Origin of the sequence: Dyella sp. (assembly GCF_035486915.1) — a bacterium.
In the GTDB taxonomy this organism is placed as follows: Bacteria; Pseudomonadota; Gammaproteobacteria; order Xanthomonadales; family Rhodanobacteraceae; genus Dyella_B.
The window spans coordinates 1-57671 of sequence record NZ_DATHMR010000100.1 but is presented as its reverse complement, the minus strand read 5'-3'; the positions used below and the strand labels follow the sequence as shown (position 1 = coordinate 57671).

The 57671-nt window shown below is 59.2% G+C and carries 54 protein-coding genes, 1 pseudogene and 1 riboswitch (1 of these 56 running past the window's edge); of the genes and pseudogenes, 14 read left to right on the top strand and 41 right to left on the bottom strand.

Annotated elements, in window-relative coordinates; genetic code table 11:
• A protein-coding gene (locus VK725_RS07965; protein ID WP_325317525.1) for an OmpP1/FadL family transporter crosses the window boundary here: on the top strand, window positions 1-441 show its 3' portion. The gene continues 918 nt to the left of window position 1, outside the view; only the last 441 of its 1359 coding nucleotides appear in the window; its start codon lies beyond the left edge, outside the window; the stop codon is at window positions 439-441.
• Window positions 442-448: 7 nt separating this feature from the next.
• On the opposite strand, the gene VK725_RS07960 is transcribed toward VK725_RS07965, so the two are convergent.
• The 9 genes from VK725_RS07960 to cyoA form a co-directional block, all read right to left on the bottom strand.
• Complete coding sequence (locus VK725_RS07960) at window positions 449-2851, bottom strand: TonB-dependent receptor (protein ID WP_325317524.1); 2403 nt, start codon at window positions 2849-2851, stop codon at window positions 449-451.
• A 91-nt stretch (window positions 2852-2942) separates the two neighbouring features.
• Window positions 2943-3941: a FecR family protein gene (locus tag VK725_RS07955; protein WP_325317523.1), complete on the bottom strand. Its 999-nt coding sequence runs from the start codon at window positions 3939-3941 to the stop codon at window positions 2943-2945.
• A complete protein-coding gene (locus VK725_RS07950) occupies window positions 3941-4498 on the bottom strand; it encodes a sigma-70 family RNA polymerase sigma factor (protein ID WP_325317522.1) in 558 nt (185 codons plus the stop codon). The genes VK725_RS07955 and VK725_RS07950 overlap by 1 nt, the downstream gene beginning before the upstream one ends.
• The gene (locus tag VK725_RS07945; RefSeq protein ID WP_325317521.1) at window positions 4486-5628 is read right to left on the bottom strand and encodes a VirK/YbjX family protein; all 1143 of its coding nucleotides are present in this window, start codon (window positions 5626-5628) and stop codon (window positions 4486-4488) included. Before VK725_RS07945 ends, VK725_RS07950 begins: the two co-directional genes overlap by 13 nt.
• A gap of 81 nt (window positions 5629-5709) precedes the next feature.
• The gene (locus VK725_RS07940) at window positions 5710-6489 is read right to left on the bottom strand and encodes an SURF1 family protein (RefSeq protein ID WP_325317520.1); all 780 of its coding nucleotides are present in this window, start codon (window positions 6487-6489) and stop codon (window positions 5710-5712) included.
• 69 nt (window positions 6490-6558) lie between these two features.
• On the bottom strand, window positions 6559-6960 hold the full coding sequence (gene cyoD, locus VK725_RS07935; protein ID WP_325317519.1) for a cytochrome o ubiquinol oxidase subunit IV: 402 nt from the start codon (window positions 6958-6960) through the stop codon (window positions 6559-6561).
• Window positions 6957-7574: a cytochrome o ubiquinol oxidase subunit III gene (gene cyoC / locus VK725_RS07930; RefSeq protein ID WP_325317539.1), complete on the bottom strand. Its 618-nt coding sequence runs from the start codon at window positions 7572-7574 to the stop codon at window positions 6957-6959. The genes cyoD and cyoC overlap by 4 nt, the downstream gene beginning before the upstream one ends.
• A gap of 13 nt (window positions 7575-7587) precedes the next feature.
• Entirely contained in the window at window positions 7588-9561 is a 1974-nt protein-coding gene (cyoB, locus tag VK725_RS07925; protein WP_325317538.1) for a cytochrome o ubiquinol oxidase subunit I, read from the bottom strand.
• A gap of 55 nt (window positions 9562-9616) precedes the next feature.
• A complete protein-coding gene (gene cyoA, locus VK725_RS07920) occupies window positions 9617-10573 on the bottom strand; it encodes a ubiquinol oxidase subunit II (protein ID WP_325317518.1) in 957 nt (318 codons plus the stop codon).
• Between the two features lie 363 nt (window positions 10574-10936).
• On the opposite strand from cyoA, the gene VK725_RS07915 reads away from it, so the two are divergent.
• Window positions 10937-12268 carry an MFS transporter gene (locus VK725_RS07915; protein ID WP_325317517.1) on the top strand — a complete coding sequence of 444 codons (1332 nt, stop codon included), beginning with the start codon at window positions 10937-10939 and terminating at the stop codon, window positions 12266-12268.
• Window positions 12269-12279: 11 nt separating this feature from the next.
• On the opposite strand, the gene glmS is transcribed toward VK725_RS07915, so the two are convergent.
• The 8 genes from glmS to VK725_RS07875 all read right to left on the bottom strand — a co-directional run bounded on the left by glmS (window position 12280) and on the right by VK725_RS07875 (window position 18726).
• Window positions 12280-14109: a glutamine--fructose-6-phosphate transaminase (isomerizing) gene (gene glmS, locus VK725_RS07910; RefSeq protein ID WP_325317516.1), complete on the bottom strand. Its 1830-nt coding sequence runs from the start codon at window positions 14107-14109 to the stop codon at window positions 12280-12282.
• Complete coding sequence (locus VK725_RS07905; RefSeq protein ID WP_325317515.1) at window positions 14058-14222, bottom strand: hypothetical protein; 165 nt, start codon at window positions 14220-14222, stop codon at window positions 14058-14060. Before VK725_RS07905 ends, glmS begins: the two co-directional genes overlap by 52 nt.
• 36 nt (window positions 14223-14258) lie before the next feature.
• On the bottom strand, window positions 14259-15629 hold the full coding sequence (locus tag VK725_RS07900) for a pyridoxal-phosphate dependent enzyme (RefSeq protein ID WP_325317514.1): 1371 nt from the start codon (window positions 15627-15629) through the stop codon (window positions 14259-14261).
• Between the two features lie 101 nt (window positions 15630-15730).
• Complete coding sequence (locus VK725_RS07895) at window positions 15731-16123, bottom strand: hypothetical protein (protein ID WP_325317513.1); 393 nt, start codon at window positions 16121-16123, stop codon at window positions 15731-15733.
• Window positions 16124-16227: 104 nt separating this feature from the next.
• Complete coding sequence (locus tag VK725_RS07890) at window positions 16228-16869, bottom strand: hypothetical protein (RefSeq protein WP_325317512.1); 642 nt, start codon at window positions 16867-16869, stop codon at window positions 16228-16230.
• A 100-nt stretch (window positions 16870-16969) separates the two neighbouring features.
• Window positions 16970-17197: a YdcH family protein gene (locus tag VK725_RS07885; protein WP_325317511.1), complete on the bottom strand. Its 228-nt coding sequence runs from the start codon at window positions 17195-17197 to the stop codon at window positions 16970-16972.
• Window positions 17198-17491: 294 nt separating this feature from the next.
• Complete coding sequence (locus tag VK725_RS07880) at window positions 17492-18124, bottom strand: hypothetical protein (protein ID WP_325317510.1); 633 nt, start codon at window positions 18122-18124, stop codon at window positions 17492-17494.
• The gene (locus tag VK725_RS07875) at window positions 18121-18726 is read right to left on the bottom strand and encodes a DUF4398 domain-containing protein (RefSeq protein ID WP_325317509.1); all 606 of its coding nucleotides are present in this window, start codon (window positions 18724-18726) and stop codon (window positions 18121-18123) included. Before VK725_RS07875 ends, VK725_RS07880 begins: the two co-directional genes overlap by 4 nt.
• Window positions 18727-18936: 210 nt before the next feature.
• Here VK725_RS07875 and VK725_RS07870 point away from each other — a divergent pair, with 210 nt between their 5' ends.
• Complete coding sequence (locus VK725_RS07870; protein WP_325317508.1) at window positions 18937-20058, top strand: PilT/PilU family type 4a pilus ATPase; 1122 nt, start codon at window positions 18937-18939, stop codon at window positions 20056-20058.
• A gap of 124 nt (window positions 20059-20182) precedes the next feature.
• Here the strand turns inward: VK725_RS07870 and maiA are convergent, their stop codons facing one another.
• Window positions 20183-20851 (bottom strand): maleylacetoacetate isomerase, encoded by a 669-nt coding sequence (gene maiA, locus VK725_RS07865; protein WP_325317507.1) that lies wholly within the window; start codon window positions 20849-20851, stop codon window positions 20183-20185.
• Window positions 20852-20981: 130 nt separating this feature from the next.
• Here maiA and VK725_RS07860 point away from each other — a divergent pair, with 130 nt between their 5' ends.
• Window positions 20982-22160, top strand: coding sequence for a phosphoglycerate kinase (locus VK725_RS07860; RefSeq protein ID WP_325317506.1), 1179 nt, complete (start codon window positions 20982-20984; stop codon window positions 22158-22160).
• 87 nt (window positions 22161-22247) lie between these two features.
• Here the strand turns inward: VK725_RS07860 and VK725_RS07855 are convergent, their stop codons facing one another.
• The 6 genes and pseudogenes from VK725_RS07855 to VK725_RS07830 all read right to left on the bottom strand — a co-directional run bounded on the left by VK725_RS07855 (window position 22248) and on the right by VK725_RS07830 (window position 30226).
• Window positions 22248-22850 (bottom strand): alpha-ketoglutarate-dependent dioxygenase AlkB, encoded by a 603-nt coding sequence (locus VK725_RS07855; protein WP_325317505.1) that lies wholly within the window; start codon window positions 22848-22850, stop codon window positions 22248-22250.
• Window positions 22851-22864: 14 nt separating this feature from the next.
• The gene (locus tag VK725_RS07850) at window positions 22865-25942 is read right to left on the bottom strand and encodes an error-prone DNA polymerase (protein ID WP_325317504.1); all 3078 of its coding nucleotides are present in this window, start codon (window positions 25940-25942) and stop codon (window positions 22865-22867) included.
• The gene (locus VK725_RS07845) at window positions 25939-27339 is read right to left on the bottom strand and encodes a DNA polymerase Y family protein (protein ID WP_325317503.1); all 1401 of its coding nucleotides are present in this window, start codon (window positions 27337-27339) and stop codon (window positions 25939-25941) included. Before VK725_RS07845 ends, VK725_RS07850 begins: the two co-directional genes overlap by 4 nt.
• A 192-nt stretch (window positions 27340-27531) precedes the next feature.
• Window positions 27532-28131, bottom strand: a pseudogene (gene imuA / locus VK725_RS07840) (translesion DNA synthesis-associated protein ImuA); the annotation flags it as partial.
• Entirely contained in the window at window positions 28131-28751 is a 621-nt protein-coding gene (lexA, locus tag VK725_RS07835; RefSeq protein WP_325317502.1) for a transcriptional repressor LexA, read from the bottom strand. The gene lexA and the pseudogene imuA, both read right to left, overlap by 1 nt.
• 143 nt (window positions 28752-28894) lie before the next feature.
• Window positions 28895-30226, bottom strand: coding sequence for an APC family permease (locus VK725_RS07830; RefSeq protein WP_325317501.1), 1332 nt, complete (start codon window positions 30224-30226; stop codon window positions 28895-28897).
• A gap of 182 nt (window positions 30227-30408) precedes the next feature.
• Window positions 30409-30487: riboswitch (S-adenosyl-L-homocysteine riboswitch) on the top strand.
• Between the two features lie 17 nt (window positions 30488-30504).
• Here VK725_RS07830 and VK725_RS07825 point away from each other — a divergent pair.
• Genes VK725_RS07825 through VK725_RS07815 form a run of 3 tightly spaced genes read left to right on the top strand, consistent with a single transcriptional unit; the run spans window position 30505 to window position 34744 of the window.
• Window positions 30505-31440, top strand: coding sequence for a hypothetical protein (locus tag VK725_RS07825; protein ID WP_325317500.1), 936 nt, complete (start codon window positions 30505-30507; stop codon window positions 31438-31440).
• Between the two features lie 32 nt (window positions 31441-31472).
• On the top strand, window positions 31473-32573 hold the full coding sequence (gene dinB, locus VK725_RS07820; RefSeq protein WP_325317499.1) for a DNA polymerase IV: 1101 nt from the start codon (window positions 31473-31475) through the stop codon (window positions 32571-32573).
• On the top strand, window positions 32570-34744 hold the full coding sequence (locus VK725_RS07815; RefSeq protein ID WP_325317498.1) for an alpha-glucuronidase family glycosyl hydrolase: 2175 nt from the start codon (window positions 32570-32572) through the stop codon (window positions 34742-34744). The genes dinB and VK725_RS07815 overlap by 4 nt, the downstream gene beginning before the upstream one ends.
• 30 nt (window positions 34745-34774) lie before the next feature.
• Here the strand turns inward: VK725_RS07815 and VK725_RS07810 are convergent, their stop codons facing one another.
• From VK725_RS07810 to VK725_RS07790, 5 genes are all read right to left on the bottom strand, one after another.
• Window positions 34775-36004, bottom strand: a complete 1230-nt coding sequence (locus VK725_RS07810; protein WP_325317497.1) for a DUF389 domain-containing protein — start codon at window positions 36002-36004, stop codon at window positions 34775-34777.
• A gap of 552 nt (window positions 36005-36556) precedes the next feature.
• Window positions 36557-38359, bottom strand: coding sequence for a dihydrolipoyl dehydrogenase (gene lpdA, locus VK725_RS07805; protein ID WP_325317496.1), 1803 nt, complete (start codon window positions 38357-38359; stop codon window positions 36557-36559).
• Window positions 38360-38373: 14 nt separating this feature from the next.
• Window positions 38374-39747, bottom strand: a complete 1374-nt coding sequence (aceF, locus tag VK725_RS07800) for a dihydrolipoyllysine-residue acetyltransferase (RefSeq protein ID WP_325317495.1) — start codon at window positions 39745-39747, stop codon at window positions 38374-38376.
• 141 nt (window positions 39748-39888) lie between these two features.
• On the bottom strand, window positions 39889-40725 hold the full coding sequence (locus VK725_RS07795; RefSeq protein WP_325317494.1) for a mechanosensitive ion channel family protein: 837 nt from the start codon (window positions 40723-40725) through the stop codon (window positions 39889-39891).
• Between the two features lie 153 nt (window positions 40726-40878).
• Window positions 40879-41682, bottom strand: coding sequence for a DUF2884 family protein (locus VK725_RS07790; RefSeq protein WP_325317493.1), 804 nt, complete (start codon window positions 41680-41682; stop codon window positions 40879-40881).
• A gap of 225 nt (window positions 41683-41907) precedes the next feature.
• Here VK725_RS07790 and VK725_RS07785 point away from each other — a divergent pair, with 225 nt between their 5' ends.
• Window positions 41908-43563: an FAD-binding dehydrogenase gene (locus tag VK725_RS07785; protein ID WP_325317492.1), complete on the top strand. Its 1656-nt coding sequence runs from the start codon at window positions 41908-41910 to the stop codon at window positions 43561-43563.
• Entirely contained in the window at window positions 43560-44573 is a 1014-nt protein-coding gene (locus tag VK725_RS07780; protein WP_325317491.1) for a 2-dehydropantoate 2-reductase, read from the top strand. The genes VK725_RS07785 and VK725_RS07780 overlap by 4 nt, the downstream gene beginning before the upstream one ends.
• Before the next feature lie 6 nt (window positions 44574-44579).
• On the opposite strand, the gene VK725_RS07775 is transcribed toward VK725_RS07780, so the two are convergent.
• From VK725_RS07775 to VK725_RS07745, 7 genes are all read right to left on the bottom strand, one after another.
• Window positions 44580-44906 carry a DUF2845 domain-containing protein gene (locus tag VK725_RS07775; RefSeq protein WP_325317490.1) on the bottom strand — a complete coding sequence of 109 codons (327 nt, stop codon included), beginning with the start codon at window positions 44904-44906 and terminating at the stop codon, window positions 44580-44582.
• Between the two features lie 53 nt (window positions 44907-44959).
• A complete protein-coding gene (locus VK725_RS07770; protein WP_325317489.1) occupies window positions 44960-45547 on the bottom strand; it encodes a DUF924 family protein in 588 nt (195 codons plus the stop codon).
• 3 nt (window positions 45548-45550) lie between these two features.
• On the bottom strand, window positions 45551-45994 hold the full coding sequence (locus tag VK725_RS07765) for a hypothetical protein (protein ID WP_325317488.1): 444 nt from the start codon (window positions 45992-45994) through the stop codon (window positions 45551-45553).
• Between the two features lie 110 nt (window positions 45995-46104).
• Window positions 46105-46857, bottom strand: coding sequence for a DUF2884 family protein (locus VK725_RS07760; protein WP_325317487.1), 753 nt, complete (start codon window positions 46855-46857; stop codon window positions 46105-46107).
• Window positions 46858-46940: 83 nt separating this feature from the next.
• Window positions 46941-47495: a hypothetical protein gene (locus VK725_RS07755; protein WP_325317486.1), complete on the bottom strand. Its 555-nt coding sequence runs from the start codon at window positions 47493-47495 to the stop codon at window positions 46941-46943.
• Window positions 47495-48043: a peroxiredoxin gene (locus VK725_RS07750; RefSeq protein WP_325317485.1), complete on the bottom strand. Its 549-nt coding sequence runs from the start codon at window positions 48041-48043 to the stop codon at window positions 47495-47497. Before VK725_RS07750 ends, VK725_RS07755 begins: the two co-directional genes overlap by 1 nt.
• Window positions 48044-48142: 99 nt before the next feature.
• On the bottom strand, window positions 48143-48601 hold the full coding sequence (locus tag VK725_RS07745; RefSeq protein WP_325317484.1) for a hypothetical protein: 459 nt from the start codon (window positions 48599-48601) through the stop codon (window positions 48143-48145).
• Between the two features lie 228 nt (window positions 48602-48829).
• Between VK725_RS07745 and VK725_RS07740 the strand changes: the two genes are divergently transcribed.
• Window positions 48830-49246 carry a universal stress protein gene (locus tag VK725_RS07740; protein ID WP_325317483.1) on the top strand — a complete coding sequence of 139 codons (417 nt, stop codon included), beginning with the start codon at window positions 48830-48832 and terminating at the stop codon, window positions 49244-49246.
• A 140-nt stretch (window positions 49247-49386) separates the two neighbouring features.
• Entirely contained in the window at window positions 49387-50211 is an 825-nt protein-coding gene (locus tag VK725_RS07735) for a ferritin-like domain-containing protein (protein ID WP_325317482.1), read from the top strand.
• 56 nt (window positions 50212-50267) lie between these two features.
• On the opposite strand, the gene VK725_RS07730 is transcribed toward VK725_RS07735, so the two are convergent.
• The 4 genes from VK725_RS07730 to VK725_RS07715 form a co-directional block, all read right to left on the bottom strand.
• On the bottom strand, window positions 50268-50750 hold the full coding sequence (locus VK725_RS07730) for a DUF6491 family protein (protein ID WP_325317481.1): 483 nt from the start codon (window positions 50748-50750) through the stop codon (window positions 50268-50270).
• Between the two features lie 370 nt (window positions 50751-51120).
• Window positions 51121-51594, bottom strand: a complete 474-nt coding sequence (locus tag VK725_RS07725) for a DUF6491 family protein (protein WP_325317480.1) — start codon at window positions 51592-51594, stop codon at window positions 51121-51123.
• A 61-nt stretch (window positions 51595-51655) separates the two neighbouring features.
• Window positions 51656-52399 (bottom strand): hypothetical protein, encoded by a 744-nt coding sequence (locus tag VK725_RS07720; RefSeq protein WP_325317479.1) that lies wholly within the window; start codon window positions 52397-52399, stop codon window positions 51656-51658.
• A 74-nt stretch (window positions 52400-52473) separates the two neighbouring features.
• Window positions 52474-53346, bottom strand: coding sequence for a LytTR family DNA-binding domain-containing protein (locus VK725_RS07715; RefSeq protein WP_325317478.1), 873 nt, complete (start codon window positions 53344-53346; stop codon window positions 52474-52476).
• A 77-nt stretch (window positions 53347-53423) separates the two neighbouring features.
• Between VK725_RS07715 and VK725_RS07710 the strand changes: the two genes are divergently transcribed.
• From VK725_RS07710 to VK725_RS07700, 3 genes are all read left to right on the top strand, one after another.
• Complete coding sequence (locus VK725_RS07710) at window positions 53424-54695, top strand: MFS transporter (RefSeq protein WP_325317477.1); 1272 nt, start codon at window positions 53424-53426, stop codon at window positions 54693-54695.
• Window positions 54696-54773: 78 nt separating this feature from the next.
• Complete coding sequence (locus VK725_RS07705; protein ID WP_325317476.1) at window positions 54774-55448, top strand: glutathione S-transferase; 675 nt, start codon at window positions 54774-54776, stop codon at window positions 55446-55448.
• 79 nt (window positions 55449-55527) lie between these two features.
• The gene (locus VK725_RS07700) at window positions 55528-55845 is read left to right on the top strand and encodes a hypothetical protein (RefSeq protein WP_325317475.1); all 318 of its coding nucleotides are present in this window, start codon (window positions 55528-55530) and stop codon (window positions 55843-55845) included.
• Window positions 55846-55911: 66 nt separating this feature from the next.
• Here the strand turns inward: VK725_RS07700 and aceE are convergent.
• Window positions 55912-57671, bottom strand: a 1760-nt coding sequence (gene aceE / locus VK725_RS07695; RefSeq protein ID WP_325317474.1) for a pyruvate dehydrogenase (acetyl-transferring), homodimeric type, incomplete at its 5' end; no start/stop codon positions are given.

The following is a 57671-nucleotide window of genomic DNA, read 5'->3' as shown; positions in this document are numbered from 1 at the left end:
TTCACCGATCGACTGTCCATCGCCGGCACCATCAAGCGGACGCAATGGTCCAGCTTCCAAGACCTGGTGCTGACATCGAATGGTCAGACGATCTTCGCGCTGCCCGAACGCTTCAAGAACAGCATGACGTATGCCGTCGGTGGCGACTACAAACTCAGCGATGCATGGACGTTGCATGCTGGCGTTGGCTTTGACGAAACTCCCACCAACGTCGCCGACCGCGATCCTCGCGTACCGGATGCCGATCGCAAACTGCTTGGCCTTGGCTTGGGATACAAGGTCAGCGAAAAACTCAGCTTCGACGTTGGCTATCAGCACGAATTCGTCAACAACGCACGGGTGAACATGACCAATCAACCGATTCTTGGCGCAGGTTCCATCAACGGTTATTTTACCGATACGGGCGATATCTTGAGTCTGACAGGCACGTATCGTTTCTGACGTTGCGTCAGAACGCCAACGCACCGCTCAACAGGTACGTGCGCCGATTGTGTAGCGGCACAAACGTTTCATTGAAATACGTGCCGTAGAGATTGCGATCAAAAAGATTCTTCACGCCCAATGTCACACTCCAGCGTTGCGTACGATAAGACACGTTCGCCGCAACGCTGGCTTGGCCGGGAATCTGAATGTAATTGAGGTAGTCCACAGTCTCCCCGAGACTGTGACTGCGTGCCAGTACACCAGCCGCCACGCCCCATCCCTGAAGCGGGGCACTCTGGAAAGAATAACTACCCCATACGCTGAAAAGCTTTCGCGGGGCGGCAGTGGCAGGTGTCCCATCATGATTTTCGACCAGGGCATTGGTGTAGCTTGAGCTGACCTCGAAACCCCGCGTCACCTGTCCGTTGAATTCAATTTCGATACCTTTGTCGGTCTGGCCTGGTCCCGGCGTCACATAAAACGGCTCGAACGCAAGGATGTCGTAACTGTGATCGAGCATGATGCGATAGGCTGCCACGGTGAGGCGCGCGCGGTTATCAAATAGATCGAACTTGCTTCCCACTTCTATTTGACGCGACAAAATGACCGGTAGCGGTCGTCCATCCTTGCCGAGATATGTGTTGGGCTCAAAACCATTGGATGTACTCGCGTAGAGCGAGATGTTCGGCTCAAGTCTGTAAACGATGCCGAAGTTCGGCACCCACTGCACTTTCTCCTGGTTCCACGGCGCACCATCCGGATACGTCGTTTGCAACTCGTAGACTGACCGCCGCCATGCCAACAGAAGTTGCCACTGCGTTCCCAGCGACACCTGGTCCTGAACGAAGAAGCCACTCTGTGTAGTCCATGGATAGCCCGGCTGGTACCCCTGCGCATAGTCACTGGATGAAAGTACCGACGCTGGCCGGGGCAGCGCACCGCCGGTAAAAATGTTGTACGGGATGCTGTTGCTCAACACATCCGTAACCCCGCCTACCTGTACACGCGAATAATCGTAGCCAAGCGTCACGGCATGCTGCATCCATCCGTGGCCAAACGCAGCAACGACATCATTCTGCAACGCGTAATAGGCATCCCTGTACCAGTAATTCTCAGCCGTGGCCGTCGTATCGCCGTTAGGTTCGGTGCCGTACAACTGCCAATCCTGTTCGTTGGAAGATTCGCGGACATATTGTGCACGGCTGCGGAATGCCCAGACATCGTTGAAGCGATGCTCATAGAGGTAATACAGTCGCCGCGAATTGATCTCGTTGTGATCATCCGGGTTGTCGAGAAGAATGCCCGGTGGTGATGCCGAGGAGAGGGTGTTGTTAAACAGCAGCACGTGATCCGGAATCGGCAAGCGATCCATGATCAAGGAAAAGCCGGCGACAAACGTAGTATTTGTCGTCGTCCAGCCAATAGACGGTGCAATGTAACGTTCACGTTGTCCGCGCATACCTTGCGGTGTGTGATCGGCGACATTGCCATTGAGGATCAGGCGATAGCTCCATGTTTTGCTGCTATTCAATGCACCCGCCAGATCTAGGCCAAGTTGCTTTTGGCCATCCTGGCCGACGGAAAATGTCAGCACATGTATAGGATCGCTCTGCGGCTTTTTCAGTACGACGTTGACGAGGCCACCGAAATCGTTGCTGTCATTGTCGTCGCCAAGAATCTCCTGCGGCCCTTTCAGCACCTCCACCCGCTCAACACCTATCAAGGGTGGGAATTCACCGATGCCTGAGATGCTGTTCGGCAAACCGTCGGTCATACCGTTACCCGTCACGAAACCACGCACCTCGAAGCCTGGCAGCCCATTCGAGGTGTCGTAATACAACACGCCTGAAACGTTCTGCACGGCGTCCGCAACGGTTTGCAATTGCTGCGATTGAAGCAACCCTTGCGTGACGATGCCCACGGATTGCGGTATGTCGAGTGGGTCGGAAAGCGAGCGAGCGGGACCGCTAATCACATCGCCCATGTAGCTGACATCTTTGCCGATGACACCGATAGCTTGAACGGGAGGAAGCAGTGTGGCTGCTGTTGATCCGTTGGCGGACTTGGACGCTGCATCTGCTGTCTTTGCCGACACGGTCGCCGTCGGCTTGATCACCACCGTACGTGCATCCACAAAATCAAACGTTAGAGCGGTGCCTTTCAACAATCGCGTCAATGCCGCTCGCACGTCCAACGTACCCGACACCGTTTGCGAGCGCAGTCCAGCCACGGTTTCACCCGCCGTAAGCACCTGCATATCGGCCTGTTTGCCAAATGCAATCAAGGCTGTGGAAAGCGATTGGGCAGGTATCAAGAAGCGCATGCTGACTGGCTGCACAGCCGCGGCAGGCGGCGCAGCGAGAGCGCTCATCGAGGTAAACAACATTGTCAGGCAGCCGTAAGCCGGCAGCCAGGCAAACCGGCTCATGACATACACAAATCTTTGACGATGTCTTGAGTCTGACATGCCGCGCGTAAGTTTTCACGCGCGGCGAGATGCCGCATATCTCTATGGCATATCAACGATGCGTAGCGGGTTGCTCGTCGGACAGAATGACTTGATTTCCATGCGTATCGACTCGCAACGGATACAGTTTTGGCAGCGCATCGAGCCAGCTGTCGATGGCGTCCGTACGAATCAGGCCGGTGTAGGTGAGCTTATCCAGATCCGTATCGGCGATATGCACGGGCTGCGGGCTGTAGCGGTTCAAGTTCGCGATGACCACGCTCAATGGTTCGTCGACAAATTCCAGCCGATGGTCTTGCCAGCCGGTTGCCTGTTCAGCGGTCATGCTGCCCATGCTCATCGCCGACGTGTTCGGGTCGTAGGACACCAGCTGGCCTGCCGTCACTTCCAGCGTACCGCCCTGACTTGCGCCGGGCTTCTCGCTGATATTGGAAACCTGCACACGTCCCTGCGTAACAGCGATCGTCACGCGATCGCCTGTGCGGCGTACGTCGAAGGCCGTTCCAATATCGCGAACGGAGATGTCACCGGCGCCTACGACAAATGGACGGCTATTGTCGTGCACCACGGTGAAGAAGGCTTCACCGCTGGTCAAATCAATCTGACGCTGACCGCGGCTGAAGTGTGTCGTCATGGTCGATGCCGCGCCCAAGGCGACTTGCGTGCCATCCGGCAAGGTAATGTCGCGGTTTTGCGCTATTGCGCTGTGATAGACCTCGATATTGACGTGGTTGAACCAGACCCATGTGATGTACGCACCACCCAGCATGACGGCGACAAACGAGGCCGCCGCAGCAAGTGGCATCCATCGACGCTGAGGCATAACCGTACGGCCAAATGCTTTGATCAAGCCCTGACGCGTCACGCTATCTAGCGAACCGAACTGGCTGGCGAGCTGGTTTACACGCTCGAATGCCTCCAAATGGCGCTGGTCTTCGCCTGTCCATGCAAGCCACTGTTCGATCGTTTCGCCTTCGGCATCGGGTGCACGTAGCCGCACCCACCAATCGGCGGCGGCATGCAAGATAGGGTCTTGCTTGCTCTTGGCCATTACGGCGTCTCCTGTTCGTCGACCAGCGCGCGGCAATGCGCCAAAGCGTTGGTGACGTGATAGCGCACCATGCGCTCACTCAGATTCATGGTCTGCGCGATAGATCCAAAATCGCGCCCCTCGATAACGTGCAATACGAATGCCTGACTCGTCTTGGGCGGCAACTCACTCAATGCCTTGCGAAGACCGGCCACCTGCTCCACCGCTATCGCATGGTGAACCGGTGACTCCTCGCCCATTGGTTCGTCTTGCGATTGCACTGCCACAAAATCACCGCGGACTTTTCGTTTGCGCAAACGATCGATGGCGAGGTTGCCCGCAATCCTAAACAGATAACTGCGCAACGATTCCACGTCCTCGCGATTTTCCAGCGTAAGCATGCGCAGGTACGCGTCCTGAGCGACTTCCTGCGCGTCGGAATGCGAATTCAACCGACACTGCAGGAACGCGATCAGCGCACGGTTGTGCTCGCGGAACAGTTTTTCGATCTCTTCCACGTGCTCCGACAACGTCACGGTAGTCATACCTTCGAAGGCCAAGGCACTCAGCTTACCCAAGATGATTCCGGAAGGAAGTTATGTAGCGATTGGTTTGCCGCAGGCTGCTCCTTGAGCCGGGTGATGGCCCTTGGCACGGGTTGCCGCAGGGCCTGCGTCACCAGGTTTTCGGCCTGTAGACGAAGCGCCTCGCGGCGGCGGAAAGCGGAACGATGGTTACTGGGCACCTCGGCCTCCGATTTGTGCGGCATGGAGCGCGGCAGCGCATACCAGCCACCGTACATCACGCGTCCATGCTGTTCTTCCCAGAACGCATCGTAATCGGCACGGAGCGGGCGGCCGGCGCGACGCAGAGGATGTGCATCGTTGCTGATCGCGTCGATCTCCTTGATGCCGTAATGACGCGCCAGGGCATACACCAACGACAGCATCAACTGCTTCGGACGCATACCGTGCAGATTACGCGTCAGTGTGCGCACAACGTCTTTTGCATGCTCGCCACTAGGGCCCTGCAAGCATCCAATGACGATACGCGGCCGCTCGCCCACGATCGAGAACACGATCCGATAGAGCGGATGACCATGAACGTCGTCGAGCTGCAGACAAAGTTCGCCCTCGCAGCCCTTGAAGATCGGCGGCCGCAGGCATAAACCCAATAAGGAGCCGTCCTTGGCGACCAACATTCCTAAACTTGCGTGGCCTTTGGCATAAATCGCCTCGAACAACTCGCGCGGAAACTGCGCCAAGGTGAAACGATAGTGCCGTGTGATGCTGTCGATGCGCTCGCGGCGATGCCAATGCACGTTCACGTAGCGGTGCATGTGACGCTCCAGCAAACGCGGATCGCGGCGACGGTAAGCGCGCATCGACGCGTTTGTCTGGATAAAGGCAAGAAACCGTGCGTGACGAAACGGCATGCACGCCATGCGCACGACATACTTCAAGCCTGTCACCGCACGCTTGTACCAGGCACCGCTCCAGTCCTTGCGATGGCGCATCGAGTGCAGCAGGTTCACGAACGTGCCCGAATGCGCCCGATCCGTGGCAGACGCCATGGCGGCACAATATTCCTCGACGATAAGCTTTGTCTGACTACCGTTGCGCCATTCTGGCGCGGAAACGCCAGGGGGAAGAAACGCTTCGATGCCGACACCCAGAACACCGGCAGGTAGTTGGTTTTGCTCGTTCAAGGCCATCGTCTCAGGAAACCGTTGCAGTCCTCCTAAGACGTTTCAGGCCGCCGATTTTGAAACGCGCGAAAAACCCTGAAATTACGGGGTTTTGGGGTGGCGAAGCCGGTATTCGCCGTAACCCACGTAGAAGCTTCCCGCCAGCACCATCAGCGCCAGCAGGTACCAAGTGATCAGATAGCTAAGATGGTTGTTCGGGAAGTTGATGACCGTCAGGCCCCCTTCGGGCCATGATGGATGGTCCGCATCATGCGACGTCGCGTCGGCGTCGACGAAATACGGTGCAACATCTTTCAATCCGCGCGCTGCGGCAATGGTGGGCACATCGCGCGTGTACCAGCTGTTTTTCGCCGGGTCGTTGTGACGCATGAACGCAGACGGCTCGCTCATGCGCAGCAAACCGGTAATCGTCACCTCACCGTTTGGCCCCGCTGCGCAATGTCCATCGCGGCCGCACCAATCGGCCGGGGCGAAGCCACGATTGATCAAAACGATAGAGCCATCGGCCATGCGCAGCGGCGTGACGACCCAGAAACCGCTGCCTTCATCGGTGGCCGCCCACACCAGCGTCTGACGATCGTTCAGCAGTGCGCCTGAGAGGCTAACGCGTTTGTATTCGTCGTCTTCGGCATTCACGCTCGCCCATTGATTCGGACCGGGCGCAGCAACGGGTGGCGCATGTACGCGCTCGTTCACGTGGGCGATCAGGTCGCGCTTCCACGCTAGTCGTCTGACCTGCCAATTGCCAAGCAAAATAAAAACAGTGAAAAGCGCTACGCCGAACACGGCAAGCAGAGTCAACCCAAGCGGACCACGCGGGCCGCGCACGGCGTCTTCGACGGGAGCAGTTTGTTGTGGCATACGGCGATGATCGCATGAGCTGCATGCGATGTCCCTGCCGGCGATTTCAATGCGCCTTGATGCTTTCCGTCACGGCTCGTTTCGTGCGTTCTGCATGGTCCAGGGCATCATGTTGTCGTTGAGGTGATACATGATCCAGATCGAACCGCTCAACGTGATGACCACCAGCACCACCGTGAACACGAACGCCAGCATATTCCAACCGCCCTCGGACTTCGTGCTCATATGCAGGAAGTAGATCATGTGCACCACGATCTGAATGCCTGCGAGCAGGAGGATCAGTGCATCGGCCGGGCCCGATTTTGCAAACGCACCGCTCATCACCAGAAAGAACGGAATGAAGGTGAGAATCGCCGCCAGCCCAAAACCCGTCATGTAGCCTTTCAGCGTGACATGAATCGCTTCCACGCCATCGTGTTCGGGGTCGTGTTCGTCATGATGGTCGTGCGGCGAGTCGATGTGCGCACTCATGGCAACACTCCCATCAGATAGACAAAGCTGAAAACGCCCACCCAGATCAGATCCAGGAAGTGCCAGAACATGGAAAGGCACATCAATCGGCGTTTGTTCGCGGGAATAAGGCCTTTCTTGCCCACCTGCACCATCAGCGTCACCAGCCAGATCAGACCGCACGTCACGTGCAAGCCGTGCGTGCCCACCAGGGTAAAGAACGAGGAAAGGAAGGCGCTGCGTTGTGGACCGGCACCGATCGAGATGAGGTGCGCAAACTCCGTCAGCTCCAGCCCGATAAAGCCGGCACCGAGCAGACCGGTGATGGCAAGCCACATCATCATCAAGCCTTGCCGATTCGCCCTCATCTCCAGTACGGCGAAACCGTAGGTGATCGAGGAGAACAGCAGCAACGCGGTATTGATCGCGACTATCGGTAACTCCAGCACCTGGGCTGCCGTCGGCCCCCCGGCATATTCGCGCCCCAGCACGCCGAACGTGGCAAACAGGCAGGCAAAGATGAGGCAGTCGCTCATCAGGTAGATCCAGAACCCGAGCAGCGTGCCGTTGGGCGCGTGATACTCAGTGGTCGCGTGGAAACTCAGCGCCTGCGACGCGCCGTTACCTGCAGTCATGGTGGTCGATGTATCAGACATGGCTGGCCAGAAGCTCCGTGCGTGATGCTTCGACGCGTGCTACTTCCTCGGCTGGAATGTAGTAATCGCGGTGATAGTTGAACGTGTGCCCGATGCCCGTCGCCAACAACGCGACAAACGAAATGATCGCCAATGGCCACATGTACCAGATCATCGCGAAACCAAACACCGTCGCGAGGCCTGCGAGAATGATCCCGGCGCCGGTGTTCTTGGGCATGTGGATAGGCGTGAAGCCTTGCAGCGGCCGCTGATAGTGATGCTGCTTCATCTGCCACCACGCGTCATTGTCATGAATCTGCGGTGTGAAGGCGAAGTTGTATTTCGGTGGCGGCGAAGACGTGGACCACTCCAGCGTACGCCCGCCCCAAGGATCGCCCGTGACATCGCGCAACTGCTCACGACGCATGAAGCTAACGGCGAACTGGATCAACATGCTGAAGATGCCGAGAAGGATCAGAAACGCGCCAAACGCCGCGATCTCAAACCAGATCTGCAACGACGGATCGTCGAAGTGACTGAGTCTGCGCGTGACACCCATCAGGCCCAGCACGTACAGCGGCATGAAGGCAAAGTAGAAACCGATCAGCCAGAACCAGAACGAACATTTGCCCCAGAACGGATCCAGGCGGAAACCGAAGGCTTTCGGAAACCAGTAATTAATGCCCGCGAACAAGCCAAACAGCACGCCGCCGATGATGACGTTGTGGAAGTGCGCGACGAGGAAAAGGCTGTTATGCAGCGAGAAGTCTGCAGGCGGCACGGCAAGTAACACACCGGTCATGCCGCCAATGGCGAAGGTGACAATGAATCCCACCGTCCACAGCATCGGCACCTCGAATTCGATGCGCCCGCGATACATCGTGAACAACCAGTTGAAGATCTTCGCGCCCGTCGGAATCGAAATGATCATCGTTGTGATGCCGAAGAACGAATTGACGCTTGCCCCCGATCCCATTGTAAAGAAGTGATGCAACCAGACCAGATACGCGAGCACCGTGATCACCACGGTGGCGTACACCATCGATGCGTAACCGAACAAACGCTTGTGGCAGAAGGTCGCGGTGACTTCAGAGAAAATGCCGAACGCCGGAAGGATCAGGATGTACACCTCGGGGTGCCCCCAGATCCAGATCAGATTCACGTACATCATGGCGTTGCCGCCAAGAATCGTGTCGAAGAAATTCGTGCCCGCGTAGCGATCGAGCGCGAGCATCGCCAGCACCGCGGTGAGCACCGGGAACGCCGCCACGATCAGGATGTTCGTGCACATCGCGGTCCACGTGAAGATCGGCATGCGCATCAACGTCATGCCCGGTGCGCGCATTTTGATGATGGTCGTGAGCAGATTCACGCCCGATAACAATGTTCCCACACCCGCGATCTGCAACGACCAGATGAAGTAATCCACACCAGCGTCCGGGCTTGAAACGATATCGGAGAGCGGCGGATACGCCAGCCAGCCCGTACGCGCAAATTCGCCGACGAACAGCGAGATCATCACCAGCACGGCGCCGGAGACCGTCATCCAGAAACTGAAGTTATTGAGGAACGGAAACGCAACGTCGCGCGCACCGATCTGCAGAGGCATCACGAAATTCATCACGCCCGTCACCAGCGGCATAGCGACAAAGAAAATCATGATCACGCCGTGCGCAGTGAAAATCTGGTCGTAATGATCCGGCGGTAGATACCCAACGTTGTGACCGAAGGCTATCGCCTGCTGTGCACGCATCATCACTGCGTCGGAGAAGCCACGCAGCAGCATCACCAGGCCCAGCACGATGTACATCACACCGATTTTCTTGTGATCGATGCTGGTAAACCATTCGTGCCAGAGATAACCCCACAGACGGAAATACGTGATCGCGCCGAGCAGCGCAATCGCCCCCAGCGCCACCACCGCAAACGTTCCCACCACAATCGGCTCATTGAGCGGCAGCTGATCGATCGTCAATCGACCGAAGATCAGTTTGGCGAGATCGGGATGGTTAGACATCATGAGCACCGTTCCGTATTCGCAATTAGGGGTGAGAAGCGGTCATATCGGCCATACCATCCGAGTCTTTGCGGGCATTCATCGCACCGCTTTCCGATGATGGCTTCATGTTTCGCGTACACGTCTCGTCGTTGTGCACGCAGTGCGTGAGGATGTCCTGATACAGACCCGGCGCGACGGAGGCGTAGTAACTCACTGGAGCGTTTTCGCTTGGCGCCTCGAGCTTCACATAAGCTTCACGACTCAGCGCACTGCCGTTCGATTTCGCCTGCTGCACCCACTGCGCGAAGTCGCTGTCGCTCATGCCGTGGAAGGTAAAGCGCATATGCGAGAAACCATCGCCACTGAAGTTGGCGGAGAAGCCCTCGTAGTCGCCCGGCTTGTTGATGACGGCCTGCAGTTGGGTCTCCATGCCGGGCATGGCGTAGATCTGACCCGCCAGCGCCGGGATAAAGAACGAGTTCATCACTGACGTAGCAGTTATCTTGAATTGGATGGGCCGATCGACCGGTGCCGCCACCTCATTCACCGTGGCGATGCCTTGTTCGGGGTAGATAAACAGCCACTTCCAGTCGAGTGCGACCACATCGACGGTAAGGGGCTTCACGTTCGCGGGCACGGGTTTGCCCTCGGCGATGCGGTCCAGCGGCCGGAAGGGATCGAGCTTATGCGCGCTGACCCAAGTCAGCGCACCGAGCGCAATGATGATGAGCAGCGGTGCCGACCAGATCAGCAGCTCCAGCATCGTGGAGTGATCCCAGTCGGGCTCGTATTCGGCCTTCTTGTTCGACGAGCGGTAATGCCATGCGAACGCCAGCGCCATGATGATCACCGGCACCACGATCAGCAGCATGAGAATCAAGGCATCGATGATGAGGTCGCGCTGCTGTACCGCCAGATCGCCCGATGGCGACATGAGTACGCTATGGCACCCCGATAGCAGGGCAACGAAAGGCAACAGCAGTCTTCGGAGAGCCTTCATGGACATAACCGGCGACTAAATTAAAAGGGAAAGGGGTACTGCGCTGAAAAGGTACGCCGATAGGCGGGTCACAAGCAAATGGTATGAACGTTTTGTTCAATTCTGCACAAGTTTGTACAAACGCTGCGCGGCAAATGCCCGGGAATCGTGCAAACCAGACTACCGAATTGAAACGTGGTGACAATGTGATGTTAGAAAGACTACTGACCGCGCCCGGCCACGTCACCACCCCATTGGGGATGACAGCGACGAACCCTCTCGGTCTCGTACACTCCGCAAGAAATTCAACAACCATCCCTAGCCTTGGCGCTAAGACGGTGCCATGCTGTAGGTGCCAATCCTCCCCATATCCGAGTAACGACGATGTCAAGTACGTTTCAGGAACATGGCGATCCATCAGGCAGTTCGCCCGCCGATATCGGCCGTCTGCAGGTTCACGCGAAAGTCGCGCCAGGCGAAATCGCCATTGGTGTCGTGATCGGACGCACGTCCGAATACTTCGACTTCTTTGTATTCGGCATCGCCTGCGTGTTGGTTTTTCCTTCGGTCTTTTTTCCGTTTGAAAGCCTGCTCAATGGCATTCTCTGGTCGTTCGTGATCTTCTCGCTTGCGTTTGTCGCGCGTCCGATCGGCACGACCATCTTCATGACGTTACAGCGGCGCTGGAGCCGCGGCACCAAGCTCACGATTGCTTTGTTCCTGCTTGGAAGCGCCACCGCGGGCATGGCGTTTTTGCCAAGCTATACGGTGATCGGCAACTGGGCTATCGCATTGCTGACATTTTTCCGATTGCTGCAAGGCATTGCATTAGGTGGCTCGTGGGATGGCCTGCCATCGCTACTTGCACTCAACACACCGCCGCAGCGGCGCGGCTGGTATGCCATGCTCGGTCAGTTGAGCGCCCCCATCGGCTTCCTGATTGCAGGCGCGCTGTTCCTGTTCCTGCACGTCAGTCTTTCCCAGGATGACTTTATCGACTGGGGTTGGCGTTATCCGTTCTTCGTCGCCTTCGCCATCAACGTCGTGGCGTTGTTTGCGCGCTTGCGCCTGGTCGTAACCGAGGAATACACGCACGCGATGGAAGAACGCGATCTGGAACCGATCGGCATCATCAGCATGCTGCGCGCACAGGGTTACAACATATTCATCGGTGCATTCGCGGCGTTGGCCAGTTACGCACTCTTCCACCTGGTCACGATTTTCCCGCTATCGTGGATTGTGTTGGGCACGACGCAATCGGTGAACTCCGTGCTGATCGTCGAAATCGTCGGCGCCCTGGTGGGTATCCTTGGCATCATCAGCTCGGGCGTCATCGCCGACCGCATCGGCCGGCGCACGACGCTGGGAACATGCGCCGCATTGATCGGCGTCTTCAGCATTTTCGCACCGTGGCTGCTCGGCGGCAGCAAAATCGCGCAAGACACGTTCATTATCGTTGGATTCTTTCTGCTTGGCCTGTCGTACGGCCAGGCAGCGGGTAGCGTGACATCGAACTTTGAAACGCGCTTACGCTATACCGGCGCAGCACTCACCTCCGACTTCGCGTGGCTGATCGGGGCGGCATTCGCACCGCTTGTTGCACTCGGCCTGTCAACGCGTTTCGGCTTGGCGGCCGTCACGGTCTACTTGCTCTCCGGCGTTGCGTGCACGTTGATCGCGTTGCGCGTGAATCGGGCGCTGGCGGTACGCGAGTAAGCTCGCGCGAATTACTCCACCGTCACCGATTTCGCCAGGTTGCGCGGCTGATCGACATCTGTGCCGCGCAATACGGCAACGTGATAGGCGAGTAGCTGCAAAGGCACAGTAAACACGGCAGGCGCGATGAACTCGCCGCCTGCATCGATGCGCAGAACACTGCCGCGCGTGGCATTGCCATCGATAGGTGCTGCGGCATCGGCGAAAACGATGAGTTCGCCGCCGCGCGCACGGACTTCCTGCAGGTTGGACTTGAGCTTGTCTAACAGCGGACCGTTCGGCGCTACTGCGACGACTGGCATGTCTTCATCCACCAATGCCAGCGGACCATGCTTGAGCTCACCGGCCGGGTACGCCTCGGCGTGGATATATGAAATTTCCTTGAGCTTGAGCGAGCCTTCCAAAGCCACCGGATAGTGCGCGCCGCGGCCGAGGAACAAGGCGTGATGGCGGAGAATGAAGCGACCCGCCAATTCCACGATTTCAGGCTCGAGCTTCAGCGCATCTTCGATCGCGCGCGGTAAATGCTGCAGTTGGGCGCACAGATCGGTGTAACGCTTGCTGTCCAGACCTTGCTGCTTGGCGAGGTGGAGCGTCAGGAGCGCCAGCGCCGTTAGCTGCGTGGTGAAGGCTTTGGTCGACGCAACGCCAATTTCCGGACCGGCTCGCGTCATCAGCTTCACATCGGCTTCGCGCACTACGGACGATTCGGGTACGTTGCAGATGGCGAGCGTGCCGACGTAACCGCGTCGACGCGATTCGCGCATCGCCGCGAGCGTATCGGCCGTTTCGCCCGATTGCGAAATGGCGATAAAGAGCGTGCCCTCCGGCACAACGGCTTCGCGATAGCGGTATTCGCTTGCGACCTCAACACTGACGGGCAAACGTGCGTACTCTTCCATCCAGTACTTGGCGACTAAGCCGGCGTGATAGCTCGTGCCACACGCGATGATGTGAATACCTTTGACTTTCGCCAACAGTTCTTCGCCGCCGGCACCGAAGATATTCGGCAAAATGCCGTGCGGCCCGATGCGTGCTTCCAGCGTATTCGCTACGGCGCGCGGCTGCTCGAAGATTTCTTTCTGCATGTAATGGCGGTATTCCCCGCGCTCGACCGCGTCGGCAGAAAGTTCGCTCTCGTGCATGGTGCGCTCGACCGGCTTTCCGTCAAGCGTATAGATCTGCAAGCTGTCGCGCGTGATCTCCACGACATCGTCTTCGTCAAGATAGATGATCTTGTTGGTGACCTGGATCAACGCCTGCGCATCGGACCCGAGGAAGTTTTCACCAATACCAATACCCACCAATAGCGGTGCGCCGCGTCGTGCGCCGACGACTCGACCCGGTTCATCGCGACTGATCACCGCTATCGCGTAAGCACCTTCCAGACCGCGTACCGCCGCCAACACCGCGTCGCGAAGATTCATGCCCTTGGAGAGGTTGTGGTCAACCAGTGCGGCGATGACTTCCGTGTCGGTTTCCGAGGTGAAAACGTGACCGCTGTTCTGCAACTCAGCGCGCAGCGGCACATAATTTTCTATGATGCCGTTGTGCACGAGTGCGACACGCCCTGCGACGTGTGGATGCGCATTGGCTTCGTTCGGCACACCGTGCGTTGCCCAGCGTGTGTGTGCGATGCCGGTGCCGCCGGGAAAGGGATTGGCGTGGTACAGCGCTTCCATCTCGCGCACCTTGCCCTTCGCGCGTACGCGATGGACTTCACCGCCGGACAGTACGGCCAATCCCGCCGAATCGTAACCCCGGTATTCCAGTGCCTTGAGGCCCACGATCAGCAGCGGGGCGACGTCACGTTGAGCAGCAGCAGCGACGATTCCACACATAAGCGCGATTCCTTGAACAGGCAATACGAGGTGGTGACCTCAGTGTAGCCGGCGACTGTGCCGGCCTCCCGTTTCGACAGGCTTTCGCTGCGTCGGTTCAATACGTCTTTCATGCGACCGCTCCCTCATCAGAGGACGGTTCGCAACGATCAATGCACCCTGCGACGCAGATAGTTCAACAGATCGATACGCGTAATAAGGCCGAGGAACTGCTGTCCATCGACAACGATGGCTACGTGACCGCGCTCAAACACCGGCAACAGCGATTCGATGGGCGAGCGTACATCCAACATCTGCAAATCGCTGATCATGGCGGTGGCAACGGAATCGCGAAAGCGCACTTCATCAGAGTGTACGTGCATCAGCACATCCGACTCGTCAAGGATGCCGACGATGCGGCTACCGTCCATCACAGGCAACTGTGAGACATCGTAAAGCTTCATGCGCGTATACGCCGTCATCAGCAATTCGTTGGAGCCGACGACAACGGTGTCACGTTGCGAAAACGGACGCAGCAGCAGATCGCGCAAATCGCCGTGTTGTTCGCGGTCGATGAATCCGTTATCAAGCATCCAGTAGTCGTTGTACATCTTCGACAGATACTTGTTGCCAGTGTCGCAAACAAGCGTAACGACGCGCCTGGGTGTTGTCTGTTCGCGGCAATATTTCAGCGCGGCGGCGAGCAAGGTTCCGGTGGACGAACCGCCCAACACGCCTTCTTTTGCCAGTAATTCCCGCGCAGCGAGAAAGCTTTCCTTGTCCGTAATTGCGTAGGCTTTTTTCACGCGCGAGAAATCGCTGATCGTCGGCAGAAAATCTTCGCCGATGCCTTCCACCATCCAACTGCTGGATTTGGTGGAAAGCACACCTTCGTTGATGTACTGCGCAAGGATGGAGCCGACCGGATCGGCCAGCACGATTTCCGTATTCGGCGATGCCTCGGCGAAGAACTTCGACAAGCCGGTCATGGTGCCTGACGAGCCACAACCGACAACGATGGCATCGACCTTGCCGTCCATCTGTTTCAGGATTTCCGGTCCCGTGGTTTCGATGTGCGCTTTGGGGTTGTCCGGATTGCCAAACTGGTTGATGAAGTACGCACCGGGCGTTTCGCGCGCGATGCGTTCGGCCATGTCCTGGTAGTACTCCGGGTGGCCTTTGGCGACATCCGAACGCGTGAGTACCACTTCGGCGCCCATCGCCTTGAGATTGAAAATTTTCTCGCGGCTCATTTTGTCCGGCACGACCAGAATCAGGCGATACCCTTTCTGCTGTGCGACCAGCGCCAGACCAAGCCCCGTATTGCCTGCCGTGCCTTCCACCAAGGTGGCGCCGGGTTTGATCTTGCCGGCTTTTTCGGCGCCTTCGATCATCGACAGGCCAATGCGATCCTTGACCGAACCGCCCGGATTGGCGCTTTCCAGTTTCAGGAACAGCTCGCAAGGCCCGGTGTCCAGGCGCTGGGCGCGCACCATAGGGGTGTTCCCGATGAGATCGAGGACGCTTGCGTTGACCGTCATGAAAACTCCATTACCTGGCAATAGTGGAACGCACGATTCGTCTCGTGCCGGCCCCGAATGATAACCGAGCCGCGCGTCGGCCCGGCGTTAGCGATGCGCAACTACCGGATGGTGACCGAGAGGCGATACGTCGCGCCACCACGGCTGGGCTGAATGGTCAGCGTGTATTTGCCGCTCACAGGTAGTCGGCCCGTCCAGTGCGTGGCGCGGCCATGCCGCCCCGCATTGGGCAAGGTGGGGCCGCTAACGTCATAACCCGCCTCGTCCTTGGAAACGGTCGCGCCCGGCATGTAGAAGATGAACGACGCGTTGTCTTCTTCGGTTGTCAGTTGGATGTCAGCGTGCTGACCCTCCTTGGCGACGAACGTGTACGTCGCACTGGCGCCGCGTTCGACGCTGTCGTTGATCGTGGTCGTGGTTTTGCCTGCCGGAAAACGGATCGGCGTAACCGGGTAGTCGCCGTATTGATAGGTTTGAGCGAATGCGCTGCTCATCGCGCCCGTCAACAGCATTGGAAAAAAAATAGAGAAAAAGCACACGCATTTTGTCGATGTGACATCACTGCCATTCCGTGTTCCGATCGCCGACATGGCGCCCCCTAATCGCTGGTGACCTGTGTGATGGCTACACCTGTTATGACATTTTTCTTCGTGGTGTACACGAGTGTTTGCGTTACAGTGAAATCCTTCGATTGGCTCGATGGATACGATGCTGCGTAGTGGAAGTGTCCGCCGGCATCGGGTTTTGCCGCGCCGACATGCGATGTCACATCGCCCACTGTTGCGCCAACATCGGGAACACCGAAGTCGATTTGGGTCAATTCACGTGGCGCGTTTGCGCAGCCGTCCGGCAACTTTCCACCCGGATTGGGTTGTTGCGCAACGCTGAGAATGCTCTCTTCCGCCCCGCCCATTTCGCCCGATGAAAACCAGAACAGTGTCGGTTCTCCGCGCCCATTCGGGCCGGCGTAGCAAAGCCACTCCGTTGCTTCGCCTGCATCGCCTTGGTGCTGAAGCATGCCGCCGAAAGCGCGCTGCACATCGAACAAACTGGTTTTCTCCAGCACGATGTCCAGGGAACCTGCACGGACGTCCTTGAACAAGGCCGTGTTTCTCGTCTGCACAATGCTGCCCGCCGAAGGAATCGCCTGGTTGGGGCTGAGATGTTGTGCAAAAACGGCGGGAACAGACGCGATGAGAAGAACTGCAACGGTGGCACAGCGCAGAGTCATCAATGGCATGTCCATTCCTTTTGAAAACGAGGATTCCGATATGAGTCGGCCCCGGCAGCACTTCCCGATGGGAAGGCTCCGAGGCCGCGTGTCATGTGAAAACGCTGGGTCAGTTGACGGGGTGCTGGCGGCTGTCCCACATGCGTTGCAGTCGTTCCTTGGCATACAGCTTTTCTTTCTTCATGCCGCTAAGGGTGAAATCGTCTATGGGTAGAACGCCGATTTCGGCATCGTGCACCTTGCTGTCGAGTTCCCTGTGGTACTGGTATAGCCGACGAAACTCCGCGTCGGCTTTCATCAAGGCTTCGACATCGTCACGCTGCTGGTTTTCAAACATGATCCAACCTCCTCGCGATAAGACTGCGGGCAAGCAATTGCTACAGCCGGGAACAAAATCGAAACACGCGCATGACCACACCCCACATCCTTCAGAAAGGACACGGGTGAGGGGAAAATGGTGGGTTTGCGCATGATTTCGGGTCGGTAAACCGCGGAGGCTCAATGTCCGCGGTAACTTCGACCCTACTCCCGGCCGAAAGGGGGCGCAAGCGCCCCTCGGGAGGCCGCATGAGCCCTGGATTTTTAATCAAAAACCCGTAAAACCGGCGCAGAACGACCGCGCCGGAACGACTCAGTTACCGCTGTTGGAACCGCCGGACGGCTGGCTGTTGTCCTGCATCTGCGAACGCAGCGCCTTGGCAGCCTTGGCGGCCAGATCGGCCTGGCGACGGGCCGCCTGGGCCACCTTGCTCTGCGCGGCCGCGAGCTTGCGTGCCTGATCGGCTTCGGCGCGGGCTTGAGCAGCCTGATCGGCAGCGGCCTGACCTTGCGCCTGCAGACGCGCGGTTTCCATCTGCGCCATCTGGAACTGCATGCGCTGGATATCCAGCTGCTGTTGCGCGGTATTGGCGTCGATGCGGCTGCGATCGAGCTGTAGTTGCGCGTTTTCCTGATCGAGCTGATTGAGCTGCCGCTGCGACAACTGCAGCTGCGCCTCGGCCTTGGCCTGATCCACACGACGCTCCGCGATATACAACGCATGCGGACGGTCGTGCGAACTGGCCTGCGACAGCTGATTGACGGCTTCGCGAGCCAGCGCCTGATCGGCCTGCGCATAACTACCCAGCGACGGATCGGACCCCAGCTGGTTGAGGCTGTCGTTCAAGCGGGCGACATCCAGATCGTCCTTGCGCGCCTGGGCGACGGTGCTGGCGAGAAGGCCCAGCACCATCACGGCGATGATCGAAGTGATGCGCTTATTCATGGCTGGCCTCCCTGATTTTGCTGGCCAGAATCAGGCGTGGGCTGGAAGCCCTGCCCGGGTTGTGGTTGCTGCTGCGGTTGTGCAGGCGCGCCGTTGAGCACCGATGAGGAGGGTGCCGGCATGTCCTGCTGCATCGGGGCCTGCTGTGGAAGCGGGGCGCTGCTGGTCGCCGGTGCCGGGGTGGTCGAGGACGAGGCCGGATTACCGCCGCTGTCCTGGCCGTTGCCATTGTCCTGACCGTTGTCCTGCCCATTGTCAGCCTGCTGCATGGCGGCCATCTGGGCAGCTAACTGAGCCTTCTGCTGTTGGTAATGCTGATCGTTCTCGGACTGCGCCTCATCATTCTGCGCACGCAACTGACGGTTTGCGTCCGTTTTTGACTGAATTTGACCACGCGCCTGGCCTAGCAACGCCTTGGTGCGAGCCAATGTGGCATCGGCGCGCGACTCATCGGCAAGATCTGCGGCCTGGGCATATTTACCGTTGGACATCGCTACTTGGGCTTGCTGGAACTTATCCTGCGCAAACCCGAAATCCACCGGATCGTAGTCTTGAGCACCTGCATCGCGCGCAGCCTGAATCTGCGATTGTGCCTGTGTCATAGCACTATCGGGCGGAGGAACGCTCGCGCAACCGCTTAAAATTAGGGCTAAAGTCAGCGTTAGAACTGGTATCACCGCTGCGAAACGCGTGTCGCGCTTCTGTAACGGGGAAAATGTGTGGACCATCACTCATTCCTCTCCGAGGATCACAGCGTATTGTGAGCGGGCACAATCCTTGAATGCAATGTGTAAAAACTTGGGGTCTTTACGGTGGATATCGGTTACTTCCTCAAATTGATGGTGGATAAGGGCGCGTCGGACATGTTTCTGACGACAGGCGCCCCGGTGAACATCAAGGTCGAGGGCAAGTTGTACCCGCTCGGCAACACCGGGCTACCCAGCGGTATGGTGAAAAAGATCGCCTATTCGCTCATGGATGAGGGCCAGGTACCGCAGTTCGAGCGCGACCTGGAATTGAACATGGCGCTGGCGGTGAAAGAAGCCGGCCGTTTCCGTATCAACGTTTTCAAGCAGCGCGGCGAAGTGGGCATGGTAATCCGCGCGATCAAGAGCGAGATTCCCAGCGTCGAACAGCTGCAGCTGCCGACGATTTTCCGCGATCTGATCATGGAACCGCGCGGCCTGATTCTGGTGGTCGGCGCGACAGGTTCGGGTAAGTCGACCACGCTTGCGGCGATGCTCGATCACCGCAACACGAATACGCCGGGCCACATTCTGACCATTGAAGATCCGATCGAATACCTGCACCGCCACAAGAAATCGATCGTCAATCAGCGCGAAGTGGGTCTGGACACGCACACGTATCACGAAGCCCTGCGCAACGCGATGCGTGAAGCGCCGGACGTCATCATGATCGGCGAAATTCGCGACACCGACACGATGGAAGCGGCGATTGCATTCTCCGAAACCGGTCACTTGTGTCTGGCAACGTTGCACTCGAATAACGCTGACCAGACGCTGGAACGCATTCTCAACTTTTTCCCCGAATCGGCGCACAAGAACGTGCTGATGAACCTCGCACTGAACCTGCGCGCGGTGATCAGCCAGCGTCTTGTCACCGGCAAGGACGGTCGCCGCCTGCCGGCGGTGGAAGTGTTGCTCAACACGCCGTTCATTCGCGACATGATTCGCCGCGGTCAGATCCATGAAGTGAAAGAAGCCATGGATCGCAGTCTGCAGGAAGGCATGCAGACGTTCGATCAGTCGTTGTACCGGCTGTACAGGTCCGGCCGGATCGAACTGGAAGAGGCGCTGTCCAAAGCCGACTCGCGCGATGGTTTGGCGCTCAAGATTCGTCTTTCGGAAGGTGGTGGGAACAACACCGAGAACGCTGAGCTGGCGGGCAACGATCCGTACGGATTGGGATTCTGATCTTTCCGCATTTGATGGTTCTCGCCTGACGTGACGCTTTAATCGAAGCGTCACGTTAAGCCCTCCTCAACGTTACTTGCTCGTCATTCCGGCGCAGGCCGGAATGACGGAGTGGCGGTGCAAATCAGGCGTGAGCAGGCTGTGCGTCCGGTTGCCGCTCCGGCGCAGCATCGTGGAACGCATCGAGCCCAGCACACACCGCATCGATGCGCAGAATCGTCGGGTAATCCCCCAACGGCACTTTCCAGCGCCGCGCGTTGTACACCTGCGGCACCAGACACGCATCGGCCATGGTTGGCGTATTGCCGTGACAGAAATGGCCGGTGTCCTTGCTGCTGGCAAGCATGGTCTCTAGCGCGTGCAATCCGGTGGATACCCAATGGCGCATCCATTCGGCTTTCTGCGCATCGTCAGCGCCAAACTGGCTGCCAATTTGCTGCAGCACACGCAGGTTCCCGATGGGATGAATATCGCAACCGACTACCTGCGATAGTGCGCGTACACGCGCTCGCCCCGCCGCATCGGCAGGAAGAAGTGGCGGCTGCGGGTGCTTTTCGTCGAGGTATTCGATGATCGCCATCGACTGCGGCAGCACAACGTTTCCATCCACCAGCGTCGGTACCAGCTCCTGCGGGTTGATTGCCATGTACGCCGCACTGTGCTGCTCGCCTCCTTCGCGTACCAGATGCACTGCCCGCGTTTCGTAACGTAATCCCTTTAGATTCAGCGCAATGCGCACGCGGAACGCCGCGCTCGAACGCCAATAGCTGTAAAGGACGAGGTCGGACGCCATTTGGACCGCTCCATGGAAGGTCGATGGAGACAGTGTAAACCCCGCCCGTTTGCATCATCGCGGTGCGAGCGGGAAAATAAGCGGTTCCGGCCCTCCGGCCGACTTCCTCAGCTATGCCAGGAGTTATCACGTGACCGTCACCCGCATGAGCGACCTCGACCTGCGCGGCAAGCGCGTGCTGATCCGCGAAGACTTGAACGTGCCGATCGAGAACGGCCACATTACGTCGACCCAGCGTCTGGATGCCTCATTGCCCACCATCAAGGCCGCACGCGATGCCGGCGCAAAGGTGATGGTGATGTCGCACCTGGGCCGCCCCAAGGAAGGCCAGTTCGATGCAGAGGATTCGCTCGCGCCGGTGGCCACCTGGCTCAGCGAACATCTCGGCCAGCCCGTGCGCCTGATCGCGGACTATCTCAACGGCGTCGATGTCGCGGACGGTGAAGTCGTCGTGCTCGAAAACTGCCGCATGAATGTCGGCGAAGGCAAAGACGACGAAGCGCTCTCGAAGAAATACGCTGCACTGTGCGATGTGTTTGTGATGGATGCCTTCGGCACCGCGCACCGTGCACAGGCATCCACGCATGGCGTGATCAAGTTCGCGCCGATTGCCGCCGCCGGCCCGTTGCTTTGCAATGAACTGGATGCCCTTGGCAAAGCGCTTGAGCACCCTGCCCATCCGCTGCTGGCCATCGTCGCAGGCTCGAAGGTTTCCACCAAGCTCATGCTGCTGGAAAACCTGATCGGCAAGGTCGATCAGCTGATCGTGGGCGGCGGTATCGCCAACACGTTTATTGCGGCCGCCGGCCACTCGGTGGGCAATTCGCTTTACGAACCGGATCTTTTGCAGGCCGCCAAGAAAGTGCTTGCCGATGCGAAGCGTCGCGGTGCGGAAGTGCCGATGCCGGTCGATGTGGTTGTCGCGCCGGAGTTCTCCGCGCACGCGCCAGCCACGGTCAAGGCAGTCGATCAGGTGAAAGATGGCGAGATGATTCTGGACATCGGCCCGGAAACGGCCAAGCGTTATGCCGAGCTGATCGCAAAGGCCGGCACCGTCGTGTGGAATGGGCCGGTCGGCGTGTTCGAATTCGATGCCTTCGGCAAAGGCACGGAAGTGCTCGCCCATGCAATTGCCGATTCGAAGGCGTTCTCTATTGCAGGCGGTGGCGACACGCTGGCTGCAGTCGACAAGTACGGTATTGCCGATCGTGTCTCCTACATTTCCACGGGCGGTGGCGCGTTCCTGGAATTCCTGGAAGGCAGGGAATTGCCTGCTGTGGCTGCACTAAGGGCGCGCGCTGCGAAGTGATCGATCATATGGATATGGGCGCACGATTTACATGGCGCCCTACATATTTCCGTCATTCCAGCGAAGGCTGGAATGACGAAATGAGAGTCATCGCGTACCCCATGTATCGCTTTGAACGTCCGGCCGCACACGAAAGGCCACACTGATTCTCGGCCCCACGGGATACCGCAACTTCGGAATCCCATGGTCGTAATGCAGCTGCGCATTCCAGCCCATCAACAACAAACTACCCGCCTCAAGCTCCAGCTCCGTTTTCAAATGCGGCGGCTCCTTACGGCGTATCGTCATCGTGCGCGTAGCGCCTAACGACAACAACACGATGGGTTGATGCGCGACCAATTCATGCAGCGTGTCGTTATGCGGCGCCACGCTATCGTGTTCATCGCGATAAAGATTCAAACCGATGCTGTTGAATGGCGCATCGACGTGCTGTTTCACGACATCCAGCGCAGCAAGTAGCACAGGCGGTATCGCGGGATCCTCTATCGCGTAATGACCGTGCAGACGCGGCACACCCACCATGCGCTCGTACATCATGCGCATACCCGAATGCCAATCGGCTTGAGCACCAATTGTGCTGAACCATTTTTCGGCCAGTTCGCGCGAGATCGCCTCAGGCTGATACGTGATCGGCCCAGTGGTTTCATCGGCAATCCTTTGCACGCCTCGATCAAAAAGTAACGATTGCATGGCTGCCGACACCCTCAATGAAAATCGCGCGAGCGGGCATCCAGCTCACCGAGCATGCCGCTCATATCGTGCAAGCGCCGCGCAATGAGGTGACTGACACCATCCACAGCTTCCCAGCGACCTTCGATGGCAAGCAGCCGCGCCTCCAGGTACGGACGACGCTGGCTTTGCGCAACGTGATTCCACACCACCACATTCACGTAGCCGAACTCGTCTTCGATGGTGATGAAAGTGACGCCACTGGCTGTCTGGGGTTGTTGGCGCTGCGTCACAAGACCCACGGTTCGCACCTGCGTTTCGTGCGGTTGCGCGTGCAGGCTGCGCGAATCGATAAACCGTGCAGCACGCAATCGCTGACGTAAAAGCTTGAGCGGATGCGGCCCGAGACTCAGCCCGCTGTATGCATAGTCGGCCACCATGTTTTCCGCCACGGTCGGCAGCGGCAGCACGATATCGCTCTCGCGCGGGCTTTCGCGTCCAAACAACGGCAACTGCGATTCCACACCAGCCGATAACCACAGCGCGCGATGACGATGTCCGGCCAGACCGCGCAAAGCGCCCGCATCGGCCAACAGATCCTGATGACGCCGATCCAGTTGCGCGCGCGTGCACAGGTCGACGATATCGCCAAAAGCCTGTTGCTTTCGCGCCGTTGAAATACGCGAGGCCACATCCTCGCGACAGCCACGTAACTGCCGCATACCGAGTCGTAATGCCAAACCACCATGACTGCGCGAATCGCTTTCCAGCGTGCAATCCCAATCGCTGTAGCGCACATCTACGGGCAATACGCTAATGCCACCACGCTGCATGTCCTGCACGATCTGACTGGGCCCATAGAATCCCATCGGTTGCGCATTGAGCAATGCACACCCGAAAGCGGCAGGTTCATGGCACTTCAGCCAGCTGCTGACATAGGCGAGATTGGCGAAGCTGGCCGCATGACTTTCCGGAAATCCATAACTACCGAAACCTTTGATCTGCTCGAAGATCTGCTCGGCAAACGCCTGCGTGTAACCTCTATCCAGCATGCCGCGGGTGATACGTTCGCGGTGCACTTCCATATCGCCATGACGCCGCCACGCTGCCATCGAACGACGCAATTGATCTGCCTGCCCCGCTGTATAGCCGGCCGCCACCATCGCCAGCTTCATCACCTGCTCCTGAAACAGCGGAACGCCCATCGTGCGTTCGAGCACTGGTTTCAGCGCCTCTGACGGATAGTCGATCGGCTCCTCACCCTTGCGCCGGCGCAGATAGGGATGAACCATGCCGCCCTGAATCGGCCCGGGACGCACGATAGCGATCTGGACGACCAGATCGTAGTAACCGGCAGGCTTTAGCCGAGGCAGCATCGACATCTGCGCGCGGCTCTCGATCTGAAATACACCGATCGTGTCGGCGCGCTGGATCATTTCATAGGTTTTCTTGTCGTCGTGCTCAATCGTTGCAATGCTCAATACCTTGTCGCGATGCCGATGAACGATATCGAAGCATTTGCGCAAGCACGTCAGCATGCCCAGTGCCAGGCAATCGACCTTGAGCAAACCCATGGTGTCCAGGTCATCTTTGTCCCACTGGATGATGGTTCGGTTGGGCATCGTTGCGTTTTCCACCGGCACCAGTTCATACAGCGGCGCATCGTGGATGACGAAGCCACCCACGTGCTGGCTCAGGTGACGCGGTTTGTGGAGCAATTGTGCCGTCAACGCAAGAAGCCTGCGCATGACAGGCGCATCGGGGTCGAAGCCTTGCTCACGCAGACGCCGGTCCAAAGAAGCGTCGCCAAGACGGAAAAAGCTTCGGCTGAGCTTTTCTATTTGGTCCTCTGGCAAGCCAAGCGCTTTGGCTACGTCGCGCACCGCGCTTTTGGTGCGATAGCTGATAACTGTCGCTGCAATCGCCGCGCGCTCACGCCCGTATTTTTTGTAGACGTATTGGATGACTTCCTCGCGACGCTCATGCTCGAAGTCGACATCGATATCGGGCGGTTCGTCACGCTCGATGGAAATGAATCGCTCTACCAGCAAATCGACTCTCTTGGGGTCGGCATCCGTTACGCCCAATGCAAAGCACACGATGGAATTGGCGGCCGAACCGCGCCCTTGGCAGAGAATTTTCTCGCTACGGGCATAACGCACGATGTCATGCACCGTAAGGAAGAACGCCTCATAACGTTTCTTCTCGATCAACCACAGTTCGTGCTCGATCTTTGATTGAAACTCACCTGGCACACCATGGGGCCAACGCCATGCGGCACCTTCGGCCACAAGATGACGCAGCCACTGTATGGCTGTGTAGCCTTCAGGAACCAGTTCTTTCGGATATTGATAGTGCAAGTCATCTTTCAACGAAAACGTGCATCGTTTTGCAATGCGCACGCTTTCATCCAACAACGCTTTCGGATAAATCTTTTCCAGTATCGAACGCCGGCGCAGATGCCGCTCTCCATTTCGGAACAACACGGCACCGGCTTTGGCTATGGTCGTATGATGACGAATCGCCGTCATCGTATGCTGCAACGGCAGGCATCGACGGATATGCATATGCACGTCGCCACTTGCAACGCGTGGCAACTGCAATGATTCACCCAATGCCTCGAGTTCAGCCAGGCGTGCATCGTCGTCGACATCGCGATGCAGCTCCACCGCCAGCCATGCACGATCATCGAAAAGATGTTTCACCCATGCGCCATGCTCGCGATCAGGTTCGCGTTCGGGAATCCATAGCGCCAACGTTCCCGGGGCACCTTCGGCCATGTCGGCCCTGGTCAGGCGATAGTCGCCTTTTTCGGAAGCCCTGCGCCCTTGCGTAATCAGGCGGCACAGCGAGACATAGCCTTGTTTGTTTTCTGCAAGCAGTACCAACTTGGGGCCATCGGCAAGCTGGATTTCCGTACCGACGATTAGCGGTATTTCCGTATCGCGAGAAGCCTCCCAGGCGCGCACGATACCGGCCAGCGAGCACTCATCTGTAATCGCCAAGGCGGCATAACCGCATTCCGATGCGCGCTCGAACAATTCGCGCGCGCTGGAAGCACCGCGTTGAAACGAGAAGTCGGAAAGGCAATGCAGTTCGGCGTAGTCCGTCATGCGAACCATCCGTGCAGCATCCAGCCCGATTGCTCGCCCGGCGCGCAGAACGCCCACGCGCGCTGACCCATGTCGGTTTCGACGATGTAGTAGTCGCGGCGCGTATCGCCACCATCCCACCAGCCGGTTTCCAATCGCTCAGGACCGGAAACAATGTGCAACGCGCCCCGCCATGGGATGGGCCGTTCCAGTAACCATGTGGGACGCGGACGCGGCTCAAGCGGACCTTCGTCTTCGGCGGCAGCATGTTGTGAGTGTTCCGGGCGTGGATCGATGGTGGTGCCCCACTGATGCACCGCGCTATCGCCCAACCGGGCACGCAAACGTTCGCGCAGTTGCTCGAAAGGCAACGCATTGGCGGGACGTTCGTCGAACAGATCTCGGCCAGCAGGAACGAAACTGGGCAGATCCTCGGCGATCAATCGCAATGCAAGTACCGGCGCGGGCAATTGCACTTGCTCAAGGCGGCCACGTGCGGCGTCGAACAGTACATCGGCGCTGCGTTCGGGTGAAAGCATACCTACAGGCACATCCGTGACTACGCGATCGCGATGTTCCAATCGCAAAAGGAATCGCTGCACACCGCCATCGCGGCCGGACAGATACGCAGCAAGATCACCCGTCATACGCCGCAACGGAAAAATCAGCGCAGCGATGTTTTCGACCTCGTGCGACAACTCGACATACCAATCGATGCCATCAGACGGGATGTAGAGATCGAGCCCTGCAGGTGCGTCGCCCATCAAGCGATCCATGGCCTGCAATAACGTAAAGCCGAAACGCCGTTGCAGGCCATCGCGCGGCATGCGCAGCAGTTGTCCGAGCCGCCGCACACCCATACTCGGCAACGTATCCATCGCCTGCGTTGGCAAACGGCTTTTGCTCAACGGGACATCATCCAGAAGACGTTGCATACCTTCCTGACTCAGTGCCGTTTGCCCATCGCCGACACCGGCCAATACATACGCGCCATGGGGCGTCGGTGCAGCCGTTACGCGATGACGAAAACCGAGTGCGGTGATATCGCTGCGCAACCGGCGCTCCATCACCGACCACGATCCGAACAGGCTTTGGCTCTTGCTGACTTCGAGCACGATCGCGTGTGGCAACAACGCGACTTGCGAGCTGTAGCGATACGCCACGCCAGCGAGAAACTGCTGCCAGCGCTCGACCTCGTCAGCGTCGTAGGGAATGGCATCGAATCGCGCCTGCAATGCCTGCGCAGCCGTCAATCGTTGGCCGATGTAAAGCCCCGCTGCACGTGCGCGCGCATTGACAGCCACGATGGTGCGCGCGTTGATGGGCCCATCCACCAACACCAACGGTGTGTCATCGGTGCGGTGACGGAGGACTCCATCCAGCGCCAGCTGAGGCAGCAACAGGCAGGCCCACAACATAGGTCGGCCTCACGCGCTTTGCTTCTTTCGTTCGTGATTCCGGCAAAGGCCGGAATCCAGCGAACCGCGCATACGCTGATGAACCGCATGCGTTGTCACCGCTGAATTCCGGCCCTCCTCGCTCCTCAAAACCGGGCACATCCATGTGCCCTCCCCACGTGCGCTGGAAAGACGTTGAACGGGATCGAAGGGAATGGGCTGCGAAGGCGCATTGCCGCCACGGCATTTGCGCACCCAGATGGCAGTGCTCGGTGTCGTCGTCAATTCAAGGCGCAACGAAGCCGGCGATGCATTCGTCAGGTGCTTGCGGTCGCGAAACACGAATGCCAATGCGCGACCCGTATCCGCCGCGACCTGCAAACGGCGCAGACTGCGATCGTCCGCCCGATGCGGCCATGCCAGCACGGCCGCGCAGCTGCCCGAACGCAAACATTGCTCGGCCGCCCACAACACCTGTTTTTCTTCTGCATCGACAATGGTCAGGCGATGTAGATTCACGCCCTGTTGGCGCCAACCCATCGCACACGGCAGATACGGCGGCGCGACCAGCACGACCGGACGTTGGCCTTGCGTCAAACGTGCGAGTGTCGGCAACACCAGACGCAATTCGCCGACGCCATCGACCGGCATCAAAATTTCTGTCAGCGACGCTTCCGGCCACCCGCGTGCAGGAAGCACGGCGTCGAGCATCGGCCAACCAGTGGGCTGTTCGCCTTCCACAATCGGCTCTGCACGACCGCGCCATACCTGCCGCGCGTCCAGCAGATTCGACAGCGCCATCACCGCGCTCATCAGGCCCCCCTCACGAGACCTGCAAACAACCCTTCGATGGCGAAGTCTTCGGTGGGGTCGGGATCGATCGGTTCATAACCCGGGCTGTTCGGCAGCAGGCGAATCACATCGCCCCTCCAATACAGGCGCTTGATGGTGAAGCGCTCGCCTTCCACGCGCGCGGCGACGATCTGCCCGTGACGCGCCACCGGTGTGGCGTGCACGGCCACCAGATCGCCATCGAGAATGCCTTCGTCGCGCATCGAATCGCCGACGACGCGCACGAGGTAATCCGGACGCAGCCGGAACAGATCGCTCGACACGCGCATGCTGCGTTCCACGCGCGACTCGGAAAAGATCGGCTCGCCTGCGGCGATGCGGCCGATCAGCGGCAGTTCCATGGTGTCGGCGGCAAACGGATCGTTTTCCTGCACCAGCCGAATGCCGCGTGTGCGATTGGGTTCGATCACCAGCCGCCCTTTCGCCTCCAGCGAGCGCACGTGCTTGAGCACGGCGCTGACGTTGGGCAGGCCCATGGCGTTGCCGATTTCTTCCAGGGTGGGCGCGTCGCCGGTTTGATCCAGGCGAGCCCGGATGAAGGCGAGGATGTTGGACTGGCGGCTGGTAAGCTGGATGCTCATGGCACTCATCTTTTCACCTTTTTTGGTGAAAATGAAGTGCGGCGACAAGGTGCCCGACAATCAATGACTTGCGGGCCGCTTATCTGCCGCAACGGTTGGATTGGCCCGAAGAATGCGCCCGACCCGTGTCAGGGCTTGAGACCTCAGGCGGCTCGACGGCCCTGCCAATAGCGCCAAAGCGCATACACCGGCAAACCGCAGGCGATGATCACCAGGCTCATGCCCGCATCGCCGGGCGTGTTGATGGCGGTCGCGATGATCACACCCAGCACCGTGCACACGAAAACAAACGGCAATAACGGATACAACGGCACGCGGTACGGCGAGGGTTGATTCGCAAACTGACGTCGATACCAGAACAGCGTCGCAATACCGAACGCATGACCGAGCCACTCGCCCACCGTGGTGTAGTCGAGCAATTGGCCGAAGGTGCCGGAGAGTGTAAGCACAATTGCCCACACCCCCAGTACCGCCAATGCCACCTGCGGCGCGCGCCAACGCGAATCGATCTGCCCCACCGAGCGGAAGAACATGCCATCCGCGCCCATGGTCTGCAGCACGCGTGCGCCACCGGCGATGGCAATGCTGCAATAACCGAAGGTGGAACAAGCGATGCCGATCGCCATGATCGTCGCGCCGCGAGGGCCGAAGATATGACTCATCAGATCGGCCGCAGGCGCTTTGCTTGCCGCCAAGCCTGCGTGCCCCAAACCCACCAGGTACGCAATGTTGACCAGCACGTAGCACACCACCACACCGATCATGCCCAATGCCAAGGCACGTGGCAGTGTGCGCTGCGGATCGCGCACTTCGCCTGCCATGTCATTGAGGTAATGAAAACCGCCGTACGTAAACAGCACGGGCAGCAACGCGCCAATCCATGCTCCGCTGGGCACTTCGTGCGTTGTATCCACGGCGAACACATTGCCGAAGTGCCCATGCGCCAGCACCAGACCCACGACCAGCAGCATCACAATCGCAGCGACTTTCAGCAGCGTAAACAGATTCTGCATCCACGCGCCTGCGCGAATGCCGAAAAAATTCACGCCGGCAATGAAAGCGATCGCACCGACCGCCACCGGCTTCACCCAAAGATTCGGCAAGCTCACGGCGCGGCACGCATAGTCGGCAAACGTCGTCGCCACCGCGGCAACGCTGCCGGGGTAGTTGATCAACGCCATGGTCCAGCCGAACAGAAACGCAGGTAATGGCCCAAATGCTTCGCGCAGGTAAATGTAGATACCGCCCGCATGCGGCCGGCGCGCGCCGAGTTCCGCGTAACACAGCACACCTGCCAGCGTCAGCAAACCACCGATAGCCCAAAGCGAAAGCAGCGGCAAGCCCGAGGCCGTACGTTCGGCCACTGTGGCGGGAGTTCGAAAAATACCTGCACCGATGACGCCGCCGACAACAATGGCCGCACCATCCCAAATGCCGAGTCGCCGCAGGTACGAGCTTGAAGAGTCGTTGGTCATAGATGTCGACAATAACCCGAGTCGGCACAAAATTTCTGGTGACTTATGCCGCATGCACTGTCATCGCTCGACGGCCTTGATCAAAACGGGCACCGAAGGACATGCCCTTGGTCACATTGACATCGCATTGGAGGCACCCGGATACTCGCGCCGTCACGCGCCATGTCGTTTATTGGCGCCTCGGCCCCGAGGGGTGCTGCGACGGACATCGGTCCGCCACGCTCGGTATGCCGCCTACAATGCCAAGGGCGCCCACCCCAGTGACTGGAGGTGTTCGCATGTCTGCGCCTGTTTCTGATTTCCGTATTGCCATTGCCACGGCCGAAGCGTTTCGGTCGGTGCATGTGGATGATGTGTATTTCGTAGCCGTGCTGGAGTTGCTTGGTGTCCAGCCAACCGTGTGTGTGTGGAATGATCCCGACGTGGATTGGACGTCGTTCGATGCCGTGCTGATCCGCACGGTGTGGGATTATTTTCAGCAATACTCGGCGTTTCTCGCGTGGCTTGATCGACTTGATCAGCGTGGTGTGCCAACAATCAACGACACCCGACTTGTTCGCTGGAACAGCGAAAAACGCTATCTGCTCGATCTTGAGCAACACGGCGTACCGATTATTCCCACGCACTTTGCACGTGCCGGCTCGTTGCTGGAAGTGTTGCAATCGGTTCCTTCGCGCGAGGTGGTCATCAAGCCGAGTGTCAGCGGCGGTGCATGGCACACGGCACGAGGCACGCTTGGCACCGCAGCGTTCAAAGAGACGATCACGTCATTGCCATCGCATCTGGATTACCTGGTGCAGCCGTTTGTGCCGGAAATAGCGACGAATGGCGAGTGGTCGTTGCTCTACTTCGGCGGAACTTACAGCCATGCGGTGCTCAAACATCCTGCCAAAGGCGATTATCGCGTGCAGGAAGATCATGGTGGCACGGCAACGCCAGCGAAGCCTGATGCGTTCATTGTGCAGACAGCGGATAGCGCCCTGGCTACCGTTGCAGCACTGGGTTATCGCGAGCAGGTTTATGCGCGTGTCGATGGGGTCGTGGTCGACGGGCAGTTTTGTATCATGGAGCTGGAGTTGATCGAGCCGCTGCTGCATCTGGGGATACGGCCGGATGCCGCGGAGCGCTTCGCCCAGCACGTCGTCGAGCGGCTCAAACAGCTCAAAAAAGAGCGTCCTGACGTCACGGCTGCGAAGGCGGACAGCACGTCCTAGAATCGGGGACACTGCCCCGCTCCCCGATAACCTTGTCCACACCACCACCACGCAAGATCCTTCACGTCGACATGGACGCGTTCTACGCGTCGGTGGAGCAGCGTGACGATCCATCGCTGCGCGGCAAACCGGTGGTCGTCGCGTGGCGTGGCGCGCGATCGGTGGTGTGTGCGGCCAGTTACGAGGCGCGCAAGTTTGGCGTGCGCTCGGCAATGCCGGCGGTACGTGCGGAGCGCTTGTGTCCACAAGCGATCTTCGTACCGCCGGATTTCGTGCGTTACAAGGCAGTGTCGCGACAGGTGCGCGAGATTTTTGCGCGACATACGGATCTGATCGAACCATTGTCACTGGATGAAGCGTATCTGGATGTCACCGTCACCAAGACCGATTTACCGTCTGCAACAGCCACCGCGCAAGCGATTCGCGCGGCGATTCGCGAGGAAACCAACCTCACGGCATCGGCCGGTGTCGCACCGAACAAGTTCCTCGCCAAGATCGCGTCGGACTGGAACAAGCCCGATGGCTTGTATGTTATTCGTCCCCATCAGATCGAGGCGTTTCTCGCGCCACTAGCGGTCAATCGACTGCCCGGCGTCGGCAAGGTGATGGAAGCGAAGCTGGAAGCGCTGGGCATCAAAACCGTAAGCGATCTGCGCCAGATAACGCTTGCCGATCTGGAGATGCGCTTTGGCCGCTGGGGGCGCCGCCTGCATGAACTTTCGCTCGGTATCGACGAACATGCGGTGCAGCCGGACCGGGCGACGCTGCAAGTTTCTGCGGAAGACACGTTCGAACATGACATCACACTCGATGAACTCGAACCGCATATACGCCGCCTCGCCGAAAAAACCTGGGCTGCGCATCAGCGCGAGACAGGCCGCGTCGCGCGCACCGTCGTATTGAAACTCAAGACATCGGATTTTCACACGCTCACACGCAGTCTCTCGCCTGCTGTGCTTCCAAGCTCTGCTGCGGAACTCGCCGATCTGGCGTGTGCGCTGCGCGAGCGCGTGGAACGGCCGGCAGATAGCCGCTATCGTTTGGTTGGCGTGGGTCTGTCCGGCTTTGTGGATCAGGATAGTTTCATCGCGCAACGCGATCTTTTCGACAACGTATCGGCACATCAGACATGAATGCATTCATCCGTACGCTGGTGTCGCTTGTCGTCGTCATCGCGACATCTCTTTGTGCAACGCCGACGCGTGCCGAAGATGGATACGATCTTTGGATGCGCTATCGCTTGCTCGCACCCGAGCAGGTGAAGCTCTATGGCGGCCATGCGTCGCAGTTGATCATCGGCTCCGCGACACCTACTCAGACGGTCACCCGCGAGGAACTGCAGCGCGGGCTGGATGGTCTGCTCGGTCACGGCCCCCTGCTTTCGCACGACATCACCCGCGATGGGGCCATCATCGTCGGTACACCATCGTCTTCGCCGCTCATCGCGCAACTGAAACTGGATACGAAAAGCCTGGGAAATGAGGGTTATCTGATCCGCAGCGTCGCCGTGAACGGCCACACCGCCACAGCCATCGTCGGCAACACCGATGTGGGCGCACTGTATGGCGCATTCCATTTCCTGCGCCTGCTGCAGACCGAGCAATCCATCGATCACCTCGATATACGTGAATCGCCACGCTTGAAGCTACGCGTGCTTGAGCACTGGGACTATCTCAATGGCCAGGTAGAACGCGGTTATGCCGGCGCATCGATCTGGGATTGGTGGAAGCTGCCGGACTGGCGTGCCCCGCGTTACACCGACTACGCGCGCGCGAATGCTTCGATCGGTATCAATGGAACGGTGCTCAACGACGTCACCGATGGCGCCACCATTCTGACCCCGACCTATTTGGAAAAAGTCGCCGCGTTGGCGGACGTGTTTCGGCCCTATGGCATCCGCGTCTATCTCAGTATTCGCTTCAGCGCGCCGATTGAAATCGGTGGACTAAAGACTGCCGATCCCTTTGATCCGCAGGTGCAACGCTGGTGGCGCGAGAAAGCCGATGAGATCTACCGGATCATTCCCGACTTCGGCGGCTTTCTGGTGAAAGCCAACTCGGAAGGTCAGCCGGGCCCGGAAGACTACGGTCGCACACATGCCGATGGTGCGAACGTGCTTGCCGATGCGCTCGCGCCGCACGGTGGCATCGTCATGTGGCGCACGTTCGTTTATTCGCAGAACAATCCGGATGATCGCGCGAAGCAGGCTTACGAGGAATTCAAACCCCTCGACGGCCACTTTCGAGCCAATGTGATATTGCCGGTAAAGAATGGGCCGATCGATTTTCAGCCGCGCGAACCCTTCCATCCTCTCTTCGGTGCGATGCCAAAAACGCCGCTGATGATGGAATTCGAAATCACCAAGGAATACCTCGGCTTTGCCACGCATCTTGTTTATCTGGGGCCGCTGTATGAAGAGGTGCTCTCTGCCGACACCATGGTGCACGGCAAGGGCTCCACGGTGGCGAAGGTGATCGACGGGTCGCTGGAAGGCCATACGCTGACGGGCATGACCGGCGACTCGAACATCGGCACCGATCGCAACTGGACCGGCTCGGACTTCAACCAGGCAAACTGGTATGTGTTTGGCCGATTGGCGTGGAACCCCACACTGTCATCGCGCACGATTGCCGATGAATGGGTGCGTATGACGTTCACAAACAATAACGCCTTCGTCAAACCGGTCGTCGACATGATGATGAGGTCGCGCGAAGCGGTGGTCGACTACATGACGCCGCTTGGCTTGGTTCACATCATGGGGCCGGGGCATCATTACGGCCCCGCACCGTGGGATGCGAGCGAATCGCGTGCGGATTGGCGTCCCGTTTATTACCACCGCGCAGACCATCAAGGCATTGGCTTCGATCGAACCAACACGGGCAGCGATGCCGTTGCGCAATACGCGCCACCCATCGCCGCACAATTCAACGACCTGAAACAGACGCCCGAGCAATATCTGCTTTTTTTTCATCACGTGCCCTGGGATTACCGCATGCGTTCCGGCCAGACGCTTTGGTACGAACTGATCGCGCATTACACGCAAGGCGTGGATGACGTGAAGCAGATGCGCGAAACATGGCGTCATATGGACGGCTACATCGACGACGAGCGTTATCAGCAGGTCGCCACTTTTCTTGCCATACAGCAAAAGGAAGCGCAGTGGTGGCGCGATGCATGCATCGCTTATTTCCAAAGCATCTCGGGTCTGCCGCTGCCATCGGGCTACGCCCCGCCACAACAGTCGCTCAAATACTACGAATCGCTCACCTTCCCCTTCGTGCCTGGCTTTTCATCGTGGCAATGAAGCAAGAGCCGAGGCTGCATTTTTCAAAGGTCAGTGACCGGCTTCTTGCGGAGCGGATGGATTCTCCGAGGCAACTGGCTGTGTAGCGGTTGCTTTCGTTATTTCGATAGCCCAACCCGGTTCGAGTGGCGCCAAGCGTTCTCTCAACGCAAGTATTTGTTTGTCGTCGGCGTCACCCGTAGCGGGAAGCGTAACGGTGATCTTGCGCTTGTTCATGTCGACGGCGACATCGCATGGTTGCTGCAAGAGATTCTTCACGTGCAAAGCGATCCATGGCTCGGCCTGTCTTTTCAGCTCTTCCACCTGCAAATTCAAATCGTCGACTTGAACGCGGAGCGCATCGACCGTGGCTCTATCCCGCGTCATGCTGTCGCTGGCTTCCAATGTCTGGCGGACCTGCACGATCGGCGCGTGCTTGAGTTTCTGGCCAATCAGCGCCTGAATTTTGTCCTGCGCATCATTGAGATAGGACGGCACCAGCAGAACAAGATTGACCGCGAATCGCTCACCACGGCGTTCTACTTTCATCTGTTCGATACTTCCGCCGTGCTCGTGCAGATAATCGTCGACCGCTGCGGTCGCTTCTTTCGCGGTCCAGGACTGCTCGGCGATATTGCGCAGCGCCAGACCCAAGGGAATGACCAGCACGGCAAACGTCACGACGATAATCGCAGCCTGCCAGGCTGTGTGCTGCGGCGAATTGTCGGTGCCGAATCCGTACCATTTCGCAATCAAGGTGACGGCAAGCGCTATCACCAACAGATTGGTCATGAACAGGAAGAATGCGCCACCTGCGATGCTCATATCGCGAACAGCCAAACCATAAGCCACCACTGCGAGCGGCGGCATCAAAGCCGTGGCAATGGCGACACCGACGATGGTTTCTCCCTTGCGGGTGATCACAGCGTAACCGCCCGCCAAACCGGAGAACAACGCAACCAAGAGATCGAAAAGCGTCGGTTGCGTTCGCGCGAGGATTTCGCTGGTGGCTTCGCGCAGCGGAGAAAGCCAGACAATGCACATGGCAATCACCAACGCCAACGCAATGCCCGCCAGCAATGCCACCAGTGCGCGTCCCATCATGCGGAAATCGACTACGCACAGCGAGAAGCCCAATTGAACGATGGGCCCCATTAGTGGCGAAATGAGCATCGCGCCGATCACCACGGCCGCCGACGATTGCAGCAAACCAAGAATAGCGATGCCGCAAGACATGATCGCCATGAACGCGTAGCGTGGCGTCAGAACCCCACCATCCATGACGTTTGCCATAACTGCCGCATGATCGACGTTGCGAATCAAATGGGCATTACGCCAACGCCAAAAGCGGTTCGCGCGGGCTCGGCCCGACGATGTGGAACGGTCCGTATTCATGGGGGTGTCCTGAAGTTCAACAAAATCGGAATACTGGCGGTTCGCAAGCCCTTGCTCGGACATGCCTGTCACACGCACATCCAGGTCGTACTCATACTAAATGCTGCACCGACTGACTGAAATGAGCCGAAAAACCTGGTTATTGAATCCTTGCGCGCAACTATATCCGCGAATGGGGCAGCTGTCTTGGCGCATTCACGATCACCACATGCCAGAATCGGCTGATCAACGTCCAGGCCATGTACCTTGGACGGCTAAACCGCTAAAGCTGACAGACATAGGCGGTCCGGCTTCGTGGGTCACGATGGTTTTATCGTGCAAAACGATTTGTTTGCGTGGATGCAGGCAAAGATGCAGACGGGCGCAGTCGCGGCATCCAAAACACTTTATGACGAATAAAAAAAGGCCGGATAAATCCGGCCTTTTCATCATGCAGCGTTATTTCTTTTTTGGCATGTACAGATCGGTAATTGTGCCTTCGTAGGCTTCCGCAGCCATACCCACCGATTCGCTCAATGTCGGATGCGGATGGATGGTGAGGCCGATATCCGCCGCTTCGCTGCCCATTTCGATGGCGAGCGCGACTTCGGAAATCAGATCGCCTGCGTGCGGGCCGATGATGGCGCCGCCGACCACACGATGCGTTTCTTCGTCGAAGATCAGCTTGGTGAAGCCTTCCGTGCGATCGATGCCAATGGCGCGACCACTGGCAGCCCACGGGAATTTGCCGACGCCGACCTTCAAACCTTTCTCTTTCGCCTCGCGCTCGGTGACACCGACCCATGCCACTTCCGGATCGGTATACGCCACCGACGGAATTACGCGCGCGTCGAAATGACTCTTCTGACCGGCGACCACTTCAGCGGCGACCTTTGCTTCGTGCGTGGCTTTATGCGCCAGCATCGGCTGACCGACGATGTCGCCGATGGCGAAGATGTGTTTCACATTGGTGCGCATCTGCGTGTCGACATCGATAAAGCCGCGATCCGTGACGGCAACACCAGCCTTTTCAGCGCCGATCTTCTTGCCATTCGGCGAACGGCCAACAGCAACCAGTACGCGATCGAACACGGTAGTGGCAGGAATGTTTTCGCCTTCGTAGCTGACTTCGATACCTTTCTTCGTGGCTTTCGCCTCGACTACCTTGGTCTTGAGGTGAATACCCTTGAGCTTGCTGCCAAGACGCTTGGCGAGCGGCTTGATCAGATCGGCATCGGTACCCGGAATGATCTGGTCCATGAATTCGACCACGGTCACTTCGCTGCCGAGCGCGGAGTACACAGTGGCCATTTCCAGACCGATGATGCCGCCGCCGACGACCAATAGTTTCGCCGGCACATCCTTCATTTCCAGCGCGCCGGTGGAATCGACGACGCGGTCGTCGTCCCACGGGAATGCGGGCAGTTTCACCGACTGCGAACCGGCCGCGATGATGGCGTATTCGAAGTGGATGAGTTTCTTGCCGTCGGCAGTTTCCACTTCCAGTTCGTTCGGCGACACAAAGGTGCCAACGCCCTGCACGACGCGCACCTTGCGCTGCTTGGCCATGCTGGCGAGACCGCCGGTGAGCTGGCCGACCACCTTGGTTTTGAAGCTGCGGAGCTTATCGATGTCGATCTTCGGCTTGCCGAAGGTGACACCGTGTGCGGCCATCGCGTCGGCTTCGTCGATCACAGCCGCGGCGTGCAGCAATGCCTTGGACGGAATGCAGCCGACGTTGAGGCAAACGCCGCCGAGCGTGGCGTAGCGTTCGACCAGCACGGTGTCGACGCCTAGATCCGCCGCGCGGAATGCAGCCGTGTAACCGCCCGGACCGGAGCCCAGCACGATGAGTTTGCACTCGATATCGGCTTTCCGACCGCTTGCGCCAGCCGCTTGCGGTGCGGGCGCAGAAGGCGCCTTGGCAGCAGCCGGTGCAGGTGCGGATTCGCTTTTCGGTGCGGGCGCCGGAGCCGGAGCCGGGGCGGAGTTCTTTGGCTCTGCAGGAGCACTTGCACCCTCACCGACTTCAAGCACGGCAATCACGGCGCCCTCGGAAACCTCATCGCCCACTTTCAGCTTGAGTTCCTTGACGACGCCTGCCGCGCTGGCGGGAATTTCCATCGTCGCCTTGTCGGATTCGAGCGTGATCAGGCTTTGCTCCTGCTCAACCTTGTCGCCGACTTTCACCAGCACCTCGATCACCGGCACGTTGTCGTGCCCGCCGATATCGGGGACTTTCAATTCGATCGTATTGGCCATGTCAACTCTCCCTGTCAGAGCAACAGGCGGCGAATGTCGCCGAGCTGCGTGGCGAGGAAGGATGCGAAGCGCGCGGCGAGTGCGCCGTCGACGACGCGGTGGTCATAGCTGAGCGACAGCGGCAGGATCAGGCGCGGCGCGAATTCCTTGCCGTTCCAAACGGGTTTGGTCTGCGCTTTCGATACACCGAGGATGGCCACTTCCGGCGCATTGACGATCGGCGTAAACGACGTGCCACCGATGCCGCCAAGCGAGGAGATGGAGAAGCACCCGCCCGACATGTCGTTCGGGCCGAGCTTCTTGTCGCGCGCCTTCTTGGAAATCTCGCCCAGTTCAGCGGCCAGATCCAGCAGGCCCTTCTTGTCGCAATCGCGAATCACCGGCACGACCAAGCCATCGGGTGTATCCACCGCAATACCGATGTGGAAGTACTTCTTGAGTACCAGCTTTTCGCCGCTCTCGTCGAGCGAGGCATTGAACGTGGGGAATTTCTTCAACGCCGCTACGACAGCCTTGATCTGGAACACGAGCGGTGTGATCTTCAGATCCTTGTTCTCTTCGCCGAGCTTCTTGCGGAAGGCTTCCAACTCGGTGATGTCGGCGTCTTCGTGCTGGGTGACGTGCGGAATCATCGCCCAGTTGCGCGCGAGATTCGCGCCCGAAATCTTCTGGATGCGCGACAGCTGCTTCTCTTCGATCTCGCCGAACTTGGCGAAATCGACCTTCGGCCATGGCAGCAGATTGAGACCACTACCCGACACCGCACCGCCGGAAATCGGACGTGCGCCGGAGGCCAACGCATGCTTGACGTAAGCGGTGACGTCTTCGCGCACGATGCGGCCGCCGCGGCTGCTGCCCTTCACCTGGTGAATGTCCACGCCAAGTTCGCGTGCGAACGCGCGGATGGCGGGACTGGCGTACGGTGCATCGCCCGGCATGACGAGTTTGGCGTCGATCGGCGGACGTGCCTGCGGCGAGACGTCGCCCTCCGGTGCGTTGCCGGGCAACACACTGCGGCCACCCAGCGGCGCGGGCTCTTCCTTCACTTGCGGAGCCGGTGCGGGCGCCGGAGCCGGTGCGGGTGCCTTTTTCTCGGCAGCCGGTTCGTCGCTCTTGGCGGGACTGGGCGCCGGTGCGGCAGCGCCGCCTTCGGCTTCGATCGTGGCGATGACGGCGCCTTCGGACACTTCGTCACCCACCTTCAATTTCAGTTCTTTCACCACGCCGGCGAACGGCGCGGGCACTTCCATCGTGGCCTTGTCCGATTCCAGGGTGATCAGGCTTTGATCCTTCTCGACCTTGTCGCCGGGTTTGATCAACACCTCGATAACGGGTACGTCGGCGTGCCCACCGATATCGGGGACGCGGACTTCTTTCAGGTCAGCCATGATTTCTCCTGCAGATCCAAGGCGACCGCGATGGGGGAGGCGGGGGCGGCCGCAAGGCTTCCATCATAGCAACCGAGGCCCAACTCGGACATGGCAAATCGGCCCAAATGGGCCATCCGCATACGTATGCGGGGTTTTGGCCTACTCGTGCGCTGAGGAGGTGCCGACGATATGCACGTCACGCTGCGGGTACGGAATGCTGATACCCGCGGCATCGAAGCCCTCTTTCACCGCACGCAGGAAGTCGGTCTGCGCGGGCCAAAAATCGGTCGTTCGGGTGTAGGCGCGTAACAAAAGACAGACGGCGCTATCGCCCAGGCTGTCCGTCCACACCGTGGGCGCGGGATCTTTCAGGATGCGTGCGTCGGCTTCGAACAGCCGCTTCACCACCTCGATGGCTTGGCCGATGTCATCGCCGTAACCAATCCCCACGCGCAGCTCGAAGCGCCGCGTGCCGCGCCGATTGAAATTGATGATGGCATCGCCACCGATCTTCGCGTTCGGCACCACCGCTTCGCGGTTGTCCGAGAGCACGAGCTGCGTGTGCATCAGGTTGATGCTTTCCACGGTGCCTTCCACACCACCCGCGTGAATGAAATCGCCGACGCGAAACGGACGGAAGATGATCAGCAGCACACCCCAGGCAAGGTTGCTCAGCGAACCCTGCAAAGCCAGGCCGATGGCAATACCGCCAGCACCGAGCGCGGCAAGCAGTGGTGCGCCCGGAACGCCCGCCGTCTGCAGCACCATGACCGCCAGCACGATCAGCAGTACGCCGTACATCAGATTGCGCAGAAACCCGCTGAGCGTCGGATCGACTTGCGCGCGCTGCATCGCACGTTGCATCAGATTCGCCACGCGTGCCGACAGCCACATGCCAATCAGCAGAACGACCAGCGCACCCAGCCACGCCGGCCCGTGTTGCTTGAAAAGCGCTGACAGGTCGTCGAGGGAAAGCTGCAGAAGGTGATCGAACATGACGCAATCCGTCGCGGAACTGCCTAAAGCCTAACAGCCTGCGAGTGGACTGGCTTTCGGACGATACCCGCTTCGGGACAAAAAAAGGCCCGGCTGGGAACCGGGCACATGACTTTCCATGCTAATGGGGAAAAAGCATGGCTGCGGGGGTCATTAACGTTGGGCGTATTGCCGTGCCTTATCGAGACTGTCCGTGTCCGAAGAAAGAAGCTGCAGCCGCTCGCCATGAGCGAGGCGGAACTGGAATTGCTGTTGCAAACGATCTAGATCTGTCAGGCGCGGGCACACTTCCTGTGCGCGTTGCGCGAGCTGTTGCGCGGGTTCGGCGAGTGCTTTTTGCAAGGAGTTTTCCAGTGAACCCGTGCGTGCCTGCAAGCTGGCCATCCGGCTGGAATCGCCGCTGAGCGCGTCGGCCACCACATTGCGCATCACATCGGCCGTCATGTCGGCCACGGTTTGCTGCATATCGGCGCCGAATGCACGATCGTCGTCGTCGGATTTCCACACACCCTTGTCGAGACCATTTTCGATCAGCTGCAGCGCGACGACTTCTTTTTCGTGCAGCGCTTGCTGATAACGCAGGCGCTCATCGCTGTTCTCGGCAAACGTCGCCACCACGGTGGAAAGTGCCGAGTAACCGATGTTGACGCCATCGCGTGCAATCGCTGCGATGGTGGGCACCAGTTCGCGTACTTGTCGTTCGTAGTCGCGCAGGCGCGTTGCATCGGCGCTGGACATTGCCACGTCTCGTCCGTCCACGCGCAACTGTCCGTTGTGCATGAAGACATCGCCCGGCGTGCCATGGTCACGCGTAAAGGCAATGCCATCGGGTTTGATCTGAACGTCGTACTGGGTGTTGTAGGTGCACTGAAAGCTTGCATGCGTATCGGCAGCCCGAGCGCCGCACGTCGCGGCGAGGCCACCAACCATGGCAACAAGAATGACATGACGATGCATGAGCGACTCCCTCCTCAAGGCACACGAATGGGTCCTAACGCGTGCTTGGATGCGTCCTGACTTGCATAGGGTTTAACACCGGGGGGCACTGCAGCATGGGCCGTACGTCATCCCCGTGCCATCGGTCATAGAACAGCCGTTTGCCCGATGGCGCAGCGCACATAGGAAAACGGACGAGCGCGCGATAAGTTGGACTACTGGGACGTAAGCAGGGGCGACACAATCATGCAATCCACTGATGCCATTGTGGTCGGCGGCGGCCTGGCGGGTCTTGTGGCCGCCACAGAGCTCACCGATGCCGGCAAACGCGTGATCGTAGTCGATCAGGAGCCGGAACAAAGTCTGGGCGGCCAGGCGCACTGGTCGTTCGGCGGCTTGTTTTTCGTCGATTCGCCCGAGCAGCGCCGGATGGGTGTGCGCGATTCCCACGCGCTCGCGCTTTCAGACTGGATGGGCACGGCGGCGTTCGACCGCCCTGAAGATCATTGGCCGCGCCAATGGGCCCAGGCATATGTCGATTTTGCAGCCGGCGAAAAGCGCGCATGGCTGCATGGCATGGGCATGCGCTGGTTTCCCGTAGTGGGCTGGGCCGAACGCGGGGGATATGGCGCGATCGGGCACGGCAATTCGGTGCCGCGCTTCCATGTGACATGGGGAACAGGGCCCGGTGTGCTGGAACCGTTTCTGCGCCGCGCGCGTGAGGCGCAATCGAAAGGACTGTTGCAGTTTGCGTTCCGGCATCGTGTCGATGAGCTGATTGTCGATAAGGGTCGCGTTGCAGGTGTGCGTGGCGTCAAGCTCGCAAGCGACAACATGGAACGCGGCAAACCCAGCTCACGCGATGTAGTGGGCGATTTCGAACTTTGCGCGCAGGCGGTCATCGTCGCGTCGGGTGGCATCGGCGGCAATCACGAACTGGTGCGCAAGAATTGGCCGGAGCGCCTTGGTCCGCCACCATCGCACATGCTGTGCGGCGTGCCTGCGCATGTGGACGGCCGTATGCTTGGCATCAGCGAAACAGCCGGCGCGAGGCTGATCAATCGCGATCGCATGTGGCATTACGTGGAAGGTATCGAGAACTGGAATCCGATCTGGCCGATGCATGCGATCCGCATTCTGCCCGGGCCGTCATCGCTGTGGTTCGACGCACATGGGCAACGTTTGCCGGGGCCACTGTGGCCGGGCTTCGACACCATGGGTACGTTGGAGCATTTGCGTCGCACCGGTTACGACTACAGCTGGTTTGTGCTGGATCAGCAGATTATCCGTCGCGAATTTGCGCTTTCCGGCTCCGAGCAGAATCCCGACCTCACCGGCAAGAGCTGGCGGCAAGTCGCCAAACGCGCCATCGGCAAAGGCGCGCCCGCTCCGGTGGAAGCCTTCAAGAGCCACGGCCGCGATTTCATTGTGCGGGACAATCTGGACGATCTTGTCGCCGGTATGAATGCGCTGGCTGGCAATGCGTTGCTCGATGTGACGAAGCTGCGTGAAGAGATCGAGGCGCGCGATCGCGAGTTCGACAATCCGTTTACGAAAGACAGTCAGGTGATGGCCATCCACAATGCGCGCCGCTATCGCGGCGATCGGCTTGTACGTGTGGCAAAACCGCATCGCATGCTCGATCCGGCCAATGGCCCGCTCATCGCGGTGCGCCTGAACATTCTCACGCGCAAAACGCTGGGCGGTCTTGAAACGGATCTGCAAGCACGCGTGCTGGGGCACGATGGCCAACCGTTGCACGGTCTATACGCCGCCGGTGAAGCCGCCGGTTTCGGTGGTGGCGGATTACATGGTTACCGCGCGCTGGAAGGCAGCTTCCTGGGCGGCTGTCTTTTTTCAGGACGCGTCGCCGGACGCGCGGCGGCAGCAGCCATCGCATGAAGGCTCGTCCTCGCATCGCCATCTATGGCGCCGGGATGATCGGTAACTATTTGGGCGGTCGATTGCACGATCATGCGCATGTGCGCTTCATCGCGCGTGCGCATGTCGCAGCCACGCTGAAAGAGCACGGACTGCGCATCAGCGATTTACACGGACACGACAAGCGCATTCTTCCGGATGCACTTGATATCCAAACGCACCCCGACGCGGTACGCGATGCGGATCTTGTGCTGGTCACTGTGAAATCCGCCGCGACCATGGATGTGGCGCATGAGCTGTCCGACGTGCTTGCGTCCGGCGTTCCGGTCATCAGCTTTCAGAATGGCATTCGCAATGCGGCCGAGCTGCGCGCTTCATTGCCGGGACATGGCGTTCTGTCGGGCGTAGTGCCCTTCAATGTTACGCAACCTGATGCCGGACATTTCCATCAGGGCTCGTCCGGTGAGTTGAAAGTGGAACGTTCTTCCGTGCTGAACCCCTTTCTTCCGGCATTTGCTGCCGCGGGCATTCCCCTGGAGCAGTACGACGATATGCAAGCCGTGTTGTGGGCGAAGCTGTTGCTCAATCTCAACAATCCATTGAACGCACTGAGCGGTCTGCCGTTGCGCGAAGAATTGTCGCGGCACGTATGGCGGCGTTGTCTAGCGTTGCTGCAACGCGAGGGCTTGCGTGTGCTGGATGCGGCGGGCATTCGCCCGGCGCAACTGACCACGGTGCCCGCACGCTGGGTGCCGAACGTGTTGTCGCTGCCTGATCTGCTGTTCAGCCGCGTCGCTTCGCGCATGCTCGCCATCGATCCGCTGGCCCGATCGTCCATGTGGCAAGACTTGCAGGCCGGGCGACGGACGGAGATCGATTACATAAATGGCGAAATTGTCGCCCTGGCCGCGTCGAGGGGGCTTCCTGCGCGGGGCAACGCGCGGATCGTCGCGCTGATTCGCGAGGCAGAGAAGTCATACGACCCCTGGAGCGGCCGCGCGTTGCTGGAAGAACTGCGCGAGCTGCGCTGATCGCGATCAGCGCGCCACATCGTCGATGTGCGTGACTTTGCCGTCGGCCATGATGAAGGTGATGGTGTGGCCATTGCGACGGTAAAGCCACTTCTCGCCCTTGGTCTTGTCATTGGATTGAACCTTCACACCACCCTTGCTGTGACCCGATCCTTTCTTTGAGCCAGTGCTCTTGCCGGCGCTTTTCGAGCGAGAGCTAGGGTTACCCAGCATTTCTTTCACTTTGGCAGAGCTATCGCCAACGACGATCAATTGGCTGCCCACGCGGATGCTCTCCATCGCGTAACCATTGCACCCGAAGAAAAGCAAAGCGATCGCGAAATAACGGCGCATGACGTGCTCCTTGTCTTGAAATCAGGCCAACTTCCTTGGCCGTTCGTTGTGTATCAGGAAAAGCCGGAACCTGGCTCGGCGAGGTACGCCGTTTCTTCTGGCGTTGTCACCCGGCCGAGCACCGCGTTTCGATGCGGAAAGCGACCGAAACGCGCGACTACCGACGCGTGGCGGCGAGCATAGTCGAGAAAGTCCGTGTAGCGATCGCGCTCATTTGCCGCAACGCTATCGCACAAGTCCTCGAACAATTGGACACAACGGTGCTGCAACCCAATATCTTCAGCATGTTGCAGCGGCATGTAAGCGAACACGCGCTGGATGGGCGGCAACTGTCGGTCGAAACCTTCATCAAGACCGGACACAACAACCTGCTGCGCGAGAAGATCCTGCCTCCACGCGCGCGGACGGTTGCGATAGATGTTGCGCGGAAATTGATCCAGAACAATCAACAACGCCAGCCAGCCGGATGGCGTTGCTGCCCAGTGATTCAAATGACCCGCTGCGGCCGCGTCGACCCGATAACCGAATTGTTCGCGAATCTGTGCATCGAACGCAGGATCGCTATGGAACCATTTGTCCGTGTGGGCAGGATCGAACCAGAACGCCAGCACCGAAAGCGCTTCGGGCGGCGGGCTCGCCACGCGTCAGTGCCCTACGGCCTTGGCGAGGCTGTGCATGTCCAGATGGATCGATTGCAGGCGCGGAAGCTGGCGATGCAAGGTCGCGGTCATCTCGCCGGGCTCGATGCGGTTCAACACGCGCTCGAACGCAAGCAGCAGGTTTTCTTCATGGCGTGCGAGCAGGCGAATCCAGGCGTCGTCGCTGCGCGGCATGCTACGCAAAAGCAACGCGTCCAATCGTTGACGCGCACGCTCGACGATGCGGCTGCGCGTGGCAGGCTCGATGGCGTGGTTGCGCAATTGCATCTGCAAGGCGTTGATCACCTCGGTGAGCGACTGCGCTTCTTCATTGAGCACTGTTCGCAGTCCCGGCTCACTCACTTGCGCACCGGCGTGACGATACAGCGCGCGCAGCTCGATGCTGCGGCGGATCAACGCATTGCACAGATGTTGGGAATCGAGCGACACGGCGGTCGCCTCCTGCTGCGGCTCTGCTAACGATGACCGCATGTTGCCGTACAGGCACTTACCCGCGGATTAACCTGCCTATGCTGCTAATCGGCCGCTCAGCTGGCGTTTCATTGACCGACCTGGACGAGGTTCAGGGGCCGCCCGTTGCTGGCCCGCAGACCTTCCTGCAGCTGCGAAAGACGCTGAATATCCGGGCACAGCGCTTGAATCTCCGGCCGGAGGGCCTGTAGGCGCCCTTCCAATCGAGGCTGGAAATTCGTGGCGACGTTGCTGGCCTGATCGCGAAGAGTGCCCGCCTGCTGCAAATCGCCCGTCATCGCCGCATTCAAGGCCTGTTGCCCCAGCGAAGAAGCGAGCAGCGGCGTGATATCGCTCAGGATCTGATTGGCGTAATTGTCGGCGGCATCGCCATGCCAGTCGTGCGTGCTATGGCTGTCGGCGATGCGTTGGCGCAGGTCGGTGGCATGGGCGGCAAGGCGCTGATCGAGCTCGGCACGCGTGTCCGGATCCAGATTGAGGCTCCCCGATTCATCGTGGATGGTTTGCATGGTGATCGCCACACCATGCTGTGCCACGCTTTTCACGCGCGGCATCAGCGCACGCACGTCGCGCTGGAACAGATTGATGCGATCCTGATCTTCATCATTCAGCGCAACGGGCTGACCATCGGTCTGCAAGGTGCCCGCACCCAGCACGACGCGCGTAGGCGCGGGTGCATCGCGATCGAACACCAGGCGATCCTGTTCTATCGTCAGATCGTAACTGCTGGTCGCGTGACAGACCTTCGCCAGATCCTGCGCGTGCAGGCTGCCGCAGATGACCAGGAGCATGCAGGTGGCAAGCAAGATTTGGGAACGCATGGGAAGACCCGAATATCAGCCAGGATAGGCACTCGCCGACATCGATAAAGCCTTGCTCGGGAACTGCCGCTGAATCGCCCTGATCAGAATGACCGTGCACGAAATTGCAGGCGCACCGCCGGCTGGCCAAGCTGCCAGGCGAGCCACAGAAGCACCACCACGGCGGCGGCGCCGACACCTGCACTGATCAACAACAGATTTTGCATATGCTGCGTTTCTGCGAGCTGCCCGGGCGTGGAGCGCCCCATCGCCAGGAGCGCCGGACCAATGACCGTAAGCATATGCCACTGATACCACGCCACTACGGCGCGATACGCAGCCCACACGGCCAACGCCAGCGATAGCACACGCAATGCCGGCCGCGCCCATGCCTGTCGCAAGATGCAACCTGCGCTGACAACGATCACCGCAAACGCGACGACAAAGTATCCCGCATCCCACGCCAGCATGACGCGCACTTGGTCGATATCGCTATCGCCGGCAGGAAGCGTCTGCAACACCCCCCACAACTGTTGTACATGCCGGACGTATTGCACGCAGCCAAAACCCGCCACCAACAGCAGCATCCACACGATCATCCGCCACCATGCAAATCCTGTCTTTTTCCTGTGGCCCAGATCAGAACGGGAAATCAGCATCAGTGGGTCGCCTTTTTCATGGCAGCGATATCCGTAAGTACTTCGGCGGAATTTTTCTCGGGATCCACGTCGCGGTAAATCTTGACGATCTTGCCGCTCGGATCGATCAGGAACGTGGTGCGTTTTGCGAAATGGATGCCGAGCGCAGAAGTGAGCACACCGTAACTGACCGCGACCTGCCGATTGGCATCGGAAAGCAACGGAAACGGCACATGGTATTTGGCCGCAAATTCCTCATGCGATTTGACATCATCCAGACTCACGCCTACCACGACGGCACCCTGCTGGCGCAGCTTGGCGACGTTGTCGCGGAACGTGCACACTTCGGTGGTGCAGCCCGGCGTGAAATCCTTCGGATAGAAGTACAGCACCAGCCACTGACCCTTGTAGTCAGCAGGCGAATGCCAATGGCCGTTTTGATCCTGCAGATGAAAAGCCGGTGCGACCTGACCGACTTGCGGGTTGCCCAGCTTCACCGCCGCCGACACCGGAATGGCCAGAAAACCCAGCAGGCAAGTCAGCGCAAGCACGATCGAAAAACGGCGCATGGACATAACTCCGGAAAAGAAGCGGGACGAGTATACGCTGCCCCAGAAAAGCGAAAGGCGCCTTGCGGCGCCTTTCGTCGAACATGATTGCCAAGCGTCTTATTGAACCGGCTTGATACTGAAACCGTCGACAGCCACGCCGAGGTTGATACCTTCGCCGGTGCCCGACAGCGCAATGGACACCGTGCCTTTGGTCAACACCTGTGCGGTGCCGCTCGAACCCACACCCGCTGAGGCACCCGCCTGGGCGTAGTCGCCGAACACATCCTTGATGCCATATACATTGCTGATATCGCCGCGTCCGCTGACGCGGAACTTACCTGCCGTCAAACCACCGCCATGCAGGCTGATGGTGACTGCAGCTCGCTGACCGTTGTCACAGGTGACATGGCCACTACCGGTTGCATGCTGATAAATCGCCGACCAGCCAGCCATGCTGTACACCAGATGGCATTTGATGGGTGCTGTCGCTGCGTGGGCCGCCGTCATGGGAAGGCTAAACACTCCGCCAGCACAAAGCGCCAGGGCGGCGGTAAAACCAAGAGTACGCTTGCTCATGGATGGGTCTCCTTACGTTGCGTTTACGGACGTCAATGCCGTTGCGGAAGTGTCCGATTTGGAATCTGAACAAAGTGGCAAGGGCGCCTAGGGCCGTTCAGCATCAGCAAGTTCTTGTGATGGCACCGTGAGGTCGATAGCTGTCGCTTTCCCGGCCATTGATGCTTAACTAACAGGAGGCCGCGCACACTGATCATCAGGCGAGCGCCTCCCTTCCAAGGAGCCCACATGCTCAAGTATTCGCTGGTCGGCTATGACAGTTCGGATTCCTCGCAGCGTGCCTTTCGCTTCGCTATCGACCTGGCACGTGCAGGGGGGGGCCGGGTGCGGGTGGTATCGGTATTGCAGGTCACCCAGGGTGGGGCCGATGCCTGCTGTCTGATGATGACCGATTCGGCCACCCAGAGAACCAACGAACTGATGCAGGAACTGCGCGGTATCGACGAAGACGCCGACAAACTCGTCGATCTGGAGATTACCCACGGCAGCCCCGGTGATGTGCTGCTGACCCAGGTACGCAGCTATCCCATCGACCACATCGTGATCGGCCATACCGGACGCGGCACCCTGGGCCGATGGCTGCTGGGATCGGTCTCCGACGATGTGCTGGCCGGGGCCCATGTGCCGGTGACGGTCGTCCGCTAAGAGCCTGATGCCAGACAGGCTCGGAAAGACCTTGCGCTGCACCGGGTGGGCTGGCATTAATCCGCCGCAGCGTTCACCACTTATGCTGTTGTCCCCGATCTGTCATGGATCGTGTCGCCTTTTTGCACAGGAAACACCGCGTGGACTACAGCTCCTCTGCCCTGCCATGGACTCTGGAAAGCCTGAACTTCGCCGACATCGACGTAGCTCGTGTCCGGCACAACGAAGATCTCTTCTTGCTGCTTTGCGGCGCATCCTTCGTGGAAAGCGGCTCGGACCTTTACACGCATAACCTGATCGAACACTTCGACGGCGACCTGGAGCTGCAGTCCTGGCTGCGCGACCACTGGGAGCATGAAGAGATGCAACATGGCCGGGCGCTGGCTGGCTATGTGCGTCATGTCTGGCCGGAGTTTGACTGGAATGCCGGCTTTCAGGCTTTCTGGAACGACTACGGTGCTTTGTGCACGAACGAACAGCTCGAACCCTCCCGAGGACTGGAGCTTGCCGCACGCTGCGTGGTGGAAACCGGCACCGCCAGCCTCTATCGCGCCTTGAACGACATCGTCGACGAGCCCGTTCTCAAGCAACTCACCAACAACATCAAGAGCGATGAAGTGCGGCATTACAAGCACTTCTACCAAGCCTTCCTGCGCTATCGCGAACAGGAACGCCTCGGACGTTACAAAATTTTCCGCGCCGTCCTGCGGCGCGTGAACGAGATTCGAAACGAAGACAGCGACATTGCCCTGCGCCACGTCTTCAACCAGTGCTACCCGCACCACAAGGACAACAAGGCGGAATTCCAGAAAGTCGCCGGTCCTGCGCAGGCGCTTCTGCGCCGGCACATTCCTGCGGAAATGACGGTGAAGATGCTGCTCAAACCACTGAGCTTGCCGCCACGCTTGCAACAGTCGCTTGAAAAACCGCTAGCACGAATCAGCGAACGATTGTTTTTGAACTGATGCAACGCCACACACGTTGTGCGCATGTGTGGCGCATCGTTACATCCGGACCGATATCAGCCACCCGCCGGAGGCGGTGAGCCACTTGCGGGCGACGTGATGCCACCGGCGTCACGCGGCTGATCGTCCACTTCGCGATGCGAGGCCTGTTCGATCTTCAGCTGCACCAGATTGATCGGCCGAATCTTCACGATCGGGCACGGCGCATATGGCCCACCCGTCAAGACCTTATCGAGGTTGGACGACACTTCGTGGATGCTCGACGTCAGGCCAATGGCCTGGGTCCACTCGAGATTGGGACAGCCCCACACATCCAGCAGATAGGCAGTCCTCGCGTTCGTGTAGACCACCAGCTGAGAATCGGAAAGCGGCTCCCACGACCACATCGGCCCCAGGTAACGGAAACTGGCTACGGGGGCGCCAGCCGCCCCGTTAAAGGCCGCCTGCCGTGCCTGCATCCGCTGTGCGGAAGGCACGGTGGAACAGGCGGCGAGGAGTGCCCCAAGGACAACCGCACCGATTACTTTCATCTTCAACATGGCACAAACTCCGGGTCATCTGCCACGACATAACGCATGTGCGCCGCGGGAGTGCACAGCCGGCCCATAAGGGGTTCATACCGGTTTTAACCGTCAGACCCTACACAGGTTGCCCGGTTTCACGAGCGCGCTCGTGCTGTTGGGTTTCCGATTCAGGCCAGTGATACCAGTCCTTGTGCAGCGAAAACCGCTTGCACGCCAGACAGGCCGTGATTTCCCAGCAATAGCCGCAACCGGGGCACACACCGCCCGTCCAGAACGTATTCCAGCAGGTGCCGCAACCGCCCATGTGCTGCGTGCAAATCCAACGGCTGGCGCCCAGGGGACGCCAGGTGCAATGCGGACAATAGATATCCGGCTCGCCCACTGCTCAACCGCTGCTGGACGCCGGTGCCGGCGCATTGCCGTTGTCACGCGGCATATTGTCGACATGCCGCTGGGCTTCCCTGTCCAGCTTGAATTGCGCCAGATCGACCGGACGAATCTGCTTGATCACGCACGGAATGTAGGGACGCCGCGTCAGCACCTTGTCGAAGCCGGTCTGCACCGTACCGGCGAAACTGGTCAAACCAATCGAGGTGGTAACGGTGAGGTTGCTGCAGGGCCATACATCCAGCAGGTAGGCGCGATTGGATAGCGTGTAGACCACCAGTTGGGTGTCGCTGAGCGACTCCCAGGAATAAATCTGCGATCCGAATACCAGGCGAAAACTGCGAACAGGCGCGCCAGCGGCAGCGTTGTATGCCTGCTGGCGTTGCTGCAAACGGTGGTCGTAAGGCTGACTTGCACACGCCGCCAGCAACATCCCCATGAATAGTGCGGATAAGACTTGCATCTTCGACATGGCACTCTCTCCGTGATCGGATAAGCAGTCAAACGCGCCAGGGCGCGACCAGTGCACAACGCTACTTCTTACCCACTTCGCTCCACTTGCTCGGATCGTAACCGCCCACCTCGAACACCAGCTTCTGCTTGCCGCCGTCCTGCAATTCGACGTTCATGGTGATGCGCTTGGTCTTCTCCATCGCATCGATGAACCCCTTGTCGTCGCGGATGAAGATGGCCGGCTCGCCGGTGGTGGGCAGGAAGGCACGCAGTGGGTGCGGCTTGCCGTCGAAATCCGCCTGGATCGTGCAATTGCCCTTGCACACAAAACCATGGCCAGGGCCGAACATGAAGACGCTCTGGCCCCACTTCGTGTGACGGCGCAAGACCAGACGCACCTGGTTATCGCCAGAGGGGAAGGTCGTGAAGAGGCTTGCGGTGGACTGCGTGCCGCCTTCCATCGGTCCGACCTGGTACGTCCATAGCGCAGCGAGGCGGCGCTTTTCGGCGACGTCTTTCCAGCGCTGCTCGACGTCCGGCAACGTCTGCTGCACTTCCTTGGCGGCATCGGTATTGGGGAAGCGTTTGACGATGTCCTCGCCTACCTGCGAAGCCATCTCGTCGTTCTTCAACTGCAGCATCTTGCGATAGCTCTGCAGCTCGTCATTCACCTGCGAGTTTTGTGACGATGCCTGCGCATCTGGCGCACTGGCACTCGAGGTTGGCTGCGAGCTGCCCTGATCCTGTTGCGAGCACGCTGCAAGCGAAAGCAAACCGCACGCGGCGAGGAGGGTGACGGAACGGCGGAAAGGCGAGCGAATCATCGACGACATACCGGCAAAGGAAAGGCCTCTAGCTTGAAACGACCCACGGTACGGCGCAAGCCGTCCGGCTGATGTCATGCGGTAGCGGTTTGTCCGAAGCGCTCGCGCAATGCGGCACGGTAACGCCGGCTGCATGGGATCTTGATGCCGTCGCGCATCAGTAACCTTGCATCGCCCGTCTCCAGCGGTTCGATTTCCACCAGAAAATCCAGATTGACGACATAGCTGCGATGCACGCGCACAAAATGCTGTGCATCGAGCCGCGTTTCGATACCGGCCATGGTGGCGCGCAGGGGATAGTCGCGCCCGCGCACATGCAGGTTCACGTAATTGCCCGATGCCTGCAGCCATTCAATTTCGCGTGCCGCCAACAGAAATTCCTTGCCGAGCTTACGCACCAGAAAACGTTCGGGTTGCTCTACAGGTTCCACGGGAGGTCCGACGTCCGGCTCGTCAAGCAAACGCGCTTCGCCCTGCAGGCGCATCACCCAGAAACGATAAACGCTGATGCCTGCAATGATTCCGAAATATGTGCGGATGTCCTTGAGATATTCGTAGCCGAAGTGAACCCACCAGCTCCCGAAATCGTAATGGTCGCCCTGCACGACATAGGCAAGCTTGCGCAACAAGACCATGCCTTCGACATGGACGAGACTGAAGACAAAGCTGCACAGCAAGTGCCGTGGTACATTGCGTTGCCAGGTCTCCCAGCCAATCGGCCAGCGTCGCAACGCCGCTATCAGTGCCGGCAATAAAGCCAGGATCACGATCGAGCTGCTCGTCTCCCATACCCAGGGAGCCCAGGGCGAAAGGCTGCGATGGTCCATCTGCGCAATGACGCCGTTGAACACGGTATTCACGACCGCGAAAGCCGGCCAGAAGCCCAGCTCGAATGGCCGTCGCCAGCGTTGAAAACTTTCGTACGTGAAGCGGCGCTTTATTCCCATATCCGGATTCTACACAGCCCCATTCAACCGCCACGCTGCCCAAACGGCATAATGCGGCGTCACGCCAAGGATTGAACATGTCCTCTTTTCCCACGCCAGGTTCGGCGGATTCACTTTTTCAACATCGCGCCTACGTCGCGTTCTGGTGTGCGCGTACCGCGTCCAGTTTCGGCTTTCAGATGCTTTCGGTGGCAGTTGGCTGGCAGATCTACGCCATGACGGGTCGGGCGTTCGATCTCGGCCTGATTGGTCTGGTGCAATTTTTCCCGTCGGTGTTGCTGGCGTTGCCAGCAGGGCATCTTGCCGATCAGTTCGATCGCCGACGCATTGTGCTGATCGGCCAGATCGTGGAATGGATGGCCATCGTGCTGCTCGCCACGTTGACCTTGCTGCACGCGATCAATGAAGTGGGCATTCTGTTGCTGATCTTCACCATCAGTACGGCGAAGGCGTTCGAATCGCCCTCAATGCAATCGATGGTGCCCGCACTGGTTCCGCCGTCACTATTGCCGCGCGCCATGGCCGTGAATGGTTCGGCGATGCAGGCAGCGATGATCATGGGCCCGGCGCTCGGCGGTTTTCTCTACGTGGCAGGACCTGGCATCGTGTATTCGGTGTCTGCGGTGTTGTATCTGATTGCAGCCACCATGGTTGCTCAGTTGCACTATGAACAGGCGCCGCCGAAGCGCGAGCCGGCTACGCTGAAAACCTTATTCGCGGGTGTGCATTTCATCCGCGAACGCAAAGATGTACTCGGCGTGATTTCGCTGGATCTTTTTGCCGTGTTGCTGGGTGGTGCGACGGCGCTGTTGCCGATCTTTGCGAAAGACGTGCTGCATACCGGCCCCTGGGGCTTGGGTTTGCTGCGTGCCGCGCCTGCGGTCGGCGCGCTGTTGATGTCGTTCTGGCTTGCGCGTCACAGCATGGAGCGTCGCGTGGGTATGACCATGTTTGCCTGCGTTGCAGGTTTTGGCGTGGCGACACTCGTGTTTGCGTTGTCGAAAGTGATCTGGTTATCGCTGCTCGCGCTCTTCGCGCTGGGCGCGTTTGACATGGTCAGCATGGTGATCCGCGGCTCGCTTGTGCAATTGGACACACCCGACACCATGCGTGGCCGCGTCAGCGCAGTGAACGCGATCTTCATCAATACATCCAACCAGCTCGGCGAGTTCGAGTCGGGCATGGTGGCGGCGTGGCTGGGCGCAGTCGGTTCGGCCGTGGTCGGTGGCATCGGAACATTGGTGGTTGTCGGTTTGTGGATGATGATGTTCCCCACGCTGCGGCGACGGCAGCGACTGCATATACCACCAGACCCAGTGCCGGACGAAGCAAGCTCGCAAACGATCTAGATCGATAGTGGCGATAACGCAATGTCGATTCGCAGGTCGCAGCCCTGCCGCCTGATTTTCCCGTGAGAGGATTACGCATTGATCATCGTTCACCATCTCAACAACTCACGCTCGCAGCGCATTTTGTGGCTGCTTGAAGAGTTGAATCTGCCGTACGAGATCAAGCGCTATCAACGCGACCCCAAGACCATGCTTGCGCCGCCGGAATTGCGCGCCGTGCATCCATTAGGCAAATCGCCGGTGATTACCGATGGCGATCTCACGCTGGCCGAATCGGGGGCCATCATCGAATACCTCGCCGACCGATACGGTGCAGGCCGGTTTATTCCCTCGCCCGGCACGCGGGAGAGATTACGCTGCAATTACTGGCTGCACTATGCGGAAGGATCAGCCATGCCGCCGCTGCTGCTGAAGCTGGTATTTCGTCACGTTGAAACAGCGCCGGCACCGTTCTTTGTACGGCCTGTGGCCAAAGGCATCGCAGCGAAGGTGCAACGAGGGTTCGTCGACCCTCAGATCGCCCTGCATCTGTCGTATCTGGAGGGTGAGCTGACGAAAACCGAATGGTTCGGCGGCGGTGACTTCAGCGTGGCGGATATCGTGATGAGTTTCCCGCTGGAGGCGGCGGCGGCACGCGGCGGCCTGGATAGTCACCACTCTCATTTGCAGGCATTTTTGACGCGAATTCACGCGCGGCCTGCCTATCAGCATGCGCTGGAACGCGGCGGCGACTACACCCTGTTGGGTAGCTGAACGCGACAGACACCGGTTAACGCCCCGCTCACGCACGCACTGGCAACGTCGTACCTCTGGACAGCGGTGGAGCATTCCCATGAGCAGGCAAACGGATATCGAACGACGACTGGACGACCTCAGCGACCGCGTACGGCACTATTCCAATGGTGTCTCCGACACGGCTGATGGTCTGCTGACACGCGGTAAACGCGCCGTGAGCAAATTCAACCGCCGCGATGCGACCAAGCGTGTTTCTCAGGCGGCCGAGGATTTTGCAGACGAGGCGAACTATCAATACCGTCGCCTGCGCCGTCATGTGAATCGTCATCCGGTCGCCACCGCCGCGATCGTAGCGGGCACCATTGGCGCATTCCTTCTGCTGCGCCGCGCATTTCGCAGCGATGATGACGATTGATCTCGCCGTAAATAGCTAACCGCTATAAAAAAACCCGCCGATTGGCGGGTTCTTTTTTTTGCGACATCAAACCGACTGCGGGTTCGGCTTGTCCGGATCGAGTTTGTACTCGCGGATGGCACGTGCCACATCCTTGGCATTGACCTTGCCGTCCTTCGCCAATGCGGCGAGTGCGGCGTGCGCGATCCAGTAGCGATCCACTTCGAAGAAGTTGCGCAGGTGCTCGCGTGTATCCGAACGGCCAAAGCCATCGGTGCCGAGCACCGTGTAACGCATGCCATCGGGCATGAAAGCGCGGATCTGGTCGGCGTATTCGCGCACGTAGTCCGTTGCGGCAATCGCCGGACCCTGATGACCTTGCAGCAGGCCGCTGACGTACGGCACACGCTGTTCGGCTTCCGGATGCAGGCGGTTCCAGCGTTCGGCATCGAAACCGTCACGACGCAATTCGCTGAAGCTAGGCACGGACCAGATGTCTGCGCTGACACCGAAATCTTTCTCAAGCAATTCGGCCGCCGCGATCACTTCGCGCAGAATGGTGCCGGAGCCCAGCAGCTGCACGCGCGTTTCGCCCTTCTTCGCCTTACCGCCGTCCTTGAACAGATACATGCCCTTGACGATGCCCTCTTCCACACCTTGCGGCAGGTCGGGGTGGGCGTAGTTTTCGTTCATGACCGTGAGGTAGTAGTACACATCCTCCTGGTCTTCGAGCATGCGGCGCGTGCCGTCTTGCAGGATCACGGCTACTTCGTAGGAGAAGGTCGGGTCGTATGCGCGCACGTTCGGGATCGAACCGGCGAGCAGATGCGAGTGACCGTCTTCGTGCTGCAGGCCTTCACCGTTCAATGTGGTACGACCCGCCGTACCGCCGATCAGGAAGCCGCGCGAACGCATGTCGCCCGCGGCCCAAGCGAGATCGCCGATGCGCTGGAAACCGAACATCGAGTAGTAGATGAAGAACGGCAGCATCGGTGTGTTGCTGATGCTGTAGCTGGTCGCCGCTGCCATCCATGCCGCCATGCCACCGGCTTCGGAAATGCCTTCCTGCAATACCTGACCCTTCTGGTCTTCGCGGTAGTACAGCAACTGGTCCGCATCCTGCGGGCGGTATTTCTGGCCGAACGGTGCGTAGATACCGATCTGGCGGAACATGCCCTCCATGCCGAAGGTGCGCGCTTCGTCAGCGACGATCGGCACCACGCGCGGACCGATGGCCTTGTCACGCAGCAACAGATTCATGCCGCGCACGAGTGCCATGGTGGTGGAGATTTCGCGATCGCCGGTACCCTTGGTGATCTGTTCGAACCCGGCCAGATCCGGTGCCTTGAGCTTGACGTCGGTATGACGGCGACGCTGCGGCAGGAAACCGCCGAGTTCCTTGCGGCGTTCCAGCATGTACTGCACTTCGGCCGAATCCTTGCCGGGGTGGTAGTACGGCACGTCCTTGAGCTTGTCGTCCGCGACCGGAATGTTGAAGCGGTCGCGGAAGTGGCGCACGGCTTCGTCGTCCAGCTTTTTCTGCTGGTGCGTCGGGTTCTGCGATTCGCCGGCGGCGCCCATGCCGTAACCCTTCACCGTCTTGGCGAGGATCACGGTGGGCATACCCTTGGTGTTCACCGCCTGGTGGTAGGCCGCATAGACCTTGTGCGGATCGTGACCGCCACGGTTCAAACGCCAGATGTCGTCGTCGCTCAGATTGGTAACCATCTCGCGCGTCTCCGGGTACTTACCGAAGAAATGCTCGCGCGTGTATGCGCCGCCGAAGGCTTTGCACGCCTGGTATTCACCGTCGACGGTTTCCATCATCAGCTTGCGCAGGACACCCT

Excerpts from the sequence above, each read along its gene's own strand:
- cyoA (WP_325317518.1), bottom strand. The coding sequence starts at position 10,573 with ATGAAGGCTCTCCGAAGACTGCTGTTGCCTTTCGTTGCCCTGCTATCG.
- VK725_RS07885 (WP_325317511.1), bottom strand. The coding sequence starts at position 17,197 with ATGTTTGAAAACCAGCAGCGTGACGATGTCGAAGCCTTGATGAAAGCC.
- VK725_RS07730 (WP_325317481.1), bottom strand. The coding sequence starts at position 50,750 with ATGTTGAAGATGAAAGTAATCGGTGCGGTTGTCCTTGGGGCACTCCTC.
- VK725_RS07880 (WP_325317510.1), bottom strand. The coding sequence starts at position 18,124 with ATGAATAAGCGCATCACTTCGATCATCGCCGTGATGGTGCTGGGCCTT.
- VK725_RS07810 (WP_325317497.1), bottom strand. The coding sequence starts at position 36,004 with ATGGATGGTGGGGTTCTGACGCCACGCTACGCGTTCATGGCGATCATG.
- lexA (WP_325317502.1), bottom strand. The coding sequence starts at position 28,751 with ATGAGCATCCAGCTTACCAGCCGCCAGTCCAACATCCTCGCCTTCATC.
- VK725_RS07790 (WP_325317493.1), bottom strand. The coding sequence starts at position 41,682 with ATGCATCGTCATGTCATTCTTGTTGCCATGGTTGGTGGCCTCGCCGCG.
- glmS (WP_325317516.1), bottom strand. The coding sequence starts at position 14,109 with ATGTGTGGAATCGTCGCTGCTGCTGCTCAACGTGACGTCGCCCCGCTG.
- VK725_RS07830 (WP_325317501.1), bottom strand. The coding sequence starts at position 30,226 with ATGACCAACGACTCTTCAAGCTCGTACCTGCGGCGACTCGGCATTTGG.
- VK725_RS07940 (WP_325317520.1), bottom strand. The coding sequence starts at position 6,489 with ATGCCACAACAAACTGCTCCCGTCGAAGACGCCGTGCGCGGCCCGCGT.
- VK725_RS07845 (WP_325317503.1), bottom strand. The coding sequence starts at position 27,339 with ATGTTGTGGGCCTGCCTGTTGCTGCCTCAGCTGGCGCTGGATGGAGTC.
- VK725_RS07760 (WP_325317487.1), bottom strand. The coding sequence starts at position 46,857 with ATGCGTTCCCAAATCTTGCTTGCCACCTGCATGCTCCTGGTCATCTGC.
- cyoD (WP_325317519.1), bottom strand. The coding sequence starts at position 6,960 with ATGAGTGCGCACATCGACTCGCCGCACGACCATCATGACGAACACGAC.
- VK725_RS07725 (WP_325317480.1), bottom strand. The coding sequence starts at position 51,594 with ATGTCGAAGATGCAAGTCTTATCCGCACTATTCATGGGGATGTTGCTG.
- VK725_RS07795 (WP_325317494.1), bottom strand. The coding sequence starts at position 40,725 with ATGTTCGATCACCTTCTGCAGCTTTCCCTCGACGACCTGTCAGCGCTT.
- VK725_RS07855 (WP_325317505.1), bottom strand. The coding sequence starts at position 22,850 with ATGCAATCGTTACTTTTTGATCGAGGCGTGCAAAGGATTGCCGATGAA.
- maiA (WP_325317507.1), bottom strand. The coding sequence starts at position 20,851 with ATGGCGTCCGACCTCGTCCTTTACAGCTATTGGCGTTCGAGCGCGGCG.
- VK725_RS07915 (WP_325317517.1), top strand. The coding sequence starts at position 10,937 with ATGTCAAGTACGTTTCAGGAACATGGCGATCCATCAGGCAGTTCGCCC.
- VK725_RS07960 (WP_325317524.1), bottom strand. The coding sequence starts at position 2,851 with ATGAGCCGGTTTGCCTGGCTGCCGGCTTACGGCTGCCTGACAATGTTG.
- VK725_RS07720 (WP_325317479.1), bottom strand. The coding sequence starts at position 52,399 with ATGATTCGCTCGCCTTTCCGCCGTTCCGTCACCCTCCTCGCCGCGTGC.
- VK725_RS07740 (WP_325317483.1), top strand. The coding sequence starts at position 48,830 with ATGCTCAAGTATTCGCTGGTCGGCTATGACAGTTCGGATTCCTCGCAG.
- VK725_RS07900 (WP_325317514.1), bottom strand. The coding sequence starts at position 15,629 with ATGACGGTCAACGCAAGCGTCCTCGATCTCATCGGGAACACCCCTATG.
- VK725_RS07815 (WP_325317498.1), top strand. The coding sequence starts at position 32,570 with ATGAATGCATTCATCCGTACGCTGGTGTCGCTTGTCGTCGTCATCGCG.
- lpdA (WP_325317496.1), bottom strand. The coding sequence starts at position 38,359 with ATGGCCAATACGATCGAATTGAAAGTCCCCGATATCGGCGGGCACGAC.
- VK725_RS07750 (WP_325317485.1), bottom strand. The coding sequence starts at position 48,043 with ATGCGCCGTTTTTCGATCGTGCTTGCGCTGACTTGCCTGCTGGGTTTT.
- VK725_RS07715 (WP_325317478.1), bottom strand. The coding sequence starts at position 53,346 with ATGGGAATAAAGCGCCGCTTCACGTACGAAAGTTTTCAACGCTGGCGA.
- VK725_RS07780 (WP_325317491.1), top strand. The coding sequence starts at position 43,560 with ATGAAGGCTCGTCCTCGCATCGCCATCTATGGCGCCGGGATGATCGGT.
- aceF (WP_325317495.1), bottom strand. The coding sequence starts at position 39,747 with ATGGCTGACCTGAAAGAAGTCCGCGTCCCCGATATCGGTGGGCACGCC.
- VK725_RS07755 (WP_325317486.1), bottom strand. The coding sequence starts at position 47,495 with ATGCTGATTTCCCGTTCTGATCTGGGCCACAGGAAAAAGACAGGATTT.
- VK725_RS07895 (WP_325317513.1), bottom strand. The coding sequence starts at position 16,123 with ATGAGCAGCGCATTCGCTCAAACCTATCAATACGGCGACTACCCGGTT.
- VK725_RS07850 (WP_325317504.1), bottom strand. The coding sequence starts at position 25,942 with ATGACGGACTACGCCGAACTGCATTGCCTTTCCGACTTCTCGTTTCAA.
- VK725_RS07745 (WP_325317484.1), bottom strand. The coding sequence starts at position 48,601 with ATGAGCAAGCGTACTCTTGGTTTTACCGCCGCCCTGGCGCTTTGTGCT.
- VK725_RS07905 (WP_325317515.1), bottom strand. The coding sequence starts at position 14,222 with ATGAAAGACGTATTGAACCGACGCAGCGAAAGCCTGTCGAAACGGGAG.
- cyoC (WP_325317539.1), bottom strand. The coding sequence starts at position 7,574 with ATGACTGCAGGTAACGGCGCGTCGCAGGCGCTGAGTTTCCACGCGACC.
- VK725_RS07890 (WP_325317512.1), bottom strand. The coding sequence starts at position 16,869 with ATGCCATTGATGACTCTGCGCTGTGCCACCGTTGCAGTTCTTCTCATC.
- VK725_RS07700 (WP_325317475.1), top strand. The coding sequence starts at position 55,528 with ATGAGCAGGCAAACGGATATCGAACGACGACTGGACGACCTCAGCGAC.
- VK725_RS07875 (WP_325317509.1), bottom strand. The coding sequence starts at position 18,726 with ATGACACAGGCACAATCGCAGATTCAGGCTGCGCGCGATGCAGGTGCT.
- VK725_RS07710 (WP_325317477.1), top strand. The coding sequence starts at position 53,424 with ATGTCCTCTTTTCCCACGCCAGGTTCGGCGGATTCACTTTTTCAACAT.
- VK725_RS07955 (WP_325317523.1), bottom strand. The coding sequence starts at position 3,941 with ATGGCCAAGAGCAAGCAAGACCCTATCTTGCATGCCGCCGCCGATTGG.
- VK725_RS07825 (WP_325317500.1), top strand. The coding sequence starts at position 30,505 with ATGTCTGCGCCTGTTTCTGATTTCCGTATTGCCATTGCCACGGCCGAA.
- VK725_RS07785 (WP_325317492.1), top strand. The coding sequence starts at position 41,908 with ATGCAATCCACTGATGCCATTGTGGTCGGCGGCGGCCTGGCGGGTCTT.
- VK725_RS07775 (WP_325317490.1), bottom strand. The coding sequence starts at position 44,906 with ATGCGCCGTTATTTCGCGATCGCTTTGCTTTTCTTCGGGTGCAATGGT.